Origin of the sequence: Brucella intermedia LMG 3301 (assembly GCF_000182645.1) — a bacterium.
In the GTDB taxonomy this organism is placed as follows: domain Bacteria; phylum Pseudomonadota; class Alphaproteobacteria; order Rhizobiales; family Rhizobiaceae; genus Brucella; species Brucella intermedia.
Map to the genome: position 1 here is coordinate 1 of NZ_ACQA01000004.1, position 54395 is coordinate 54395.

The window sequence follows — 54395 nt, forward strand, 5'->3', positions numbered from 1 at the left end:
GTCGTTGACCAGAAGAACCCCGACAATGGCCGATTTGACGAACACAAAGTGATGATCGGCTTCGACAGCCAGCAGGATGCGGAAGCTGCATATCTCGCCAATTACACGCCCGGTTGGAAGGGAATGGGCGACGTGACCGAATCCACGCTCGCCGATTTCAAAAAGTGGACAAAGAACGGCGACACCAAGAAGGCGTTTGCGCCGAAATGGTTTGGCAACCGCGCTCGTGCGGAAGGGTATATTCGCAAGCATGGTTTGGAAAACTCCCACGCCATTGTCGAGAACGGCAAGCGCTTCGAGATACGCCCTGCACCCACCCGCACGGCCACGCTTCAGCGCATGGCGGAGGATTTTCAGCGTCAGGTTGCAGAAGCCCCATACGGTGACGTTTGGGGCTCGGATAACGAACCGATTTATGATGCATTGTCGAAGCTTACACAGACCTCTCCGCTGAAAGACCGCGAGATAGTCAAGGCTGTGCGCGAGAACGCCAGCGATGCGGACCTTTTGAACGCGGCTGCACGCACGTTTGGCATCGGTGGCGCAGGCGGAAACAAGTACATGGTCGAAACCCGCGCGGGGCCGACCGTGACCGTGACGCTAGACAAAGACCAGGGCAAAGAAAAAATTGTCCTCAAAGGCAAGAAGCTTGCCGATCTTCTGCGCCGCGAATTCACGGAAACTGTCGAAGAAATGCGGGCAGCGCATGAGGCCAAGGAAGCCGCTCGCACACCTGTTGAGAAACAAACCGGGCCCCGTAATGCGGAAAAGCTTGATCAGCTGATCGACAGTGGCGAAGTTGCTACCGCAGCGGACGCGGCCGATGGTCAGTGGGGCGCGAACAATAAGCTGGTTTCCCGCGATCGTGCCGACGAAATCCGCAAGAAATTGCGCGCAAAGCTGAATGGTCAAATCAATTCCGGCATCGATCCGGAGATTCTGGCGCTCGGCACCGAACTTGCAGCGTTTCATATCGAGGCCGGCGCACGCCGGTTTGCAGACTTCGCGCGCGCCGTCGCAGCGGATATGGACACCAGCATTGAAAAGCTTCGCCCGTTCCTTCGCGCATGGTATAACGGCGCTCGCGACATGATGGAGGATAGCGGGCTGGATATTTCCGGCACCGACGACGCCAATGCCGTCAGGTCCGAACTCGCAACGCTCAAGGACGCACCCGATGGAAGCCTTTCAGAACTGGAAACGCCAAGCGGAACTGCACTGGAAACAGTTCCAGCCGAAACGGTACGCGGAACTGAAAAAGGCGGGAGCGCTCGAAACAGCACTGACCGAAGCCGCGGAACAGACGGCACTGGAAATGAACCAGCTAACCGAGAGCGGGTTCCAGCCGGACGAAGCGTTCCAGATGGTCAGGGAACAGTATCTGTTCCCGCCAGAGGAAAACAGCGGGACGTTAGCGCCCGAAATGGGCCAGACCTCTTTGACGCATCAAATGATCGCCGCCGTGAAAAAGGGCAGCAGGACAATGGATCTGTAAGCGAGAAATCGCTTCCAGATAACGTTGATCCATCTAAACGAGTAGCGCCCGCTGATTCCGCGGCTACGCCTGCGCATAATCGCGCTGACAATTTCGCCATCACCGAAGATGATGCGATCGGAGAGGGCGGCGCGAAAACAAAATTCCGCAACAACATCGCTGCGATCCGGCTCCTGCGCCAGCTTGAGCAGGGGGGCAGGCAGGCGAGCCACGCAGAGCAGAAGCTGCTCGCGAAGTGGGTAGGCTGGGGCGGACTACAGCAAGCATTTGTGCGTCCGGACGGTTCTTTCGCTAAAGGCTGGGAGGCAGAGGCGAAGGAATTGAAGGACCTGCTTTCGCCCGAAGAATACAGGGCGGCTGAATCGTCCACGCGAAACGCGCACTATACGTCCCCGGAGATTGTTAAAGCGATCTGGTCGGTTGCACAGCGCCTTGGCTTCCGCGGAGGCCGAGTTCTGGAGCCTTCCGTTGGCTCCGGCAATTTCCTTGGGCTGGCTCCCGGTGCGTTGAAGGGCAGGGCGCAATTTACAGGCGCCGAGCTCGACCCAATAACTGGTGGCATCGCAAAGCAACTCTACCCGGCTGCAAATATCAAGGCTCCACTTGGCTTTCAGGATTTGCAGATCCCTGACAACTATTTTGAGCTGGCGGTCGGGAATCCACCTTTCGGCAGCGAGCGTCTTTACGACCCAAAGAGGAAGGAGGCGGCGCGGTTCTCCATCCATAATTATTTCTTCGCGAAGTCGGTGGAAACCCTCAAGCCAGGCGGCGTGCTGGCTATGGTCATCACCAATTCATTTATGGACGCGGCGAATACAGCCGCGCGCGCATATATCGCCGATCGAGCACGCCTTGTTGGGGCGATCCGCCTTCCGAACAATGCATTCCTTGCCAATGCCGGTACCGAAGTTACGACCGATATCGTCATTCTGCAGAAGTATGCAGACGATACGCCCGCGGCAGAAAAAGACCGCTCTTGGGTGAACATCGGTTCGATCCGGGACAAAGAAGGCCGAGAAACTCCGCTTAACGAGTATTTCGTGCAGCATCCCGAAATGATGCTTGGTGACTTTGGGCGCTATGGTTCCATGTATGGACCGGAACAGCCCGCCCTTGTTTCGCGCCCAGGTGAAGACCTCCAAGCGCTACTGAAAAAAAGCATCGATGCGCTTCCCGCCGATATTTTGCCATCGCGCGTCACCGAGGAAATCGCCGACAACGCGGTGCAGCGGGAACTCGATCCAGTAGCCGTTCCAGTCGGTTCACTCATGATCGGGCCGGACGGCAATATCGAAATGCGAGTGCCGGATTTTCTGAATGAAACCCGCACTCGTGTCCGTGACGATATCACCGGGAAGGACAAGGACCGCATCACCGGCATGGTGAAATTGCGCGATACCTTCACCAAATTGCGTCGCGCGCAGATCGACGAACATGCGAGCGATAGTGATATCGAAAGCCTGCGCGGCGATCTGAACCGCGAGTATGATGCGTTCGTCAAGGATTTCGGTCCTCTGAACGCCGATACCAACCGACGCGCGTTTCAGGATGACCCAACTTGGCCGCAGGTTTCGGCATTGGAAACTGACTTTGACAAGGGCCTGTCAAAGACAATGGCGGCAAAAACGGGAGAAAAAGCCCGCCCTGCAACCGCGAAGAAGGCCCCGATTTTCGCGCGGCGCACGCAGGAACCATACCGCCGACCGGACAGTGCCGCGACAGCAAAAGACGCGCTGGCCATTGTCCTTGGTGATGTTGGCTACGTTGATATGGCTCGCATCGCGGCACTTTACGGCAAGCCGGAACCTGAAATCGTCAAGGAGCTGGACGACCGCATCTATCTCACGCCTGACGGCTCATACGAAACAGCGGACCTTTATCTTTCGGGCAACGTCAAGCAGAAGCTTGCTCGGGCAGAGGAAGCCGCAAACGAAAATCCGGCATTCAGTCGAAATGTGCAGGCTCTGCGCGATGTAATTCCCGCTGATATCGAGCCTGTCGATATCGACGTGAAAGCGGGCGCGCCTTGGGTTCCCGCAAAGCATGTGGCTGATTTCGTCAACGATATGCTGGAAATCAGCGATGCGAGGGCGACCTATGCGCCCAGTACCGCTCGTTGGGAAATCACGGCACGTCGTGCTTCCGATGTAGCCGGGGTGAAATGGGGAACGCCTGACGTATCGGCGAAGCAAGTAATGGAGGCGGCTCTCAATGCTCGTACCATTACAGTCAGCCATAAAACCCGCGATGGCCAGACGATCATTGATGAGGGCGCTACGGAAGCGGCCAACCAGAAGGTTGAAGCACTCAAAAATGAGTGGAAGCGCTGGATTTGGGACAACGATGCACGCCGCGAAGAACTCGCGCGCCTGTATAACGATATCTATAACACTCACGTCGATACCGTTTATGACGGCTCGCATCTGACCCTACCGGGCAAGGTCAGCGATGACATTATTGAGCTTCGCCCGCATCAAAAATCCTTTGTTTGGCGCGTCCTTCAATCTCCGACAACGCTGGCCGATCACACAGTCGGCGCAGGGAAGACCTTCGCAGCCATTGCGGCCGTAATGGAATTGCGCCGTACCGGCCAAGCAAAAAAACCAATGCTGGTCGTACCTAACCATCTTGTGCAGCAATGGGCGGCTGATTTCATCAAGCTTTATCCCGGCGCGAACATTCTTGCCGCCACGAAGAAAGACTTCGAGTCCGCGAACCGCAAGCGCTTTTTCGCTCGTGTGGCGGCAGGCGACTATGATGCGGTTATCGTGGCTCATTCCTCCTTCGGGTTGATCGGCGTCGATCCGGTCTATGAAGCCGAATTTATCCGCATGCAGGTCGATGATCTGGAAGCCTCGATCCGGACGCTTGAGGAATCGGACGGAAAGAGCTCCCGAAGCGTCAAACAAATGGCCAAGCAGCGGGACGCTCTCGAAGAACGCATGCAAAAGCTTCTCGACGTGGGCGGAAAAGATGCCGGCATGACGTTCGAGGAAATGGGCGTTGACGGCCTTATTGTCGACGAAGCTCACGAGTTCAAAAATCTCGGCTTTGCTACGTCCCTCACCCGCGTTGCGGGACTGGGAAATAAAACTGGATCGAAAAAGGCCGCTGACCTTTTCATGAAAATCCAGAGCGTTTTGAAGCGCACCGGCGGTCGCAATGTGGCGTTCCTCACGGGCACGCCGATATCGAACACTATGGCCGAACTGTACACGATGCAGCGCTATCTCGCCTATGACGCACTCAAGGCGCAGGGCGTGCAGCATTTCGATGCCTGGGCGCGAGTATTCGGTGAAATCGTTACCGAGTACGAACTGTCGGCGGCTGGCAAATACAAGCTCACCACGCGTTTCTCCCGCTTCACGAATATGCCGGAACTCGTGACGCAATTTCGCGCGTTCGCGGACACGATTACGAATGACGATATCAAGCGTCAGTTGGCAGAGCAGGGCAAGACACTGCCCCTGCCGCGCGTTAAGGGCGGGAAACCGACCAACAATATTGTTCAGCCATCAGAATATCAGCTCGATTACATCGGCCAGCCAACCGTCGATGAAAACGGAAACGAGAGCTACCCCGAAGGTTCCATTGTCTGGCGTTCAGAAAATATGCCGAAGAAGGCTGAAAAGGGCGCTGACAATATGCTCAAAATTACGTCCGACGCCCGCAAGGCAGCGTTGGATATGCGTCTTGTCGATCCCAACATTCCCGATGTTCCGGGCACGAAGGTAAATCTCGCTGCCGACAAGATTAAAGGCATTTACCGTAAGTGGGATCAGCAGAAGGGAACGCAGCTCGTCTTTATCGACCTTTCCACGCCGAAAAAGGCCGTGGCGAAGGCGAGGGCGGAACTGGTCGAACTGCAAACAAAAGCAGACGCTGGCGATGAAGCCGCCCAGGCCAAGCTGGATAACATCAGCCTGGACGAAATCGCGGCACTGGAATCCGCGTTTTCCGTCTATGATGATTTGAAAGCGAAGTTGATCCGGAACGGCATTCCGGAACGAGAAATTGCGTTCATCCACGATGCCAATACCGATCTCCAAAAGCAGGAACTTTTCGGTAAAGTCCGGTCAGGTCAGATCCGTGTCCTGATCGGATCGACGCCGAAAATGGGCGCTGGCACCAATGTGCAGAACCGCCTCGTAGCGCTTCACCATCTCGATGCGCCATGGCGTCCGAGCGATCTGGAACAGCGAGAAGGCCGTATCATCCGGCAGGGCAACGAACTTTACGCTGCCGACCCTGACGGCTTTGAGGTTGAAATCCATCGCTACGGTACAGAACGCACACTCGATGCCAAGCAATGGCAAACCATTGAGCAGAAAGCGCGGTTTATCGGTCAATTCCGGGCCGGGAACATCAAGGATCGTGTCGTCGAAGATATCGGCGGCGAGGCGGCGAATGCGGCGGAAATGAAGGCCGCAGCATCCGGAAACCCTATGATCCTCGAAGAAATGGAACTGCGCCGCAGGATCAAGCGGCTTGAAAACGACAAGCGCGAACATGACCGATCGCAGCATTCGACAAGCCGCCAGATCACCAGCATGGAGCGACAGAAAGAGGAAATCGAAGCAAACGCGGGCGCCGTAAAGGCCGACGCCGACACCGCGACCAAGTTTATGAGCGGCGATTTCAACGCGACGATTAACGGGAAGGCCATGGAAAAGCCAACCGATATCGGCGCTGAAATTCTTGATGCTGCTCGCGACATGGTGAAAAGCGGCGCGAAAAGCCGGGCCATGGGTTCGGTGGGGCCGTTTAAGCTTGCGCTACAGCATAATCTTGCCGATTCCTTCACTGTCACCGTGAAAGGTGCGCAGGAGTACGGTATCGACCTCGATAACGTCCTCAATCTGACGCCAGTGGGCACGGCGATGCGTGTCATGAACTTGATACGGAATCTTCCTGATCGCCCTGCGCTGGAAGCCGAACGCCTTTCAAACATCGATAAAACCCTGCCACGCCTGCGCGAGCAATTGAGCACGTGGGATAAGTCGGCGGAACTTGACGAGGCGCGCCAGCAGCATGCCAACGTCATGTCGATACTGCGCCCCGTGAAAAAACCGGCGCCGACCGTCAACGTTGAGAAGGGTTCAGAGCCGGTCAAGGCGTCCATCGCTGAACAGAATCCAGTTGCCCGCTTGACGGGCGAGGAGGTTCTGAAAAACTTCAAAGGCGGCGAGGATATGCCCGCGCTGCGCAGACAAGCGCAGGCATGGTATGACCAAAATCTGGTCGAGCCCAAAACGACCGTCACTATGAAGGACGGGACAGTCGTCGGTTTCAATGGCCGTGGCAAACGAGAAACGACATATGGCCGCAAGGGCGATATCCTGTTGCGGTCAGTACCGGCTATCCCGGCCATTATCGAGAACGGTGAAATCGTTCACCGCGAGGCTGGCGACGAACGCCATTCCCACGTTTTGGAACGTGTCGTCATCGCGGCGCCAATCGAACTCGCGGGCAAAATCCATAACCTTGCCGTCGCCGTAAACCGGACGCGCGATGGCGATTGGCACTATGACCTCAATACGGATAACCGTTTTGTTGGGAAGGATAGTTACGCGGGACGCCCAAGCTATCAGGATCTTGGAGAACGAGGGGCAGAGCCCTTGCTATCTGCATTGGAAGGCACGTCCCGCTCCATCAATATATTCGAATGGGCGTCGGATGGCAATGCACCCGCCGAATCCGGGTCAATACGCGATGCACTCGCCCGCGGGCCGCTCGGTGAAACTGTCGGTCGATTGATCGATAGCGGTGCTCTGCAATTGCAGAAAACGGGCGAAAACGCCGTGCAGGGGTGGACCACTCCGGACGGCACAATTGTACTGAACACAGACGGCGTAAGCCCGGATAATGCGAATGCCGTTTTTCTTCATGAGGCGTTTCACTCTGGCGCTCGCAAGCTGATCGGCACAGCTTCGTGGAATAAACTCCTTGAGGAATTGGGCCAAATCCATCGTCAGTACGAGCGTTCCACCGGCAAAGCACGCTCTTACTTCGACAAAGCGCGCGCTCGTGTTGAGAATGCGGAGCGCGCTACGGGTGATATGCCTGCAGCCCTCCGAGCGGAAGAATTTGGCGCATACGCGATTGAGGAATACGAAACTGCGCCGCGCTCGCTGCGTATGTGGGCCGATGACTTTTTGGGCCATGTGAAAGCCTGGGCCTTGAAGCGTTTCGGCAAGCAGCTCGGACGCGTAACCCCGGCGCAATTGCGCGCATTGGCCGTCGCTGCTCTGCGTGACATATCCAAGCCGGATGGCAACCCACCACGCCCCGAACGTTCAAAACGTTTTTCGATAGCCGATGATAGCTTTTCCACGGTCAACCGCGCAAACGTTCGTGAAGCCGCAGATGCTGTCAGGGGTCGCCTTACTGACTGGACCCCGAAGGCGCTGGCCCTTGTTCCGTTGAATTACTTCACGGAACTTGCGCAAAAGGGCCAAGAGGCGATCGGCACATACCTGACCGTAAAACGCCAGCTTGACGCCTATCGAGGCAACCGTCACGCCGAAGCCGACCAAACCGTGCAGCAATGGCGCAAGTACAATCGGCTAGGGAAGGACAAAGCCGCTGCGCTTGCCGATGTGATGCACCAATCCACGATTGCGCAGTACGATCCGTCAATTGACAACGCACCCGGCGATCGCGCGAAGAACGCCGCGTTGCAGAAGGCTTATGATGCATTGCCGGACGCCGGCAAGCGGCTCTATCAGTCCGTCCGCGACAGCTATGCTGCACAGACAAAGGAGCTTGACGGCATCATCCTCGACAATCTGAAAAAAGTCTTTCAGATCGCGCAGACGAAAGCCGAGCGGAAGTATCGTAAGGAGCTTGAACGGATTTCGCGCCAGCAGATGGACCCGGCAGCGCGCAAACAGGCGCAGCAGGACGCGGCGGAGGTTTATGAAGCCACCGCGACGAAGGCGAAATGGTCGATGAAAGCCCGACTGACAAAAATGCGCCAGGCGCTGGAAACGAGCCGAATGGAAGGTCCATACTTCCCGCTCGCGCGTTTCGGCGACTATTTCGTCACCGTCAAAGATATCACCGGTGAAGTGCTGCATTTTTCGATGCACGAGCGCAGTGCCGAACGCGATAAGGTTGCTGCCGACATGAGAAAGCAGTTTCCTAACGGCGAGGTTATCGTCGGCATCAAGTCAAACAGCAATGAGCTGCAACGCGCTATGGACCCCCGTGTTATCGCTGATATTCAGGCGATCATCGGAAAATCGAACATCGACAGCGATATTGGCGCACAGATCCTCGATCAAATTTGGCAGCGCTATTTGCAGACAATGCCCGATATGTCGGTACGCAAGCGTCAAATCCACCGCAAGAATGTCGCCGGTTTCCACGGTGATGCGCTCCGCGCCTATGCATCACATATGTTCCATTCCGCCCACCAGATGGGACGCTTGAAATATGGCGTTGAACTCAATGAGCTCGTGGAACGTGCTTCGGAAGAAGCAAGCGAGGCCGCGAACCCTACAAAGGCGGGCATGCTCGCGAACGAACTGCGCAAACGCCATCAGTGGGTAATGAACCCGACCGGCTCGCAATTCGCTCAAAATATCACCAGTGCGGCGTTTGTCTGGTTCCTCGCTGGCTCGCCGGCCGCGGCAGCAGTGAACCTTGCGCAAACTCCAATGATGGGCATCCCCATTCTCGGCGCCAAGTTCGGCACCGCGAAAACCACCAGTGCGCTTTTGCGTGCGTCGGCCGATCTGTTCCGCGGCAAGGGCAGTGTCAATCACGCCCTACTGACAGCCGACGAAAAGGCAGCGCTTGAACATTTCTACGAAACGGGGCTGATTGATCGAACCCAGTCTCACGACCTCGCAGGCGTGGGCGAAACCGGTGTGGACTATTCGCCCTGGCGCGCCGCCGTAATGGCGAAGCTCTCATATTTCTTCCATAAATCGGAAGTCATAAACCGGGAAGTGACGGCGCTCGCTGCATACCGCCTCGCCCGGAATAGCGGCATGAGGTCGGAACGCGCGATCGAGGCCGCTCATGACCTCACGTGGAAAGTCCACTTCGATTATTCCAATAGCAGCCGTGCACGCGTGCTGCAGAGCGACTTTGCCAAAGTTGCGCTCGTGTTCCGCTCATACCAGATGAACATGATTTACCGTATCGTTCGCGATGCGCAGCAAGCGTTCAAGGGCGAGAGCAAAGAGGTTCGCCGCGAAGCGCTTTACCAGCTCACCGGAGCATTGGGCATGATGGCTCTTACCTCCGGTGTGACTGGCATTTTCGGTTTCAACGCTGCGATGATCGCCTTGGGAATGCTTTTCGGCGATGATGACGATCCGTTTGAATTTGAAACGAAGGTCAAAAAAACCATCGTCGATGTTTTCGGCAAGGAACTCGGTGGCATGATCCTCAATGGACCAGTAGGCTATCTGACCGGCGTAGATCTTACGAACCGCATTGGTATGGCCGATATCTGGTTCCGTTCGCCGAACCGCGATCTGGATGGACAACAGGAATATCAGTATTGGATCATGAGCCAGCTTGGCGCTGGCGTCAGCATGGGTTCCCAGTTCTGGCAAGGTGGCCAGCAACTCGCGAAGGGCGAATACTGGCGCGCGACCGAAACGGTTCTGCCCAAATTCCTCCGCGACCCGATGAAGGCGTTCCGGTATTACAATGAAGGCGTCCGCAACGCTCGTGGGGACGATATTGTACCGGAAGATCAGATCAACGCATTCGATGCGGCCCGGCAAGGCATAGGCTTCACGCCAGCTAAGGTTACGGAAGCATGGGAGCGCAATTCAACGCTCAAGAATGCGGAAAAGCGGCTCAACGACCGTCGCCGGCAATTGATGAATGAGTTTGCCATTGCTGTTGAGCAGCGTGACCCTGACGCGCGGCGTGCAGTTCTGAAACGCATCCAAGACTTCAATGCTTCGCCCTATAATCGAGCTATCCAGATTACAGGAGAAACGCTGCAGCGTTCGCTCCGCACCCGCCGCCGCAACGCGCAGCTTCGGGAGGATGGTGCACTTATCACCAATCGGGAAATGGGCGTTCAATTGAGACGCGGTTTGCCAGAACGCATCAATTGAGGATGGACCACAAGACGTAGTTACTTTTCGCTTTTGCGTTAAGGTAATTGCCGATATATAGTGTCTTGCGATTGCGCATGACGTGCAGCCTTTTCCACCAGTTAGGGCGAGCACCCAATGTCTGCGCAATCCACCTCTCTTGCTTTCCAAGCCTGTCATGCCGTTACCGCCCGTTGGGAAGGCGGATGGTCCAACCATGCTGCCGATCCGGGCGGCAAAACGATGTATGGCATTACGGAAAAGGTCTGGCTGGCCTGGAATAAGGCCAAGGGCATTTCAAAGCCCAAGCCAATTCGCCAGATCACGCGGGCCGAAGCCGAAGAAATTTATTATCACGACTATTGGCTTGCCGCGCGATGCAACACCCTCGCGGCCGGCGTCGATATGTTCACCTATGATTCTTCGGTGAACTCCGGAGTTTCTCGTGCGCGCAAATGGCTTCTCGCGTCGGTAGGTGGCACCGATATTGAAACCATCAAGAAGATGGCTGCAAAGCGCACTTCCTTCCTCCGCGCGCTGGCCAATTTCGCGGTGTTCGGTAAGGGATGGATCAACCGCGTTACTGACGTTGAGGCCCAGTCCATCAAGCGCAGTCTGGCAGAATCGAAAGTCTCGTCCAGCACGGCCAATGCTGCACTCAAGGGGGAAGCCGAAAAGGCAGCAGGGAAAGCCGCCTCGGCCACACGGAACGCTCAAGCCACTGCCGGTGGAACCTTTGCAGGTGGTGGTGGTGTTACCGTTGTCAACGCCGATCAAGCTGACCTGATTGCAAACTGGGTGCTTGGCGGGCTGCTCGCCGCTGGCGCTATCGTACTGGCATTTTTCATTGTCCGCTCGATCGTTCAAAAATCGCGCGCCAAATCCTTGCAGGAGCAAGCAGCATGAGCACGGCGATTATCGACGCCCTCAAGCAATCGGCTATCCGAACAGGCTCCATTATCGTGAAGGATATCGTTTCGGCGCAGCTAGGGCCTACAATTGGCGGACTGGCCGGTTCCGTCATAGACACGGTGGCGGGTCAGCTCGGCGTTTCGCCGGACGAAATACCTTCCTGCCCTCCCGAAAAGATCGATCAGGCAGTAGCGACGGCTAATTCAGACCGTGACATTCTTGCTCGTTACGTTGAAGCGCATCGCATGACCACGGATCTGTTCAAGGCGGAGATGGTCAAAGGTGGGGAAGCGTGGTGGACATGGGCATGGCGTCCGTTCTGGATGTGGTTGCTCGCTTTTCTGTGGGTGTGGAATGGCATTGTCGTGAATGTTGTGAACGGCGTGCTCACGGCTAGTATCGCGGCTATGCCTTGGGAAGCGCTCGGCGCGATCACTGCGACCTATACGGCAATGTATCTTGGTGGACACACGGCCAAGGATTTAGCTCAGAAAAGATGGGGCAAATGATGGACTGGGGCGAATGGGCTCACCGCGTTCCTCTCGCCAAATGGTCGATCATCCTAGCCTTTTCGGTGATAGGAGCGATCATGCAACGCGATATGACATGGGTAGGCCGGGCAATCACATTCATTGTCGGGATAGCGATAGCCGTTGTCTTTGAAGAACCGGTGCGGTCGCTGCTGAATCTCGACGGCTCATATGCCGCCGCCGTTTCCGCCATTCTTGCTCTCACTGGCCGCAACTTCGTTGCCTATGCATTGCGCGCCAGTAAAGACCCAACCGCAGCTTTGGGCGAAATTCTGGATATATGGCGGAAGCGCTGAAATAAGATGTTCCTATTTCGTTAACAATATCAATGACTTAGTTCCATAAGAAATCTTATCCGATCGAAAGGCCCCGATATGAGAAACCTCTTGGCTATGTTTTTCGCTGGCGTGTTCTTTCTCGCCGCTGCTGCATTAATCTGTTTCCTCGGTCGGGAAATAGCCTGGTATTGCGTGGCCATAGCTCTGATTGCCGGGGGGTTCAGTCAGTTTGCATTGCAAGATGCCGCGCGGGTCTCCCAGCTCGCGAGCTTGTATGCAGCCTATCTCGCCATGGGATCGTTGATCGCTGGCTTGATAGCAGCCACACAAGGTCTGTGACATGCGATATCGCCGGATGGAGATTTTTCCAACCGGTTGACCCTCTAAAGCCAATTTCCTGCAAATAATGTCGGGCGATTCCGCGTCCGGATTATCCGGTTCGTCGTCGCTGCGGCTTTGCGACGTTAAACCCAGTGATTTTTCCTAGAAAGTTGAACTGTATATTATGTATGGACTCTAAGGCTGGTGTTTTTTTGACACCGGAAAAGCCCTTGGAAACTGAACTTTTGAGCCATTTTTTCCATTCGACACTGACAATATGATATCGGTTTGGAAGTCTCAGGGTGCGTTGCATGTCAGGCTGTTCGATAAGGATCAAGCCCAGTTCCTGCGCCCGTCTATACGCATTGCGAACTATCGTTGTGCACACCCCTGCCCTGTCGCCAATTTCTTTCGCGGAACACTCGCAAACGCCGTTCTTTCGCCAGTCCTCGGCAATGATGAACAACGCAGCCAATTCGCCATCGGTGAACTGGTCGCGGATGCTTTTCGGAAATAACGACGATCGGGCGAACTGGCGCGCCCTCGCCTTTCGTTTCGGATCGCGTTTGCCGCGCCCGGCTCTGATCCTTCCCCCCCGGTCAGGAAAAGAACGTGGGCGAGGTCCCCTGCCCTGCCGGTTCGCTTCGCGTCGATGGAAGTCTTGTTGCTTGCGCCAAACCCGATCCAGCAGATCGAGCAGTTCCGGTTCCTCCCCCGCTGCTGTCTGGCATAGATCGGTAACGAGCTTATAAACGGCAGAAATCTGCTCAAGCGTCGTCGCGCGCGCGAAAAGTTCATGCGCACGGGCGTAAGCCGTTTGTATCGAAAAATCGTAATTTCTTATCGACACAGGATTATTCCTTCCCAAAAGGGCATAAAAATCCCGTGGCGCGAAAGCGCGATTTAGCTTGCAAATTGCGTGCTATGAGAATAGTGTCAGCAATGACTTTTGGAGCGCCCGATATTTCGGTACGCCTTCCAACACCAAACTCAACCGGCCTTCGTGCCGGTTTTTTTATGCCTGCATGATTGTCTCCACCAGTTAGAGAACGCTTCGTTGCATCGTCGTATAGATTCTGACGAACCACTCCGATAGATATCTACTATGGACGATAGTTTTTAGCGAGAAAGAAGTAAAGTGTGCCCAAAACTTACAGACAGAGGCCGATTTCCGCGCTGATTCCCGTGAGCGTGTCGACGGAAAGCGATACATAATCGCAGGACACAGGGTCAAAAGGCCAAACGCTCCCGTTCGTCGGATCGACGTTCAACTTGACACTGATTCGCGGAAGTGTATTCTCCAATCGCTACATTGAGAGAATTGGGCTTCCGGCAGAAATGTTTGGGGGCCTTTTTCTTTCCCGATTAATCTCCCTTTTTATCAGATCCGGATTGTCGGAAAGTCTCGTAAAGACCTTCCAGATTGTTTGATATCCACTCGCCAAAAGCTTTGCCGTTCGGGCTAGCAAATTCCATGGATAGCGTTTTTCCCTTTGCCTTGGCCGTCACGCGCACGGATTGATCCGAGGGGGCCCACTGCCTGGCTGAAACGGTTTTCCTTGGCTTCGGTTTTGGCGCGGCCACCGACGACAGAAGAAATGCCAGCTTCTGGTTGCTGTCAGCCTCAAGAAACTCGCCGCGTTCAATAAGCTCGAAGGCCAATGCGCGATGCACATCTTCGCGGAGGAGCTGGGCGAGTTTATACCACGTGTCCCGACCGTAGTTGGGTGCTGCGCCAATTGCTCTCACTATTCCTTCGGGAATGTCGTTCGCTACAGACAACAGCTTCGACGTATTAGTTTTGTCGATCGACAGCGATGCCATCACCACTTCTCTGTCGTATCCGCTCGCAATCAGGTTCTTGGCGAACATTGCTTTTTCGATAAACGACAGGTTGGCTCGCGCGCTGTTTTCTTGCCCTTGTGCAATCACGTGTTCGCGATTTGACAGATCCTTGACGACTGCGCGGACCGGACGAGCCAGCGCTTTTGCAGCTCGCAGACGGCGGTGTCCGAAAACGACCATAAAGCGCCCTGCCCTATCGGGGTGTGGTCGTACAAGAATCGGCGTGTCTTGCCCTCGCTCTTTGATCGCATCTACCAATTCAGAAAATGCATTCGGATCGTCGCCCAGCCGGTCATCAATGAAAGAAACGTCGATCAGTCCCGGCTCGAGCTCAACGACCGCCGCCCCCTCCAGCAAACGAGCTTCGAGCTGCTTTGCAGCATCAGCGCGTTCAGCCAGATCATCAATCGACTTCGTGATTGCCCCAAATGCGCCCCGCGAACGATTGCGTTCCATCGCAGGTGAAAGCTTGTCGCCGGTGCTTGAAGTCTCGGAGTTGCCGCCCGTCAACTTTCGTTCTGTAATGGAGGAAAGGAGATTTTTTCGCGACATTACCGCCCCCATGCTCGATGAATGAGAGTTATGATTTCGTCGTTGACGCGGTGCAGTGCTTCCATCGCCCGGTCGTAAGTCGAGCGCGTAAACTGCGAACGCTCGATCTCGTACAGCGTTTGCTTGGTTATGCCAGCATCGGATATGGCCGTGCTCTTAAGCATTTCATTCACCAAAACGTGCTGTTTGAAGATTGAGCGCATGAACGCAACCATCTGGCTTTGTGGGCCGTCAGTTGGCTCGTATCGCGTGACAAGATATCGAAGCCAGTCCAGGCGCATATTGGCCCCTGCCCGCTTCAATGTTCCCATGACCTCGCCCAGCATCAGAAGAAACTGACACATGGACATCACATCAAGCATCTGTGGGTGAACGGTAATGAGAATGCCGGTCGAGGATGATAGGGCCGTCAACGTCAGGTAGCCGAGCTGCGGCGGACAATCGATGATGACAACATCATACTGGTCCGCAACATCGTTAAGAGCGTCATCGAGCCGGCCAAAGAACATACGGCCAATGGCGCCATCCTTTTGAGCCAGGACAAGCGGTGTGTCATATTCAAATTCTTGGAGCTCGAGATTCGCCGGAACGATATCGAGCCCCGGAAAATTCGTAGGGCGCACGAGCGCCGAAAGCGGCTTGCGCTCGTCATCGTAGCGAAGTGTTTCATAGAGGGACTCGTTACGGTCGATCTCAGGCTGAAAGCCGTGGAGTGCAGATAACGAAGCTTGTGGGTCCAGATCGATAGCGAGTACGCGATGACCCGTAAGCGCAAGGTGTTGCGCCAGATGCGCCGCGGACGTTGTTTTTGCGCTACCGCCTTTGAAATTTACGACCGATATCACCTGCAAGTGGTCATCGCCCCGCCGGTGGGGAACATATCTTCCAGGCGTTCGGGTATTCTTATCGAGGAACTGCCGTAATTCGAGAAGCTGTTGCGCGGTATAAGAGCGACGCCCTGTTGGCGTTATGAGCGGCGTAGGCCCCTTCCCTTCCAGCGCAAGGTTCTTCAAATATCCGGCGGTGACGCCGAGATACTGCGCGACTTCGGCGACTTGCAGCGGGCGCAGTGTTTTTTGCGCGTCCGGCGGGAACATTTCTAACCGATGCTCGTGCAGCATTTCCGAAAGCTCGTTGGCCTGCTGGGTTATGAGCAGATCAACTTCGGAAATTGCGTCAGTGATGTTTCCTGCAACATTCATCGGGATTTTCCACACATGCGATTTTTTTGCCATGTTGGCAACATAAACGCATGTAGCGCCGATTCTCGTTAAGTCGCAAGGATTATTGAGTTAATGAAAAGTTAACGGCGGGTTGCCGCGAAAAAGTTGACGGCCGTCAACTCGTGCCATTCGTGTCATCGGCGCACGTGTTTTTGAGCACGTGTTTGGCTGACGCTCCCATCCCCTCTCCGTCCGCAAATTGGACATAGCAAAGCTTATCTGTCCAGTTCGGGAAATATGCCTCGCACGGTTGATTGTGCCGCGCGTGGCCGGGTCGATGGTAAATGAACGGCAATGCGCTCACGGTAAAGGTTCCTCGCTCAATTCCATCGAGATAATAAAGCGGGCTGGGGACAAGCGCCAGCCTCTCTCATGAAAGCGCTGAATTTTAACCGAAACATCAAGCAGCGGTGTTTTTGCGCCGATGAACCGGCGCCAAGCGGCTTCCGGCGTTTCACCAAAAGTCCCCGGCGCTTGATTGCGGTAAATCAAATCGCCTTTATGCTTATCCCACGGCGAGAGAGGAGGGAGGATGACAAAGCCGTCAATCGTCAAGGTTTTCTCAGTCGTCATAGCTTGCCAATAACCTCGCTTTAGCACGCTCCAGAAGCGTGATGGCTTCTGGTCTACCGCCGGAGCCATGCCCCACCAATCTGCCATCGTTATCTATTCCGACAACGACGACCTCCTTAAAATTCCCAATGCACTCTTGCAGGACTTCATCAGGATTGACTGTGTAACCGTCGCCGACCAACTGCGGGCGGAATGTGATAACATTATCACTCATGTCTTGCGTTGCTCCGCGGTTGCGATGCTGGCAATTCGGTCGCGATATCGGTTCATGGCAAAGGCGAAGCGTTGCATCTTCATTCGATCCTGCCAGCACTGACAGCCGCCGTTGGTGTGCTGTCCTCCAGGCGCGAGAATTATGCAGTGGGCATTGCCGCAACTGCCTATAACGGAAAGCTGCTCGTTTAAATCGGCTGCAGCGTCATCGAGCATGGCGATAATATCGGCGTTCATTTATGCGTCTCCCCGCATTGCTGATACCAAGATTTTTTCCGCCCTTCGGTTTCTCTCAATGGTCGTTTCGACGATAGAAGGTGGGAGTTGTGGTGCAATGTCGCGTGCCAGATCGTAAGACGATGCGCCGCTAAGGTGAATGATCGCTTTTTCAATTGCCGACCGTAGACGGTGGTTTTCAGCCGCCAATTTATCAAGGTAGGGGACGGGATTTGCCTTTATTCTTGCTTCTTGAATCGCGCTTAAGGCCAACAGGCGGGCGAACATTGCTTGGTGCTTCCCGTTCAATTCAGTTATTCTCCAACCAGTCGGCGTTGCGATCTTTCCACGATAGAAGCTCGATCTTTGCATGCCCAACCGCGCCGGAATGGGCCGTACCGGTAAATTCGAGACAGGCGGCGGCAGTCAGAAGCGCCAGTTGCGGGCGGTATTTGTTGACCTGACGAACGAGCAGCGTGCCTTTCTTTATATCGCGCTTGAGGGAAGGGCAGTAGCGCAGACTGATCGCGGCACATTCCTTATGCAACAGCGGTTCAACCTGCATCACGCAAAGCCCGGACGCACCATTGCGCACCGAGGCGTGCGAAAGTGAAACCTTCGTTCGCCCGGCCAGAGGCTTACCGCACGTGTCGCAAAGTCCGGCTATGATCGTTTCTCGTTGCCGTTGCATGTGAGGCTTACCAAACAGGGGTTTGCCTTCGCCTGGCGCAACGGCATTGCATGCGGCGATCATGCCATTAGAGAACCGGCAAGGCCCAAGGGTCATTGTGTCTTCAGCGGACCAGAGTACCGTATAAGGGACAGGCGCGGAGCCGTAGAAGCGGGAAGGACATTGCGGCTTCATTCGGTGCCATCTTTCGGGTCGGACACATAATCGAGGATCGCCTGGAAGCTTGAAGCGTGTAAAACTTGAAAGCCAGCAGGCGTTTGCGGATACCACTGCAAAGACCATATTGTGTTGGTGCCGATAGCTTTCTGCAATTCCTCGGGTGACACAAATTCGTCAGCCGCGTACCACCTGCCATCCTCGATCGCTTCTTGAGCTGTTTGATAATTCGACTTGTGGTCGTTGCAAGTGATGCGAAGCGACGAAAACTCCCCTTGCAAGAGTTTCTTCGCGAGTTCTTCCAGTTTCATATTTACTCACTTTCTCGCGATGCGGCCCGGCCTGACTCATGACACGGCTTGCAAATGTCTCCGCCGTACTTTCGCATTCCTGTTTCAATATCAGTAACGATATCAACAGCGAACGGCGGCTCGCCGTGGCCCGGCCAGAATTCAAATTCCTTGTTGCATCGAACGCAAGTCCATGATGGATCTGGCAGCTTCATGTGTCGCCGCCTTTCTCGCGAATAGCGTCTGCCATCGCTTGCTGGGCTTCGCGACCGGCCCATTTATCCAGACGGTCCAGCCGTTCACGCATTTCATCGGTGAAACGGGCAACAGCAGCAACATCTGCATGTTTGTTCAATCGCTCGGGCAGGGTCAGAGTATCGCCAGCCCACGCTGATGCATTCTTCGATATGAATGCGCACTGCATCGCGAATTGCGCTTGTGTCAGCTTAGCCATCCCTCTGCCCTCCGAGTGGGTATTCGCGAACCATCAGGTCAGCGGGGATTTCTGCCTTGCGAGACATTTGTTTCATGAAGAAAGCGCGACCGCGGGCGGAAGCTTCACGTTGGAGCACGCGGAACCATGCCGGATCTGCAATTCGGGCTTTATGAAGCCCTTGGTCAGTTTCGCCGCCGGCGATGATCCAATCGGGAGCATAGTCATCGAGGACGATGCGGCCCAGCAACGGCTCGAAACTTCCGAAGGTGAAAACCGGCTCAAGCGCGACTTTGACCTCCCATAGCTTCATGCGGTCCCGATCGTATTCCTCCTGGTCGGCGAACGTCGCCCCGACCGCGACATTGTGGGGCAGGGTGGGATTCCCGCGGGCTGGATCGGTCATCTTCCGAACATTCCCAACGCGCTTGGTCAGCAAGAGCCAGGTCAAATTCGGAGTGCGCTCTATCAGGTCGAAAAGATCGGCGCGCCATCTGCCGTCGACTTCGTTGTCGAACACGTCAGCGAGCGAGGCGCAGAAGACAAATGTGCGCTTCCCGCTGGCTGCTGCGGCGCGATCCCACGCGAGCGGCTTCCGCCAGTTCGCTTCGCTTGTCCGCTGTCGGGGTTCGCCTGCGCCCCATTGAACGCGGCCCATGCGGTGCGACATGAGATTTTCTGCGTAACAGCCGTCGCAGGCTGGCGAAACTTTCGTGCAGCCAATCCACGGATTGAACGTATGGTCGGTCCATTCGATCTTGCTGTTTTCAGCCATCACGCGCCCTCGCCGGACGGAGGGATCGCGGCCGCGAGCTTGGCTTCGAGGGCTTCAATCTGCGCTGTTTTCTGATTGCACAAGTCTATTGTGCCTTCATGGCACCGATCCAACTCCTTAATCCGCGCGGCCTGCGCCGCGTTGTCGGCTTCGGCCTTCTCGGCGCGTTCCAAGAGCTTTGCCGCTGTTTTCTGCATGGTCAGGAAGTTTTCACGGGCAGCATCACGGTTGCGCTCGGCAATCTCTTTCTCCGCCCGTTCCGCCGCCAATAGCTCCTCAGCCTGCGAGCGGGTGACATAACCACCATCGGGATCACGCACCATTCCGCCCAATGACATAGGCTCTGGTCTATACCGCTCCAACCCATCGACCGGAGCGGCAGGCGCGGGGCGGGGCATCACTGGAGAAGTCATACCGCGTTCATCACGGCTCAGGCCGACATTGCCACGCACCCACGACTGGCGCTGTTCTTCCAGCATTTCCGCCTGCTGCTCTGGCGACAGGGCGTTGAATGCAGCGACGGCTTTCTTCAAAAGGTCTTCACTCGCCATGGCGGTCGCCTCCTGATGGGTGGGCTATCCTTCCTGATGGAAGCAACTTGACGCAAATCTTGAACATATCTCGTGGATCGCGGCAGCACTCGACAGCATAGATTGTTGCGGAAATTTCGCCATTATTGGAGGTCCACAGAACATTGTCTCCGATCCTTGGGGACGGCGAGCAGTGGCACATCATCGAATATCGAAGTGCGCCCTCCCGCCAATCGAGAAACCGTCTGAATAAGTTCTTTGATTTTACCAGTGACATCGTACTGCCGTGCAGCGCGTGGCCCCATGTCGATTTTCCTTTGCGGAAATCGATAACCCTGCTGTTCCCTTGCTTGCTCATTCCCCGCCCGCCGATAGTGCAGAGGGGAGAGAAAGCGGGTGCGGCATATATTCGACGGGATCGACCCGGCTCTCGCCTTCCAAATCCCACCAGTATCCGCCCTTGTGATCGGACCATGTTGCCTCGTAAACACGACCGTCTGCGTCCCGCACCCAGAAATGATCCGAATTGCGGATTGTCATCGACTTGCCGTCGCCGAGGTTGAAGGTATCCTCGTAAGTGATTGTCCGGTCGGCCTCGGAAATCGGACGCCAGAAACGTTCAAGATCAGCTCGCGCATCCCCCTCGACCTTACCGGCGTCGGCATGGTCCGGGGAGGATAGGGCTGCACGGAGCGCGTATTCCGCGTCGGTATTTTTCGTCTCGACTTCTTCGCCGCAACGAGGGCAGGTGATGAAACCGGTAGCAAGGTACATTGCAGCGTTTCGCGCCGCTTCCTCCAACGCGGCCGCCCGTGCGTCCGGAAGGCGCTTCAACATCACGACAGCGTTTGGATGGTCGATGGTGGACTTTAGAATTTCTTCCGCGGTCGCGTCGTCGGGCACCATCACAACGGGCGGCTTTGTGTGATCGTATAACGCAGCTATGGCTTTGAGCCTGTCATATTGCGCCCAGGCCTCGCAGGACGGGCAACCGTCTGAATGCTCCGGGCACCGCGGGCCGAGCGAATCCGTGATAGCTTCGGCGATGAAATCGATGGGGGTATCAGTCATTGGGTTTGACCTCTTGGGCGAGAAACAAATTTTTTCCGGCGCAAACAGGGCAGGCGGCGTTTTGCATGAGTTTGACCACTTTGGTCAGTTCCATGGGGAGATGCGCAACAATCCATACGTGGCCGCATCCCCCGCATCTGCCGCGAAGTTCATTCTTTTGCAGATGCGGCAGTTCAATGCGTTCCGGCCAATGGGTGTCGCCGCGCTGGCGTTTTGCTTCAACGGCAACGTCATAGCTCTTGCGTGCGTCGTCGGCGGGATCGTACTCGGTCATCAATTCACCCATGCTTGTCGGACGAAGCGCGGGTTCCCGTCGCTGTCGATATCAAAGCGGAACGAAACACCGGGGAAAGATTGGCCGATGCAAATAGTCGGCTTGGGGTCGGATTTCAGGGCGTCCGCGAAGGAATCGCTTTCGATCAGTTCTCCAAATGTGCCGTACGCGTCCCAGTCGCCTTGAACATAGAAATTGTTGGCCAAAGCCGGGAAGAACGCATCGGTGCGGTATTTACCGTCCGCATCGACCCAGACGGAAAACGCGCCGTAATCCTCGTAAGGCCAGAATACGACAACATCGCCTTGAGCAAGCGGGACGCTGAACGTGAAATCGCCTTCGAGAATAAAGTTGTCGTCTTCGTCGCGCGCCGAAAGAACGAAATTCCCTTCGTCGGTGCGCCGGATAAAATCATCGGGGCTTTCCAAAGAGCGTGGCGAAATTTCGTCGGCAAACTCTTCCGGTAGCCAGACGCGCTTATGTTCGGACGTGCTCATGCCGCCTCCGCTATCAGATCAATGTTCTTGGAAATCGCGCGGTAGGAGTAGGCCACAACCCACGGGTTGGCCTCCCACGAACCGGGGCCGTTAATCTCCGTCCAGAGCGATGCGAAAGAGGCGAACGGACTATCGACATATCCGAGTCCGGATCCATCACGATATCGCCGCCAGTGACCTTGAGGCTGGAAATCAGTGAACGGCTCGATACCTTCCGCGATAGCATCTTCCTCGCTGATATCCTGTAGCCGCTGGATCTTCACGCCGGTCACGATCAGGGTAAGGCGCGACGCCCAACGCGGCATGTGGATCGAGGGGCGCCAGAGCGGACGGCCGGATCGATCAAATCCCTCCCGGAAAACAGCGGCGGTATAACCGTCTGTCGGATGCTCAACCTGTTGAATAGTACCCGTACCGATGCTGCCCCTGTAGGCCGTGCGCGGTAGCAACGCGTGGGCCTCGCGGACCCAAAGCCTATCGCCCACGGAAAACCGGACAGGGGTCATTTCAGCTCCGGTACCATAGTCGGAATTAAAAACCGCCTTTGTCCGTTCCACGCCGACGAAACCCCGAAAAGCACTATTCGGAAATGACGGCTGTGGTTTCAAGATGCGGCGGGTGTTGGTTTTGCGGCCGTCAAGATTGGCGCGCACCATCAGTCCGCTGAAAAGGATAGGATGATCTTTAGCCATGGCCGATCACCTCCAAATTGATTGCGTATTCAACGGGGCGCTCGGTCATAGGTTGGCCTCGCTACCAGGCAAAGTGGCCTGTTCGTTTAGAGCCATTACGGATCGAAGCGTGACAAGATCATCGACAATGTGATGCCAACGGCCTGTTTCCGCCGCCGTGGCGATAAGCCCCTCAGCCTTTCGTGCCGCATCTTGGTAAGAGAGCCCGAAATAATGGTTATTCTCGGCCCCGGAGGTGATGGCTTCGGACATAGCCTTTCGCGAAAGTGTTACGATAACAGCTTTCTGCTGGGCTATATGTGCCTCAAGGATGGGACGAGATAGAGCCCACGGAACATTGAAAAGTTGTTGTCCGTTCTGGCCATGCGGTACGCCGAGCTGCAAGCCGCCTTGATGGCGACCGAATGCGTCTCGAATGTCCGGCGTCTGCTGGCGGTTGAGCGCTTCCTCAATATCCGCCAGAAGCTTTTCGGCAGACTCGACCTCGCGATAGGCGAGGGCAATATCCATGGCGGTGTTTTTGCTGATAAGCGAGGTCATTGGGTGGTCTCCAAATGAAAGGCAGCGAGTGCTTGAGCTTCTTCCGGCGATGCGATCTCGAAGCGGGGATGCAGTTCCCCGTTCTCGTCGACAATTTCGAGCTTGTGCAGAGAGAGAAGCCCTCCAAGGGTCCAATCGCATGGCTTGCCGTCCGGCGTGCTGCGCGGTGATGGCGCTCCGGTGAAGCGGCCCACGCACGAGAACCCGAGATATTTTTCAACGTCTTCAAAAGACGTTCCTGCGCCGGCGCAGATCAGCGATTGACCGGATTGTACGGTGCCGCACATCGGGCACTTGAATGCCAGATCTACGAGACCCGGCACGCCCTGCGCTTTGAGGCGCGCACGAAATTCGGCGATGGTGATTGTTTCGATATTGCTCACGATTGGGCTCCGTTTCTACGCCGGGTACTCGTCATCGCCCGCTAAATCTGGTTCAGGCAGCGCGTAGATGCTGGCTGGTTTGTAGGGGCGGTTCATTTGCATTGCTGTCTGTTCGGTGGTCAGCGTGTAGGAAAAAATCGACGCGCCGCCGTAGAAGTGTGTGACCCAACCCGTAATGACTGGTTCTTTCGCCTCCGGCTGATCCTCGGGCCAAGCCAAAGACGGAATATCGATGCGGAGCATTTTCGCGCCGAACCGTTCTTCTTCACGAGCTCGGCCGGCATGGCGGCGATGCCCGAACACTTCGACGACCGCCCATTCAAAGCCATCGTCAGCGCCGGTGTTTTCGGTTTCGTCTGTCATTGGTTGTGATCCTTTAAAAATGGAACGTTTCGCTATCGAGTAGATCGGCGCGTGTAAGTCCGTCCGTCCCGGCAATCGGGGCGTCGATAGAAATGTTTTTGAAGTGATCGTACTGGCGGTTGTAGGCAGTAACGGCTTGTTTCACCCATGCTGCCAGTTCGTTGAACGGAACCTTGCGATCCAGAATCTGCACCATGACGGAATTGATAACGTCCATCTGTGCGGACGCGATCAAATAGCCAGGCACGTGGGCTCGGATTTGCTTGCGCATTTCGGCTGGATTGTCGCGGGCAAGTAGCTGCGTTTTGATACGCTGGCGCTTGCGGCGATCCCGCTCGCGCTTCTTCTCTGTCTGGACCTGCTTTTTGCCTTGGCTGTAGTACAAGCGTTGATACGCACGCTTATCAGCGCAGTATTTTGCGTAACGTTCAGGGTCCTCTTTTCGCTTCGCATAAGAACGGCGGCTCGTTGCATTGGTGCGCTTACGATTTTTGTGCTTATTTTGCAGATTTTGCGCATCGCGGCGTGCTCGGTTCCGCTGATACTTTTCGGCATCCTTTTTCGCATATTCTGCTTTTATGCGGGCGGCTTCCGTTAGAGCCTCGTTCGGTGCCAGTGTGCGCAGATAGTCAAACTGAGATTTGGTGAGCCAATAGGGGCGCTTCACAGTCATGCGGACGCCTCAATAGATTTCAAACCAACGCCAGTTGGCTTCCTGCTTGCGAGCACGGGCGTGATAAGGGTTGTGAGAAATGCGCAGGAACGGGCGGGCGCGCGCAATATCTGCACGTGCCATTCGCCGAAACGCACGTTCAAGATTGCGTCGCTCATGATCGCGCCTCGTCGCCATCCGTGCGAATTTCGATCAGTTCATTAGGGGTGCAGTCGAGCGCTGCGCAGAGCCTGCCAATCAGCTCAATCTTGACCGTCTTGCGGCGGTTGCGTGTGATGGTGGAAAAGTGGTTGAGCGATACGCCCACAGTCGCCGCCAAGTCGGAAAGCTTAATTCCCCGATCTGCGGCGATGGCCTTAATTCTGAATCTGGTTTCCATGGGTGACCTATCCGATCGGGTTCAAAATGGACTGGGGGATGAGGGGATTTTTGAATGCCAGGGTCATTGAGAAACCCGGCCTGATCTCATGAGGACGGTCGAGCTGAAAACGTGCCAACGGCAGCTGTTCGGTCTCGGTGCACCGAACAAGGACCGCATGCGTAACAGTGACGATCTTCTTACCCTCATTGGCCGGGAAGCTGCTTGCTTGCAGGCGTGGGGTGCGGTCGGACTTCATTTCCACCGGCGAGCGCTCATAGCCCACCCAATCCGCGGGACTGACCTCTTTCGTCAGACTGGTCATCAGCGCCAGCTCAAACCAATGCGGGGAAGCATCAACGTGAGAATTGTTCGCGGTCATCCTATGCGGGCTCCCGAGTAACCGTGGTTGTAGATTTCGATGATTGCTTTCGACAACGCGGAACTCGCGGAGCCTTTTGAAAGCTTGCGAATGGCTTCTGCGCCGGTGATCATGGTGTCGATGTTGGACGCGGCGAGCACCTTTTGCATGCGCTCGCGCTTGTAATCGGCATTGTTGCTGATGACTGCAGCCAGCCCCATAATGATGACGCCGCGCAGCGCGTTCACATCATCGGGCCAAGCCGTGCGAATTATTTCTATCGCTTCGCGCGTAGCCTTCTCGCCGTAGTAGGAAATAGAGCGCATCAAGGCCGTGATCGCATTCGTATAATTCGGCTTCTTAACCCCAATGGCGGGCGAAACTTCGCAACCGCAAGCGTCCAGCACCTTTTTCGCGCGGACGGTTTCAGGATCTTCGGCGGCGAGCCCGGCCCAGTATCGCTCGATCGGGGTCACGTTCTTGCGATCCCGATTAAGCGCCAAGAAAATTTCGGCTTCGGTTTTAAATTGCCCGGCATTCGTGATGGAGGATGGAACGCTATCGAAACCGAGCCGACGCGCGGCCTCAAGGCGGTGTTGGCCATCGACGACAGCGAATTTATCCGGGCCGTTTTCGATCAAAGAAATTGCGCCGAATTTCGTCCAGGCAAAACCCTTGACCAGCTTTTGCACCCGCCGCTCGTCGAGCTCGCGCTGATAATTGTGGTCGGTATAGATCTGCGCGACGGGAATGTAATCGAGCCGTGGCGGCTTTCCGTGAATGGCTGTCGTCATATTATCGGCTCCGATACTCGCCTTTGCGCGTGATGCGCTCATTCAGGCCAATCAGTTTTTCGATAGTGATAGGGCGGTGCATGTTCTTGCTGGCGTCGTACTCCGCCTTCGGCTGACGAGGAGCGCGTTCGACCTTCTCCGGGTTGCGCCCCGCATTGCGGATGACGGCCAATCCGCGAGAATTGAAAATGGAGAGCCGATAAAGCTGCGGGCTCTCGATCTGAATTGCGGCATCGAGCGCGGACTGCAATTTCGTGAAATCGCCAACGATGCGCGGCGCGGCGCTGACATGATTCGCAACAGGGGTCAGGATAAGCCGGTAGTGGCGCTTCGGAGCCTTGAACTGCCACCCCTTCCAGACCTTCCGAAATTGCTCTTTCGGCTCCGGATTGAAGGCGATGATGAAGGGCTTTTTTTCCGCTTTTTCGGGCGTGTTTTTGGGGCGCATTTTTCCGCTCTCCCGTACAGGAAATGTTCTGCATTTTCCGGCTGGTGAAGTGCGGTGAAGCGCAGTCAAAAACGCTGCAAAATTGCGTAGTGCGCTACCCCCACAATATACCACATGGACTAGGGGAAGCCGTTTTGAGCGGCTTTTTTCGAGTGTTTTCAAGGGTGTGGAAATAGCACGCGCCAACCCCGTACAAACTGCGTACAGGATAGGTGGGGTTTCTGTGATAGCGCACGCCGGTGAGGTCATTTTCAATGCCTCGTCGCAGAACGTTGAGCGGCGCCGTCAGCTTGTGCATCGCGCAGCAAATCCCTCGCTATTTTGTCGAGCAAGACACGCTCAATCACGCCGAAAAATGTTGGGAAGTTTTCGAGATCAAATGACCTGTCCATTTCGGCAGGAATGAAAGAGGCGAACAGCTTTTTCGTGTCATCGTCAGCGGCGGCGACCGACACTACATGCATGTCTTCTGTGACCCATGCCGCAGCGACATGAATATGAAGATTGACGAATGATCGCCCTTCACTTGTATCGGTGCGCACCACGTCAATGCGTGGGAGATTGATGCAGGAGAAAAATGTATCTTCGTCCGACAGCAATTCGTCCCATTCCGCAGAATGCAAGCGATAGCATGGGAGATTGGTACGGGGATTGATGACGTTGACTTGCATTTTCAGACCTCTGCCGCTTTTGATTGGAAACTGGCGTGATGGTGGCCGTAGACGGCTTCCAGCGTTTTCGTGGACATGCCGAGCGAATGGCTGGCTTCCCAAATGTCGACACCGGCGCGCATCAACCATGTCGCGCGGGTGTGGCGCAGAATGTGCGGCGTCACCTTGGCATCGAGTCCGGCGGCATCACGGGCGCGATTCCACGCATGGCGAATGTCGGCGATATCGAAGCCGTGCCAGTGCACAACGGTATTGAAGAACGTGATTTGCTCGCGCGTTCCCGCCTGGGCGGCAATACGCGCCTGTTCCGCCTGGTCGAGCCGCTTCCAGCGTTTCAGATGGAATAGGATTTTCCGGCCGAGCTTCACCGGCGGCTTGCGCTTCTTGGTTTCGCGCTCGCCTTCGGCTTTGCGGTACATGATTTCTTCGTTCAGATCGATGTAACCGGCGCGGTCGTTCCGCTCCCATTGAACGGTCAGCAGAACGGTAAGGCGCGAGCCAGTGTAGATTCCGAGCAGGATCATGCGCGCCAGATGGCGGTTGATGCTCTGCCGGTCTCGCGTAATTTTCCCGTTCACCTTCCGCCAGCCGAGCGCAGCGGCCAGCAGGCGCGCGGCCTCCGTCTTGGTCAGCCAGCGGGTGCGGGAAGGGGAGGGCGGCGGCATATGCACGACAGGGAGCGAGTCCACCGGGCCGTAATTCTTGTTCCAGAAATTAATTGCTGACAGCAATATCGCCAGCTCGCGCCGGATGGTTCCGGGCTTCACCGGACGCTTGCCGTTCAAGCGATGGGTTTCATAGTCCCGGCACGTTTGTTTCGTGATTTCGGAAAGAAGTTTCCGGCCCCACCATTTGGAAAGTGCCGTCAGGCCATAGGCCGTCGAGCGCGGAGCTGCTGTTTCCGGCAGGTGCTCTTGCGAATAGGTGAGCAGGACTTGCGCTATCACGATCCGGTCCGCCCGTTTGGTTTCGGCTGGGTTGGAGTGCTTGAGCGCGATGTATTCCGCGAGGGCTTTTTCAGCTTGCTCACGTTCATGCTCAAGGCATCCAGTGCGCTTTGCGTATGATCGATCGCGGATGATCCAGACACCTTCACTTCGGTTGAAGTAGAGGCGAGGCGGGAGCGCTTTCTTAGGCATAGCTGCAACCAGTCGTTCAACATGGCGGGGGTGACGCAATACCGCTTGCCGATTTTCAGCAGCGACAGCCTACCGGCCTTGTGTTCATTGCGCAGGTGCGAGGGCTTACATGCATTCTTGAGAATGCGTTCGCAGGCTTCTTTGATCGTGAAAATCTCGTCGGGGTGATACTGCGTCATGCCAGCACCGGGAGAATTGTCTCGATCCAATGTTGGATCAGCTTCGCGTCCGAGTGGTTGTTGTCCCGAATGTACGCGCGCAGCTCCGCACAGGCGTAGAACAATGCATCATCGCGAGTTTCGGCGAATTTGCCCCACTTCGGCCCAACACGATATCCGCCCTCATGGTCGCCACATCGGAAGCTGACAGACCACATCCACATGCCGTCAACATGTTGGTGCAATTCGATAACAGCATGATGCCAGGCGTAACGTTTACTCGTGGTCGCCAAGCGTTCGTGAGGCTCGCTCTGTATTACGTCGCCATACGGGTCCACTGGACGGACCGTTGGCGGGGCGCGCAATGCGTCGAATAGATTGAGCTGGGTCATAGCGCCAGCCTCGCAATATCAATGACGGTCATGAACGCGAGGCAAGCGAGCCAGCCAACGCCGAACGCGGCAAAGGCTACAGCGCGTAACAGATAGCGGCTTGGCTTTTCTGGCTTTGCGGCGGGCGCTGGCGCTTCCTCGCTTTTCCCCGGCTTCCTGTTCCAATGCTCGATTGGCAGCACGTGGACGCCGGCGCAAATGTCAGCCAGACGCTGGAGTCGGGTTGCGGCGTAAACCGGCCCGCGCCCTTGCGACAGGCGACGCACGCCGGCTTCGATCAACAGTTCGCAATGATTGGGATCAAATTTGCTGATCCCTTCATCGTAGAAATTCTTCGCCGTGAAAAAGCTATCGCCAGATGACGTGTTCATGCCGCCCACCCCTCTATGATGGCCGGATCGGCTTCGATGCATTCACGGGCGCGCAGCGACCAGCATATTCCACGCGTAATGTCTCGCCCGGTGGCGAGCCAGCGCAGCGAATTAATCATGCTCGCGTTCGTTGGGCGCTTTCCGGTCGGAATTGACAGCAGGTTGCACAGGTCGCGCAATTCTTCGTGCCACAGGATTTGCAGCGCCGTTTCGGGTAGTGCTGTGAATGGCTGCAAATTCGGTTCCGGCCACTTCGCCAACCAGTCGTAACCCGGATTCAGGGCGCGCGGTTTTTGCGGGAAAATCCAAACATCGCGGTCATGTTCAAACCCTTCGGGGCGGTCGTAACGGTAATACGCACCGTCGCGCTCAAAATGGGCGGTGGACTTGTTCGATGGCCTTTCAACAAGGAATTTCTCATGCAAGACGGCGAGCGCATGGTGTGCAACCCGCTTCATTGCTTTCATCTGGCTGTCGAGCCGAGCCAGCTTGTCTTTGGCGGATTTTATCTCGACGGCGATAATTTCCGCACGGTCGACCGCCATCACATCGATGCGGTTTCCGCCGAACGATGCGTTGATTTCGTGGATGATGCGAGCGTTCGGGCGATGCTGGCGCAGGAATGCAACAACGGCATCACGAATTTCAGCTTCGGCGGGGGAGCGGTAGGCTGGCATTATTTGCGAACCTCCGAAAACAGTTCGCCTTGGCGGGCGTCCTTCCGGTCGAGGGTGCGAAGCACAGTCTCGCCGCGAGCGGCTTTGTCCCAAACGAACCAGCCGCTAAGCATCGGCGGCGCACCTTGGCCGGTAAAGTCGATCTTCCAGCGCATGATGTAGACGCGCGCCGGTGGAAACCTCTGCCAGAAGGGGCCGAGTCCTGCCGCTCCGGGCCAGTTCCAATTCAGCAGCAGGGCCATGTATTCGACATTGAGGGTATCAAGGGCGTGAAAGAGCCAACGCGCCTTTCCGTTACCCCATCCGCATTCCTGATATGGTGGGTTGGTGAAGATCGCAGGGCAGGGCGCTTCCGAATAATCGTAGAACGAACGGATCTCCGCATCGCAGCCACGGTCAATCAAATCCGATGCGTGGACCCGGAAACCAAGCGACTCCAACTCCCGAACCATAGCGCCATCGCCTGCGGCCGGCTCCCAAATCGACGGGAAGTCACGAAGCCGCTGCAATTCAGCGTTCAAGAATGCACGCGTAGGCTCGGCTGGCGTCGGGTAAAAATCGTTCTTTTCGCGTGCGAGACCAGCAGTTTCCACCACCTGCCCGTCGAGCAGAGCTTTTACGGTTTTCGGCTTTTTCCCGGTTGCGCGGAACAGCCCGCGTGCGCTGGCCGTCATCGTCCGGCTTCCTGCAGCGCGAAAATGTTCTGGCGGTGAGCTGCAGCAGCCTTGTCGCAGAATTTGATTCTTGCGATGGTCCCTTTCTGTGCAAGCTCGAGTTTGGCCAGGCGCTCGCGCAGGGACCGAATTTCTAGAGCACGTCGCTGATATTCGCCAACGAAACCGAGACGCTTTGCAGAGTTGGCGTCGGCAGCAGCCTGCGCGGACTTAATCTCCTGCGCAAGAAGCTGCTGCGGTGTGGGAAGATCAACGTCAGAGCCCGTGGTTTTGTCTTGGCCCCAGTCGATGCCAACGCGCGTAGACTTTGGGGGTAACGGATAGATTTTCGATGCGTCGATGTGTTTTTTGTCAACTGAAACGGGATCACCATCTTGAGCGCACGCTATCTGAGCGAGCATGACCGAGGCGTCGGCTGCATTCTCGAAATCAGTAAAATCGATCGATGCTTCTTTGTTTGTCATGTCGCGTTCCTCTTGAGTGAGGCGTCCGCTGGCGATTGTGGCTGTAACCGGCCAGCGGACGCACTACAGGGCACAGCAAAACGCAACGCGCTGTGCTCCGAAGAAATTCCGCCGGTGACATGGGCTTGAGGGGCGGGGGGATGCTTCTGTCACCGGCGGATCATCTGCGACCGACTGGCCATGGGGCGGGGGGGGTTAGCAACAAGCCACCCGGCGCAGATGATTGGGTTATCGGTTTAGTGTCGTGAAACAGGTGTCGAAGCTGGCGCTCTGCTGGCAGCGATCCATTGCGGACGATTGAGCTGCGGACACCATTGCGGCGAAGCCGAGAAAAATGATGCAGGCGATAAGCGTGAAGGCGACGAAAGAAATGTGCCGATTGTGAGTGGCGTCAATTTCGTCGCGCTGAGCGAGGATATCAGAAAGGCATTCGTATTTCGGGGCGCGATTTTTCGTTCCGCGCCCGCCTTGCGGGCCAGTTCCAAAGCGGCTCATAAGCCATCTCCGTCCGTTGATATTCCACCAGTTATGAAATCGAAGTTATCTACTATAGGCGATAAACGCAATAGAAAAATATCGACTAAAAGCGATTTTTTACGTTAATATGATGAAAACGAAAGGGGAACATTTGCTGTTCCGCTTGAAATGCATACCGCAATGGGTCTTAAATGCAGGCTGGGTCGTCCTCGATAATCGATATGACGGCGGGTCGGTGAGGGTAAAATGTCAGCAGAGTACATTCGGAGTGAACAGGGAACGAACACTCGCAACGGAGGACGCGAGGGAACCGATATCGGGCAGGGAGCCGGATATCAGGAACTCAAAAAATTCACGATGAATGTATTGTCTCTTTCAGACGACGCAAAAAAGAAGCTCCGGCGGGAGCTAGGACTTATTGTCTGATTCTGGCGCGTCTTCGTCCTGGTCTTCGGTAACGGGAAGCATTGCTTCAACCATGCTCTGCACGGCTTCGCGGCGTTTCGGGTCCAGCGATTGATATCGAAGAATAAGTTTTTCCGTTTCCGGATCAATGTCGAGATTGAAAATCAGCCATAACGGACTGATTTCGAGACCCTGCGCGACCTCAACGATAGACTCAACGCTCGGCTTTTGATTGCGGGTAAGAAGCGAGTGAAGATAGGACGGGCTTTTCCCCGCCCGGATTGAGGCCGTTCGTAGATTCAAACCCTTTTTTTCGATTGCGGCTAAAAGCCGATCCCGCCAACTCAAGCTGTCCATGATGCGATTTATAGCAAATAATTACGATATTTACAGTGGTTTGTTACAGGCGTAGACAAGATATCGTCAATAGTAGACATTGAAGATATCGACGATAGGCGATATTTTGAGGCGCAATGTCCTCAACGCTTTTCGCTCGGTGAAAAATTGCCCGTCAAACGCTCCATCCAAGCACAGCTTCAAGAGATTGACGCCATCATCGCGGAAGGCCGCGGGGGCAAGCAGGCCGATTATCGACGCGCGACACAGGAAGCTATTCGAGAAACCTTGCTCTGGTGCCAGAATAACAAACCCATCATTGAGCAGATCAAAGCGGACAGGCGGCGAACCATAAATGGCGGCGCTGCATGATGCTTCCACCACCTCCAGCCGACGAATTGCTGCACCGGGTAACTTACCACGCCATTACGCGCTATGTGCAGCGCGTTATCGGCATCACGGTGCCCGGCACAAAACATTTGCCGGAGATTGAGCGGGCATCCCTGCACTGTAAATGTGCCCGCACCACATTCGACGAGGTACGGCGGTCGATCATGATCCCGACTGTTGCCGTTGCAATCGCGAATAAATTTGCAGCGATCGACACGCGCAACTTCACCGCTGTCATCGATACAGATCAGCAGATCATCGTCACCATCCTTGAACCGCGAAGCTACAAAAAGCCGAAACGATCAAGGCGTGGGGGACCGCGGTCCGAAAGCGTTCTGACCTACATCGCCGAGCGCGTCAGAAAGCAAATCCAAGGCGTTCACACAGGAGAAAGTATGAAATGAAGAACTATCCGGATAGAGAAGACAGGCTTGCAGGCTCCGCCCAGCAACCACCTCGCCCGCCATTGGCGCCAGTTTATCAAGCGCTTGACACAGCCGACGAGCTCGCACGCGCGGTGAACAACTTTCTCGATGTACTATATGGGGGTGAGCCAGCAAGCGACAGCGAAACTGCATCATCTATTCCAGATGGCGTGATCCCACGATTGGCGGAACACGCTGATGGAACCCGTCGACGGGTTGCCCGCGCGTTTGACCGGCTTGGTATCGCGTTCAAGGAGTTGAGCCTATGAGCGACGATATCACTTCCGAAGCCCAAACCATTGCCGTGGGGCAACTGCGCGCCTTCATTGAGCGCATCGAGCGCCTTGAGGAAGAAAAGAAAACCATCGGCGACGATATCAAGGAAGTCTACGCGGAGCTCAAAGGTTCCGGCTTCGATTCCGCCGTGGTGCGCACGATCATTCGCCTTCGCAAGAAGGAGGACCACGAGCGTCAGGAGGAAGAAGCGATGCTTCAACTCTATATGGACGCCTTGGGAATGAGCTGACGCGATGCCCGACAAGAAAGACGTCCGCATAATCGAAATCGAGTCCGCAATTGCCGAGCTCACGAACCACAAGTCGGGTTGGGTCGGGGCAAAACGGGAATGGTTTGCCTCGCAGAATGATCTCGTCCGGTTTCTGGTCGCACCACGCGATGAAGCGGTGACAATACTGCGCGACCGGCTGGCCTCTATCGAGGCGGCATGAACAGCGCAGCGCCAGCAGAAGACGAATGGTTGACCGTGACGGTACCGGCCTTTCTGGCCGCGCACCCGATCTACACCAAATGCCCGACGCTGGCGCTGCTGCTCGATGCCTTGGTTCGCGAGTGCGAAGAACAGCAGCCGGATATCCGGCTTGATGCTGCGCTCCTTCGAGCATCACACGAGAGGCTTGTTAGCCAGGCGCGCATCCTCATTTCCGCGAGTGACCGTACATGACAAAGACAACGGCAGAGCCCAAAAAGCCTCGAAAGGCTCGCTCAACGCCGGAGCCACGTGAGTTGAACATGCAAATGCAAACGTTCTGCTCGGAATACATGAAGGACATGAACGCCACGCAGGCCGCTATTCGCGCTGGCTATTCGGAAAAAACCGCGCGCCAGCAGGGCAGCAGGCTTTGCGGCTACGCCATCGTGCAGGACCGCCTGCAGCAATTGCATGAAGAAATGCAGGCTCGCATCGTCGTGGACGTTGAAGCCATCATTAAGGAGCTGGCCGACGAAAACCGCGCCGATCTGGCCGACCTTTACGATGATAACAATTGCCTAAAGCCTGTGCGCGAATGGCCCATGCTGTGGCGCGTCGGCGGGCTCGTCGCCGGAATAAAAACCCGCGAGCTGTGGGAAAAGGACGAAGACGGCAACTCCGTGCACGTGGGAAACGTTGTTGAAGTGAAAGTTTCCGACAAGGTGCGGCGCAAGGAGCTGCTCGGAAAGCACCTGGGCGCATGGAAAGAAAAGGTCGAGCTCGATCTTTCCAATCCGATGCAGGATCTGTGGAACCAAATCGCTGGCAAGTCTTTTGCGCCAAAGGAAAACTAAGCGATGCGTGGGTTCGACAAGCTCACCGACGCAGAACGCATTGCTTTGCTCGCCGATCCCGATTGGCGCATCCGCAACCTTTATCATATCCGCAACAAGTACGGTGAAACCGTAATATTTCACCCCAATGATGCGCAGGAAGAATTCATGCGCAAACTTTGGTTCCGGAACCTTATTCCGAAGGCTCGCCAGCGCGGTTTTTCGACGCTTGTTCAGTTGATGATCCTCGATGCGTGCCTTTTTGTGTTGAACACGAAGGCTGCAATTATCGCGCAGGACTTGGAATTGGCCCGCGCCATCCGCGATGACAAGATCATGTTCGCCTATGATCGTTTGCCCGACTTCGTGTTGCGGAACGTTCCTCTTGTCGTTGATAACGCCAAGCGCCTTGAATGGAAGAACGGTTCCGAAATGATAATCGGCACTACGGCGCGCGGACGCACGCTGTCGTGGTTGCACGTATCGGAATACGGCGAGATTTGCGCCAAGAACCCGGAGCACGCGAAGGAAATCCAATCCGGCGCGCTGCCGGCCGCAGAATATGGCACCATCATTATTGAAGCCACGGCGCAAGGCGCGGACGGCGATTTTACAACCAAGGTTATGCAGGCGAAAGCGGTAGCGGAATCCGGGCGCCAGCTAACCCGCAAAGACTATCGCCTGCATTTTGCGTCATGGTGGGATGCTCCAGAATACGAGGTCGAAGATCCGGAACACATAACGATATCGCCCAAAGACCATGCTTATTTCGACCGCATGGAAGGGCTCATCGGACGCGAGATATCGCTCAACAAGCGCGCCTGGTACGTTCAGCAGCGCGACGTGGAGTTTTCGGGCGATCAGGAAATGATGTGGTCGCAGTTCCCGACCACTCTTGAAGAAGCTTTCCAGCAATCCACCGAAGGCAAGTTTCTGGCTGATCAGCTTTCGCTGGCGCGCAGGCAGGGGCGCATCGGCGTATTCAAGCATGACCCATCAAAGCCGGTCTATACGTTTTGGGATATCGGCACCGACGATGACACAGCCATTTGGTTCATGCAGATCAACGGCAATATGTTTCATTTCATAGACTTTTACGAGTGCAACGGCGAGGCTCCGGCCTTTTATGCCCGAGAGGTCCTGTCGAAGCCCTACAATTATGCCGCTCATTATCTGCCACACGATGGCGCGCATCGCCGCATCGGCACGTTCTCGCTCGATACCTACGCCGATATGCTGGCAGAGCTTGGCCTTCGCAACATCGAAATCGTGCCAGTCACGCCCGACAAGGTTTTGGCAATTAATCTTCTGCGTACAGAGTTCAGCCGCTATGTTTTTGACGAAGAAAACTGTAAGAACGGTATTAACCATCTGGAAAAATACCAGAAACAGTGGAATGCAAGACATGGCGTGTGGACCAGCTACCCAGCACAAAACGGACACCAGCACGCCGCCGATGCGATAATGCAAAAAGCGCAGCTTGGCGACGCAATTTTCGCCAATAAGCAACAGCGCCCGAACCGGGCACGTCGAGGAGGAATGGCCGTCTGACACAATAGCACCCGTATTTACACGGCGGCGGTTATGCTTCAAAATAATGGAGCTTCTCGCCCCGAACCGAGGAGCATTGTATGTCGCAGCCCGTTCTCGATTTGAGAGCGCGCGCATTTTATTATGTGCGCGGTGAAATTACCCTGATCGGTACATGGCTTCGCATTGAGGGCCAGTTTCGCCCCTGCATGGTGCTGATCCGCACCGGCGAGGAAACCAATCCCCACACCGTTCCTTGCCTCATACCGCTGGAACGGGCTTGGATTTGGAACGAAACGTTTGGCGATCCGCGACAAGCGGCGCACACGGTCGCCGGTTTCCTCGATGCTCTGCGCCTCACGCCCGGCAAAGTGAACGCTATCCGCCTTCTGTCACTCATTCACGAGCATCTTGGCGATCTGGTCAATATTCCGCCTCTGCCGCCGCTTGAGCAGCGCGTGGTGGCCGAAATCATCGTAACCAACAATACGACTGGTCAGACCCGCGAAGTTGAGGTGAAGGATTATGTTTGACCTCAACGCGCAGGACGGTTCCGTCCGCACGACCAAATATGAATCCCCGATCCCTAAGAGCAAACCTGTCGATAAACCGATCAGGGCGCATAAGCTTGACGATGGGCTTATGGTCAAAAAGCATCGCGAGTTGATGTCGCTGTTCGTGACAGAGCAGGATCGGCAATCCGAAAATCGCCGGGAAATGGCGATTGAAGAAGATTTCTACGACAATATTCAGTGGTCAGCCGAAGATGCACAAACATTGGAAGATCGCGGGCAGGTGCCGCTCGTCTACAATGTCATAAGCGCCTCGGTGGACTGGATAACCGGATCGGAGAAGCGCACCCGCACCGATGCGAAGGTTTTGCCCAGGCGCAAGGAGGACTCGAAGCCGGCCCAACGCAAAACTGAACTGATGAAATATCTCTCGGACGTGAATCGCACGCCGTTCTCACGTTCGCGAGCGTTTGAAGATGCGGTGCGCGTTGGCGTCGGTTGGATGGAAGATGGCTTTGACGCCGATTCCGATGGCGAACCGCTCTATTCGCGCTATGAAAATTGGCGGAACATCCTTCACGACAGCGCAGCGACCGAGCCGGACCTGTCCGACGCGCGCTATATCTTCCGCATGAAATGGTTCGATTTCGATATCATTTCTGCGATATTCCCCGAACGCATCGGCGTTCTGCAGAATGCTGCACAATTATCGCCTGGCGTGAACGGGCTCGACGAGCTTTCCGACGAGATCACCGATCAGCACGAAATTGAGCTTGAGCACTCAAAATCGGCATCTGTTGCTTCCTCAAATCTTGGCACATATGAACGCCAGCGCGTCCGCGTTATCGAGGCATGGGTGCGTATTCCATCAACAACGGAAAAGCTGCGCGGCGGCGTATTCTCCGGAGAAATATACGACCCGTTCTCGCCGGCTCACAAAGAAGCCGTTGAGAGTGGCGAATCCGAAATTGTTGCGCGCCCCACCATGCGCATGCACGTTGCGATTTTCACAACCGCGGGCATGCTGTATTTCGGCCCTTCGCCCTACCGGCACAATCAATTCCCGTTGACGCCGATTTGGGGCTATCGGCGCGGCCGCAACAATCTGCCTTATGGCATTATCCGCCGGCTGAAAGATATTCAGGTCGATGTGAACAAGCGCGCCTCCAAGGCGCTTTACATTCTTTCCTCCAACAAAATCATTATGGAGGAAGGCGCGACGGACGATCTGGACGCCTTCACCGAGGAAGCTTCGCGCCCGGATGCGGTATTGGTTGTAAAAACGGGCAAGAAGGTTGAGCTCAATGCCGAGCGCGAGCTCGCGCAGGGTCATTTGGAGCTTATGAGCCGTTCAATCGGTATGATCCAGCAGGCTTCAGGCGTTACCGACGAAGTTCTCGGACGTACAACGAATGCCGTATCGGGCATCGCTATCCAACGGCGGCAAGAGCAAGGCTCGCTGGCAACCGCGAAGTTTTTTGACAATCTTATGTTCGCCGAACAGGTACGGGGTGAAAAGGTACTCGCGAACATTGAACAGTTCATGAGCGAGAAGAAATCCTTCCGGATCACGAACACACGCGGCACACCGCAATACGTCGATATCAACGATGGCCTGCCTGAAAACGATATTATCCGCACCAAGGCGGATTATGTCATTTCCGACCAGACATGGAACGCCACGCTACGCCAAGCCAACTTCCAGTCTCTGATGGAACTGGCCCAAAAGTTGCCGCCGAACGTCACAATCGCCTTGCTCGATCTTATTGTCGAAACGTCCGATATGCCCAACGTGGAAGAACTCGTGCGCCGCATTCGACAGATCAACAATCAGCGCGATCCGGACGCCGATCCAAACGAGGTCACGGAAGAAGAAATTGCGGCGCAGAAGGCGGCGGAAGAAGCGGCAGCGATCCAGAAAGAGGACGCAATGGCCGACATTCGCAAAAAGCATGCCGATGCTGGCTTCAAGGAAGCGCAGACCAAGGCGATTGCCGACAAGAGCGTCAACGACAAGGTGGACGCGCAGCAAAAGGCACTCGTCGCGGCTCGTGACGCCGTGGCCGCACCACAAACATTGCAGATTGCCGACCACATTCTGCACGAGAGCGGATTTGTATCGCGTACCGATATGGAGGAAGCGGCGGAGGACGAAATGCGCGCCTCCCAAGTACAGGCTGCGCAGGCCGAGCAAGAACAGCGCGCGCAGCAGGAAATCATGCAGCCGCAAGATCCACAAATGCCACCCGAAGCGGGCGGAGCAACGCCCGAACAACTGAACCAGCCTTTATCCCCAACGCCACAGCAGCCAATGGAGCCGCCGCTACAATAATCGGGCCTCGGCCCTTCTAACCCCATCCCGCTACCGTGGAGAATAAATTATGGATCGATTGACCGAAGAACAGCTTGCGCAGCTCACCGACGCCGAGCGAGAAGGCTACGAGCTTATGCTGGCCGAAGATGAAGACGAGGGCACCACGGACGAAGAAGCCGAGGACAACCACGACGACGATGCCGGCGGGGATGATGACGGCGATGGCGACGAAGAACAGGATGATGACGGCGGCGCCGACGACGAAGCGGATTCCGGAGAGGAAGACGACGATGCGGACGCGAGCGAGGATGGCACCGAAACTGCCGCCGAGGATCAGTCCGAGGACGCGCAGGCCGACGAAGCCCAGCCTGCGCCAGCCGCAAAGCAGGTTGATTTCGACGCGCCGCGCCGTATTCAAAGTGAAATCGAAGCTATCGAGCAGAAACAGGCCCAGTTGCTCGAACAGTTCGATGACGGGGAGATCACTCGCGAGGAATTTCTTGAGAAGGACAAGGAATTTCGCACCGAGCTCGCGACCCAGTTAAAAGCGCAGGGGAAAGCCGAGGCGGCGATTGAGGACGCCAGCGCGGCCTATCTTGGACAGGTGGATCAGTTCCTGGCCGAAAATCAGCAGTACAAGCCCGGCGGGCTCCTGTTCAATCTCCTGAATGACAAGGTGAAAAGCGCGCAGGCGGAAGCGCGCAAGAATGGCGCCAGTCCGTTATCGATCGATCTTGTGCGTAAGGCACACGCCGAGATCCAGGCAGAACTGGGTTTGCCAGCTAAGTCTGCCAAACCATCGGCCAACGACAAGAAAGACCCCAAGGCTGCGAAGGGCGACAAGTCCGAAAAGAAACCGGCAAAGCAGCCAGCCAAGCGGGATATGCCGCCGAACCTCAACGGCTTGCCTTCCGACGATATCAACGACGCTTCGGACGATAACGGACATTTCGCTTACCTGAGCCGCCTCGCCGTCTCCGAGCCGCTTGAGTATGAAAAGAGGTTCAAAGCCATGTCGCCGGAGCAGCAGGACGAATTTTTGCGGTACGGTGGCTAATGCTGGCATTGACGGTAGGGATAGGCAAAGCCGTCCAGATCGGGGAGGCGGCTGTTGTTAAGGTCGAAGACAAGCAAGGCCGGGCGGTCAAGCTTGTCTTCGCAACCGACATTTACCCGATACGCATCTTGGATGACGGCGTTATCCCGCCTCGCTTTACGCGGGGAATAACCGGGCGCCCGCGACCGTACTGACAAAATCGGGAACCTGCGAATAATCGCAAACTGACAGGAAGGGCCGCAGATCGCGGCCCTTATTGCTACACGGCTTGGCGTAAATTGTCGGGTATGTGCTCTGCGATGATGCGCGCCCGGTGGCGAAGACGTACAATCCGCGTTGGGCGCTGCCGGGTAGCTTCCTCGTATGCCGCCCTGGCGATAAGTGCATTCACCGAACAGCTTAGAAGGGTGTCGACCCTCAAATCGTCATCTGTCCACTGCTCTACGTGGAACTCGCAATTCGCATATCGCTGCACGTATTCATTCATCGCTTTTCTCCTTTTGCCGGAAGCATGTTTGATGTTCCGCCGCCAAACGAGAACGAATAGGAAACGAAAGCGCCGTTTTGGCGGCGCTGTCAAGAATTATCAATCTCGGGAGTAGTAGTAAGTGGATCGGCCTCTTGGGATCGAAACAAGACAGACGCATTCAAAGTGCGATGCCCTACCATTAAGCGAAGGCCGAATATCAGAACGGGCCGGACGCTACCCCGGCTGCACTTAGGATCAAGGGCGTAGTTAACGTCTCTTATCCAGACTGGCTCTAGACATTGCCGTGTTCAGCAACCCGATGAACCTTGATCCCCATCATTTAGCGTGTCCGCTTTCCACGCCGCCGTTCTGATTTGGTGCGAGGCGATGGCATCACATCGATCGCTCCATCTGACCGGCATTGTGAGAGTTTCCCCTATCCGGTTCAGCTTTTGCGCCTCGCACTCTGTGCGAGCCTATCCGTAGACAGGGTGGGAATGTGTGTCTCCCTCTCGCATTCTGTTGAGGCACCGCCTCGAAACTGGTTGCAGAGGCAGGAGTCGAACCTGCTACCTCTTGGGTATGAACCAAGTGAGCTACCGTTGCTCTACTCTGCTGCAAACGCCGCAAACCGGCGTTCCTGAATTGTCTTTTCGCCGAAATACCGGCGTGGATTGCCACACATGGCACAGGAGCACACAGCAAGATACTCTGCCGCTCTGGCCTTTTTATCGTGCGGATATAAGCGCCGACACTTTGCTTTCATGCGCAGCTTATCGGCGATCCTGCGCGCTCGCTTTGCGACCATAACATCACCAATGTCTTTCAGACGCGACAATAGAGCAAATAGCCGATTCTGGGAAATTCAATTTTGCTCCGTTGACGGCAATTTGCGGCCATTCGGATGAAGCCTCGATGTTTACATTTGTTGACATAAAGCTGTTCCATAACTCGCCGCGCGGCTCCAAATCCGCTATTGCATTGGCCTGCTGTTACGAGTAATTATGAGCGCACAGTTTGCGCATGACGTGCTTCTGCCCGAGAAACCCGGAGATACACGTCATGGCCGCAAAGACCACGATTCCGTTTGGCAGTCCGCTTGCCGTTGCCCGTTGGTCGGGCGCACTATTCGCTTCCGTTGAAACGCAGAGCTACTGGGCCCGCAAGTTCATGGGCGAGGATGATAATGCCATCATCCAACGCCTCACTGATCTTGAGAAGGAAGCCGGCGACACGATCCATTTCGATCTGTCGGCGCAGCTCCGCCAGAAACCAACCCCCGGCGACAATCGCATCGAGGGCAAGGAAGAACAGCTTCGCTTCTATTCGGATGAAGTGAAGATCGACCAGCTCCGCCACCCGGTCTCCGCTGGCGGTAAAATGTCCCGCAAGCGCACCGCTCATGACCTTCGCAAGACTGCCAAGGCCCGCTTGTCCGAGTACTGGGCGAAGTACATGGATGAAATCAACTTCATCTATGTGTCCGGCGCGCGCGGCATGAATGAGGACTTCACCGAAGAAGTCACCTACACCGGCCATGCCACGAACCCGATTCAGGCACCGGACAACGATCATATCCTTTACGGCGGCGATGCCGACAGCAAGGCGACGATCAGTTCCACGTCCAAGATGGACCGCGACCTGATCGAACGTGCTGTTGTTCATGCCGGCATGATGCGTTCGCTCAATCCCGACAATGCCAACATGCAGCCTGTCACCATCAACGGTGAATCCCACTACGTCTGCGTTATGTCTCTGTTCCAGGAATACGACCTGCGCACGAGCGACACCGCAGGCTGGCTGGAAATCCAGAAGGCCGCTGCCGCTGCCGAGGGCCGGAATAATCCGATCTTCAAGGGCGGGCTGGGCATGATCAACAATTGCGTGCTGCACAGCCATCAGCGCGTGATCCGCTTCGACGACTACGGTGCCGACGGTGCACAGCCCGCAGCACGCGCCCTGTTCATGGGCCGTCAGGCCGGCGTGGTGGCGTATGGCTCCACCGGCGGCATGCGCTTCACGTGGAAAGAAGAAATGCGCGACTACGACAACGAACCGACCGTTGCCGCAGGCATCATCTTCGGCGTGAAGAAGACGCGCTTCAACGACCGCGACTATGGCGTGGTCGCGCTCGATACTTACGCCTCCCGGCCCAAGAAGAAGTGATTAGCGCGCCGCCCATGACGGGCGGCACGTCGCATTTCAGATTTCTCCATCGGAGCTACGACAATGACCCATTTCAAGAGTGATGCGGCAAAGGGCAAAACCCCTGTCACCTATCCTCGCGGCGCTGGCTATGCCACCACGCAGCGCTATGTCGCCACGATCCCGGCAACTGCCGCCGTGGGCGATATCGTCGAAATCGCATGCATTCCGCCCGGTTGCCGTCCTGTGGAGGCGGTCATCGATGCAGACGGCGCAGTGAGCGGCGATATCGGCGTGATGACTGGCGACTGGGGCAAGGAAGATGCCGAACGCACTTGCGGCGCCGAAATCGCTGCCGCGCAGGATCTGACCGCCGACGCGGTTTTCCGCCCGACGAAGCCAAGCGCCTATCGCATCCCGTCGAACGACGCAGCCCGCGGGATCGGCGTGAAGATTACGACCGCGCCCACTGCCGCGGTTGCCATCGGCATTACTCTTACCGTTGTCGCTTAATCCACGGGGCGAGAAGCGCCAGACGAAAGAGTGATAAGCGGCCACGGCGGGCGTCAAGCTTTCCGTGGCCGTTTTCCCATCAACCCCGGAGGGAACATCATGCCTCGCATTCAATGCCTGCTTGGCCCGCAGTCCGATATTTATGTCGGTGGCGTCGCCTATAACTTCACCACTGACGAACATGGCCGCGCTGTCGCGAATGTGCCAAGCCAGCTTCACGCCCAGTGCTTCCTTTCAACCCAGCATTACCGGCTGCTGCCGGACGACATGATCCTTGGCGATGCCGTCCAGACCGAGCAGATCGTCAACGATGACGACATGGAAGTCGTGTCGCAGATCGTCGAGCCGGGTGCGAGCAATCAGCAGTCCGCCGATGACACCGGCAACGGTGGCGATAATTCAGGCGCGAACAGCGATGAAAACGGCGAGGGCGAGGATGCGGACGCCTCCAATGGCGATCAGGACGGCCAGAAGGGCGATGAAAGCCAGCAGCCGAACGGTCAGCCAGGCGAGCAGCAGAAGGCACCGGAAGGCGAGGGCACCACGGTTACGCCGCAGCCAGACGCCAGCGACGTTGCAAAGCCTGAAAAGAAGAAGGCAGGTCGCCCAAAAAAGGCCGACGCTGCAACGAAAGTTAACGCCGAGTAAGGTTGGTTAACGAATGGTTAAGGCCAGTGAAATCATACAGAAAGCGCAAACGCTTCTCATCGACCCGGAAGCGGTTCGCTGGCCTTTGCCGGAGCTCGCCGGCTGGATCGACAGCGCCATCAACGCAATCCTGATTGCGAAGCCATCGGCGAACACGCACTCTATCACCGTGGATCTGGAGAAGGGCACCAAGCAGAAGCTCCCGACCGACATTGACCCACGCCCCATGATGTTCATTGCAGCCCGACGCAACATCAATCCGGACGGTACGCCCGGTAAGGCTGTGACGCCCGTTTCCATCCAGAAGATGGATATGTCCGATCCCGACTGGCATAGCGAGCGCCGCAAGCGTCCTGCAGCTCTGCATTACCTGTTCGACGAAAAGAACCCGACCGAATATTTCGTCTATCCGGCCAATGACGGCAAAGGCAAACTGGATATCACCGTTGCGTGTGAGGTTGCACCGATCGTGGCGACCGGCGATCCGGACGATATCAAGTCCTATGAAGTGCCGGTAGGTTTGCCAGAGCCATATTCAGAGCCGATCATCGACTATGTGTGCTACCGCGCGCAGACGAAGGACGCCACCGGCGCGGATGCCGGACGCGGTGCACTGCACTATCAGGCTTTCGCCCAGGCTATCGGCATCAAGACACAGGTTGAGGCTAATTCCAGCCCGAACGCGCGGAGGACTGGTTAATGCGGCTCGTCAATCTTGACCCGATTGTGGATCGTGTGCGCCGTCAGGCACCGGCAGCGCCGATTCCGCTGATCGAGTCCAACATCATCGACAAGGCCATCGAGCTTTGCGAGGCCGTGCCGGTATGGCGCGACACCGATGTGCTGAACTTCGGCGAGAACGATCCATGCGAATATCTGATGGCCGTTCCGCAGGCAGAGATTTATCGCATCGAAACTGCCACGATGAACGGACGCCCGCTTGAGCGCATCCGTGCCGAGGAATTGGACCGGCGATATCCGAACTGGATGGATGACAAGCCCGGTGAGAATATCCCACGCTTTGTCACGCAGCTTTCAGCGAACACGCTACGCCTCTATCCGGCGAACAAGTGCACCGTTCACGTGCGGCTCTGGCTCAAGCCGAGCATAGAATGCGATGTGCTGCCGTCCGATATCGTCAGTCAGCACGGCACATTGCTGTGGCAGGGCGCAGCGGGCGAAATTCTCTTGATGCCAGATGCAGAGCTTGCAAACCCGCAGCTTGGTGCACGGCTACTAGCCAAGTTTGAGGGTGGGCTCGACACACTCCGCACGAACCACACGCGAACGCAATTGCGCGCGCCTCTCCGTACCAAACCAAGCTACATGTGAGGGTGACATGCCTGCGACCACCTATACCGGAAATAAAGTTATCGACCTTCTTGTGCGTGGCGTTGCGTTTGTGCCGCCCACTCACGCTTACGTGTCCCTCCATACGGCAGATCCGGGTCTGAATGGCGCTTCGGAGGTCACACTTGCGAAATGGCCTGGTTACAAACGGATGCAAGCAGCGCAGGGCGGCGCGGTTGATACAGGCTTCACGGCGGGCGCCGCGAAGAAGTCCAGCAATACCAAGCAGCTTCTGTTTCCAACGATGGACGGCGCGGAAACGGTGACGTTGACCCACTGGTCGATATGGGATGCGCTGAACGGCGGCAACTGCATTTGGTCTGGTGCCCTGACTTATCAGAAGGTCCTCAACCCAACTGACGAAGTGGTCATCCACCCGAACGAACTGGGGCTTGAGATACAGTAATGGTCAATGCCGGAACCATTGCAGGCACTTTCATCAACGCCTTCGCTATCAATGAAGGCGCGATAGTGCATGCTTTGTCCGGCACTATGACTATGGGAGTGAGCGGCACGCTCGACGCAACCCGCCGCGCTGCGATAAACGACACGATGGCAATTGGTTTCGTGGGCGACGTAGATCCGCACCGGCGGGTAACTGCCACTGGCACAGCCACTATTGTTTTCAGCACGCTGGCCAATATCAGTCAGAGACATGCAGCGCGGGCAAAAGGAATCGTTGTTTTCAAATCTGGCGCAATTGCCATCCGTCGCCGTTCTGCCGGTGGCTTGGGCGTTATCCGGCTGGCAGGGAAGAACGATCTACATGCCCGTCGCGCAGCCGTAGCAACCGGCCAGATTGTGCTTACACAGAGCAAGGCAAGAATAGTACGGCGACAACGCGCTATTGGCTCTGGCCTCATTCGTTTTATGTCGACTGTCAACCTTCGATCGTTTTCGCCGATCTCCGGCAAAGACGTTATGAAGTTCAAGGAAACTGCCACGGCCGTCCGTCGCGTCGGGCTCCCGGCTTCCGGGCCAATCCGCTTCGATGGGAAAGCCACGGCCACGGCACGCCGCCAGATTTTCGCCGGAGGTTCAATCGTCTTTCTGTCGTCGATACGCATGCCCCATGTGCGCATGACGCCCACAGAAGAAACACGAGTGATGCGCGTACTCGAAGATCTGCGATGGCTGGCTGTTCCCGCAGCACCCGCACCGCTGAATGTCCTTCATGATGAAAGGACGATTATCGTTCCCGATTCCGACCGACACATCGGTAATCCAGATAACGAGGACCCGGCATGAGCCTTGCGCTGCTTATGAAAAACCCCGGCGACGTGCTGGATTATGATGTTTCGTTCGATGAATGGCTTACCGGGGATGACCGCATCCGAGACTGGGAGGCCACGGTTGCCGATAGCGCGGCCGTCATCGACCGCGGCGACTATACCGACCGCAGTGTGCGCCTTTGGATTTCTGGCGGGGCGAACGGCGATACCGCACAAATTTCGCTCACCGTGACCACAGTGCAGGGCCGGACGAAGGTCGTTTGCTTCAAGCTTCGCATTAAGGAGTGCCGATAATGGCGGTTGTTCTTACCAATAACGCTACGTCCCTGTTGGCCGCGGCCATCGATGCAGACGACACCAATCTTTCGGTTCTGACAGCGGACGCCGGTAGATTTCCAAACCCTGCCGCAGGTGATTGGTTTCCTCTCACGCTCGTCGATAACGCGGGCAATATGGAGATTGTGAAGGCGACGGCCCGCGTCGGTGCGATAATAACCGTCGAGCGCGGGAAAGAAGGGACCACTGCAAAGGCATTCGCGGCGGGCGCTCGCGTTGATCTGCGTTTGACAACTTCGGCCATATTCGAGGTCGTGCCTTCGGCGATGGAAGCCGCACAGTGGGAAAATGAAAACTTCGATAACGAAGACGCCCGCTTTTTCTGGTTCGACATGGTTGCGCGCAAACTAAAGCGCTTCAGTTGGTCCGGCTTGGTCAACAGACTGTTGCCGCGTTCCGGCGGCAAGATGAACGGCCCGATTGAAGGTGTGGCTGTTTCCGGCACCCGTTCCTCGTTCTGGACATCCGCCGAGGGCGGAGCGTACGCGGGCATGTTCACGCGTGGCGCACCTTTCCATGCATCAGCGACACTTAACGGTTCGTCGTATGCGCCGGTCATCGCAGGAAAGTATAATAACACAGGCTGGGCGGGCATCTGGTCTGCGGGCATCATTAATTTTGCGAACGGTCAAGCAGCCGGGTTCGCGATCCAGCATATCAACGCCAGTGGCAATGAGGGCGTTGTGGCCGAGTTCAGAGTTGATGGTTCACTGCGCTTGGGTGGGCCAGTTTATAAAGGCACGGCAACCGCCGCCTATGGCGACGGCGGAACGTACTGGATGCATATCACGGGTAACGCCGGCTATGCCGCCAATGCCGGCGCGGTAGGCGGTTGGTCTCAAGGGACGATCGCAGATCAGGACAACTGGCGCGTTACTGATACGAGGTTTGCCGGTTATGTGGAACATGCAATGGAGAGGGACACAGGTTGGCATGCACCAAGTGGTTATGTCTTTACCTATGCGTACCGCAAAGGCGGTGATCAGTATTATTTCGGTGCCCGACAGCCGCAAATTTACATCCCCAATGCTGGTTGGCGAGCACTAGGAGGTTGGTAATGAAAAACTTCGGCAAAATGATCGAAACGCGCGACACCGTTGAAATCCCCCCGGTACAGACCGGCGTGGACGACGATGGAAAGCCAATTTTTGCCCCTGCTCAACGGCATCCTATACGAATTTTTAGAAACAGTGATGGTGTCGATTGGTTTGAAATTGCCAAACAATATCCCCATCCATACTACATCGCTGTCGATGACGATAACCGTGTCGTTACGATGACTGATGACTTTCAGCAAACACAAATCGCGGGTTATACGATTATCGGCATCGATCAGAATTACGGGATGACTTATGGACCCGGCGGCAATGTCTACGGCAAAATATGGACCGGATCGGCATTGATAAGCCCGGATCCAACAGTCGATGATGTTGTGACGGAACGTGATCGAAGACTGCAGCTTGGTTTCGATTACGATTTTGGGGATAACCGAGGGGTCCATCATATAGGCACCACGGAAACGGATATGCGGCGCTGGATGGATGAAGTAACGCCTCTTGCCCAGGCGTTCATCAATCGAAACGATCAAATGGGGCGCATTGGAATCTTTACCGAAACAGGCCCCGTCACAATCACAGCAGCCGAATGGCAACAGATTTTGATAGCATCAGCCGATTATCGACAGCCCTTATACCAAGCGTCGTTCGTGTTGCAGGCGATGAACCCGATTCCCGCCGACTACAAAGATGACAAATATTGGGTCAATAACCAATAATTACAGTTGAAATCCGAACCGTCTGAAGATACCTAGCTACTTAGTGTTGGGGGCATCATGGACGGTTCAACTGTGTTCAGCGCGAAGCCTTTGGTATTCGCTGCATCGGATGAAATTTATTTCCGCAAACACGCTTTAGGCTTCGCCAAGTCTGCATTACGGGCCGGGCATCCCGTCCATATAACTGTGACCCCCGCTCCTGGAGTTCGGCTGCTTGGGCGGGCATCCGAGCTAAAGCAAACGCTTATTCCAGAATTTTTGGCCCAGTTCTCGGCTGATGAACGTTTGCGCCTCAAGGTCGAGGTATGGATCGACCCTCGCGCACATGATGAAATGGAAGAACGCGAAGCCGTGGTTTATTACCAGTCGCTTCGGTTTTTCCGTTTGCCCGCGCTGTTACGTGATTACAATCGACCAATTGTCGTTCTCGATATAGACAGTTTGGTCATGCGTCCGATCCCGCATCGCTATGATGCAGACGTTGGCCTGTATCTTCGCCTCGACAACGAAAAGGGCCGATCAGATTACGAGCGGCTTGGCATGAAAGTGCTTGGGGCTATGGTGTATGCTGATCCAAAGGGCATTGCTTTCTTTGAAGCGGTCGAAGAATACCTCTCCAACCATACCCGCCTGTATTATGTCGATCAGCGAGCGCTTTATGAAACTTTCATCGCCAACAGGGAAGTTCGCATCTTCGATATCGCTGACGCTGGCTGGCTGGATTGGACTTTCCAACCCGATTCGACAGTCTGGACTGCCAAAGGTAAGCGCAAGCGTCGAAATCTGACTTATGTGCGCGAGCGGCTGCGGCTGGAAGGTAGGAGCTGGTTTGCATCGACGATGACGCTTTTGGGTTACCGACTGGGCATCATTCGCCATTGAACCCGGCGATAATTGCGAACCCCCGTGAACACCACTATAGTGCCGGTAATGGCGCATGACGTGCCTCTTTCGAGAGGTGAATCATGCCTGCAATCAAGCTTACTGCTTTCACCGGGGAGCAACCCCGGCTCATATCCCGCCTTCTGCCTGCGACTGCCGCCCAGTTTTCCGTCAACACGCGCCTCGATGACGGCGGGCTCACGCCGTTCAATACCCCCGTGCAAGAACACTCCATTGCGTCGGCAGATGCCAAAACGATCTACCGGTTTCAAAATGAATGGCTGTGGTGGACAGGCATTGTGCACGCCGCCCCCGGCCCGGTAGCTGAAGAACGCCTTTATTACACCGGCGACGGCAAGCCGAAGATGCGCGTTAACGGCACGGTTTACGATCTGGCCGTTGCGCGACCTTCGGCGGCCCTCGCGACCGCCTTGAGCGGAACCGGCAACGGCGACACTCAGACCCGCATTTATACCTACACCTATGTGACTGAGATGGGGGAGGAGTCCGAGCCTGCGCCGGCCTCGGCGAACTTGGATTGGAAGCCCGGCCAGACGGTGACACTTTCGGGCTTTCAAGCCCCGCCTGGTGGCCGTGCAATTACGAAACAGCGCATATATCGGTCGCAAACCGGCTCGAAGGGGACATACTTCTATTTCATCGCAGAGCGTGATGCATCAAGCGCAAACTTCGTCGACAATATTGCGGTTGATGCATTCCAAGAAATGCTGCCATCTGTCGCCTGGAATGCGCCGCCCGATACGCTGCGCGGGCTTATAGCGATGCCAAACGGCATGATGGCTGCTTTCGACGGCAAGAAGCTGTATTTTTGCGAGCCTTTCCGACCTCACGCTTGGCCGGAAAAGTATGTGCTGACCACCGACGCCGATATTGTCGGGCTTGGCGCCATCGGCACGTCATTGGTGATTGCTACCAAGGCAAATCCATATCTCGCAACCGGTTCGTCTCCGGATACAATGCAGATGGTGAAGCTCGAAGCAAACTTGCCGTGCGTCAATGCCCGCGGCATCGTCGATCTTGGCTTTGCTATTGCATATCCCTCGAATGAAGGACTTGCAGCGGTGGCCGCAAATGGCGAGGCAAAGCTCGTGACGGGCAACATTATGGGCGTCAATGAATGGCGGGCCTTGTCGCCAGAAACGATCATCGGCGGGCAGCTATCCGGACGCTATATCGCCTTTTACGATACTGAGGACGTGGACGGCACCCAGCTCACAGGCGCGGTTTTCTTCGACCTTGGCAGCACGCCATATCTGATCCGCACAAACACGGCGGTTTCGTCCTCCACGTATGAAATCGAGACTGGTGCGGTTTATTTCCTCGCGAAAGGTGAGCGGGACATTTACCGGCTGGATTCCCCGCAGGGTGACCGCGAATCCTACTATTGGAAATCGAAGGATTTCCATATGTCTGGGGAAGCAAGTTTTGCTGCGATCCAGATTGACACGATCGATTATGTATCTCCGCTGGAATACAAGAACTATGAAACGCAGCGCGCGCAGATCCTCGCGAAGAACGCGGAATTGATAGCGTCCAAGGTCAGCCTGGGCGATCTGAACAGTGCACCGATCAATCACATCGCATTTGCTGGCGACAATCTTCTACGCCTGCCGACCCCGCCCGGAAACGTCCGCGTGGGCGTGTACGCCAATGGCCGGTTGATAGCCACAGTTACGCGAACGGGAACGCCCGTCAGGCTTCCCGCCGTTGCAGGAACGGTTTGGGAAATTGATGTGAGCGCCAATGTCAGCGTTTCGCAAATTGTCATGGCGTCCACCATGGACGAGCTGAAGCGGGTTGCAATGTCATGAGTGTTTTCGATCAACTGCAAACCGAAACGCTGGAAGTTCTGGCGGGCAAGCGCAATCCCGGCGAGCGGCACAAAGCAGCCGTTCGTGTTTCTGATCTTGAGGCGCTGACCGATTATTCGTATCGCCTGAAATCAGGGCTCGTGTCTGCCGCTCCTACCGCCGCACAGCACAATGCGCTTGTTGAGGACGTGCAGCGCCTTCACCAGATACTGCAATCGCTATCGCAGGCGTTGAAAGACCGGCTGGGCCGCGCATGAGAGCTGCTATTTTACGGTTGATGCTCCCAGGCAAGCTTGGTGCGGTGAAGCTCGGGCCCGAAGATCGCATCACAATTGAATTGGCCAACCGCCTCCGTGCGTGGACGATCGAGCAGCGGCTGCGCGCTGTGTGGACGCATATACCAAACGAAGTGGGCGGTGGCACCAAGAACGCCAAAATCCGCTACGCGATTGCTAAAGCACTCGGCATGATCCCCGGCGCATCTGATTTCATATTCATGTGGGGAGCGGGCGCTGCAGCAATCGAAATTAAAGCTCCAGACGGTCGACAGTCAGCAAATCAATCCGATTTCCAGAAATGGTGCGAGGCGGAGAACGTGCCGTACCACATCGCGAAATCCGCAGATGAAGCCGAAAAAATCCTTCGCGACCTTGGTGTGCTGTCATGAGCTACGAATACGATTATGAGCAGCGCCGCATCTATAAGGAATGGGCCGCGCATCAGATCGGCATCGAGCAATTCCGCTCCGATGCCACCACAATCGCCGTTCTCAAAGAGAAACAGATTGTTGGGGTGACAGTTTTTGACACCTTCGCATCCGATGATTGTCAGATCCACGTTGCGTCGGATGGCTCGCGGCGTTGGCTCACTCGTGACTATATGCGGATGGTGTTCGCATATCCGTTCGTTCAACTCCGGTTCAAGCGCATCACATCGTTTGTGCCGGAAAGTAACGTTGCATCCGCCCGATTCTGCGCTCATATGGGCTTTCGGGAGGAAGGGCGCTTGCGCGAGGCGGGGCTTCATGGTGAAGATATAATCGTTTTCGGGCTTTTGCGGCGTGAATGTCGCTGGCTGACTTCCAGTCTCATAAATTTATGAGGTTTCATCATGGGTGCTATGTCATGGGGTGACGATGCCGCGTTTGTGCCAGGCGGCATTATCGTGTTCATCGTTATGGTCGCGTTGCTGTGGTTCGCCCCACGAGTGAGCGACCGCTTTTGGGATTTTGTCTCTCATTGCATTACCGGGGTGGCGTTTGCGATCCCCGCTATGTTCGTCGCCATGGTTTTGAAGCTGCCCGGACTGTATATTCTCGCATGTGTATTGGCCGCAGCCTTCCTCGGTTCGATTTGGTCATATCGCCGGAACGCTTGATCTAGAATTTCACCGCGGGAACAGATATAAATTCGCATCCGAGCGCATGATGTGCCGCCACCAGATTTCTTTGAGGCTCGCATCATGGGTAAAAGCTCGCAATCTGCGCCCGATCCAGATCCGAATATCGGCAAGGCCGCGCTTAAGCAGGCCGAAACCGGCGAGGAATGGCTGGCGTTTGCCAAAGATGCCTTTGCTATCTCGCAGGAACGCCAGAAGGAACTGGACGCGCTGACCAAGCGCGTTACCGAGCAACAGCTTGGTATTGCTGACCAACAGGCGGCGTGGGCGAAATCCGACCGAGAACGATATGAAAATGTCTTCAAGCCCATTGAGGACGATTTCATCAAAGAGGCAACGAATTACGCGACGGAAGAACGACAATCCGAAGCGGCAGCGGAAGCCTCCGCGGACGTTCGCGCTGCGCAGGCCTCCGCCGAAGAACAGAGTCTGCGCCAAGCCGCGTCAATGGGCATCAACCCGACTTCGGGGCGGTATGCTGGCATCGACCGCGCAACCGATATGGCCTATGCACTTGCCGATGCTGGCGGACGGAACAACGCGCGCCAGATGGTGCGTGACAAGGGCCTTGCGCTCAAGGCAGACGTTACCAACCTTGGCCGTGGCCTACCGGCGCAGTCGGCACAGGCGCAAGCCCTCGGACTTGGCGCCAGCTCCGGCGCGGTTGGCCTAAATCAACAGGCGAACGCGCAGAGCAATGCCGCGTCAAGCATCGTCAATTCCGGCTACGCCGGGGCGATGCAGGGCTATGCCGGCATGGGCCAGACGCTCAATCAGCAATACGCAACGCAGGTTGACGCATGGAAGGCTGAACAGCAGGCCAATAACGGACTGTGGAGCGGCATCGGTCAGGCGCTTGGTGGGCTCGCCGGGTTCTTCATGCCGTCCGACGAGAACGTCAAGGAGAACAAGCAGCCGGTCGAGGAGGGTAAGGCGCTTGAAGCCATCGAGCAGATGCCCGTCGAGGAATGGGACTACATGCCTGGCATCGGCGACGGTGGGCGGCATATCGGCACCTATGCGCAGGATTTCAAGGAAGCCACCGGCAAGGGCGACGGCAAGACTATCCCTGTCATCGACGCTATCGGCGTAACCATGAAGGCCGTGCAGGACTTGAGCAAGCAGGTCAAGGAAATCGCCGGTGAAATTGGCCTCGGGCCGTCGAAAGACAAGGCACCAGCAAAACAGGCTCGTAAGCCATCGCGAGGCATGGAACTTGGATTGGGAGTTGCGGCATGAGCTTCGGTGCAGGACTAGCGGGATTCGTTGATGGCCTCGAAGCCGGTATGCGGATGCGTGATCGATGGGACGAGCGCAAGGAAAAGCAAGCCTATAAGGCGAAGCAGGACCAGCTCAACGCCGACACCAAAAAGGCGTTTGCTGACGCGCAGGCGGCGGGTGCTGTCGAGGGCAGCGATTTCCAATCGTTCTGGCTTAACTACCAGCTTCCCAAGCAACAGGCGCTGTTGATGGAAAAGGGTGATTATGCAGGAGCGAAGGCGCTTGGCGACTGGGGCCGCTCCGACGATGCGCTTAAAGGCGGTAAGCTTTTTTCGTCCGCGTTGGTGAAGGCGCAGTCAGGTGATTATGAGGGCGCGTTCCAGGACGTGTATGCTGGCTCGCAGTTGCAGGGCTACATTTCGTCCGATGTGAAATTCGCCGGTGCAGAGCCGATACAGTACAAGGGCAAAACAGTGGGCTATCGCGTCAAGGCGAACGGGCCAGATGGT

Annotated in this window: 68 protein-coding genes and 2 tRNA genes (1 of these 70 running past the window's edge); 33 read left to right on the forward strand and 37 right to left on the reverse strand. The window is 56.0% G+C overall.

The annotated features are described in order from the left end of the window. The 5 genes from OINT_RS22600 to OINT_RS22115 all read left to right on the forward strand — a co-directional run. The coding region (locus tag OINT_RS22600) for a PLxRFG domain-containing protein (RefSeq protein WP_006470167.1) at positions 1 to 10581 on the forward strand (10581 nt) is incomplete at its 5' end. 117 nt (positions 10582 to 10698) lie between these two features. Continuing rightward, positions 10699 to 11466 (forward strand): glycoside hydrolase family 108 protein, encoded by a 768-nt coding sequence (locus OINT_RS22100; RefSeq protein ID WP_006470168.1) that lies wholly within the window; start codon positions 10699 to 10701, stop codon positions 11464 to 11466. After that, entirely contained in the window at positions 11463 to 11981 is a 519-nt protein-coding gene (locus OINT_RS22105; RefSeq protein ID WP_006470169.1) for a hypothetical protein, read from the forward strand. The genes OINT_RS22100 and OINT_RS22105 overlap by 4 nt, the downstream gene beginning before the upstream one ends. Then, positions 11978 to 12298 (forward strand): hypothetical protein, encoded by a 321-nt coding sequence (locus tag OINT_RS22110; protein ID WP_039853597.1) that lies wholly within the window; start codon positions 11978 to 11980, stop codon positions 12296 to 12298. The genes OINT_RS22105 and OINT_RS22110 overlap by 4 nt, the downstream gene beginning before the upstream one ends. Positions 12299 to 12394: 96 nt before the next feature. Then, positions 12395 to 12619: a hypothetical protein gene (locus tag OINT_RS22115; protein WP_373366120.1), complete on the forward strand. Its 225-nt coding sequence runs from the start codon at positions 12395 to 12397 to the stop codon at positions 12617 to 12619. A gap of 91 nt (positions 12620 to 12710) precedes the next feature. Here the strand turns inward: OINT_RS22115 and OINT_RS22120 are convergent, their stop codons facing one another. The 35 genes from OINT_RS22120 to OINT_RS23725 all read right to left on the reverse strand — a co-directional run bounded on the left by OINT_RS22120 (position 12711) and on the right by OINT_RS23725 (position 32697). Further along, positions 12711 to 13451 carry a hypothetical protein gene (locus OINT_RS22120; protein ID WP_039853599.1) on the reverse strand — a complete coding sequence of 247 codons (741 nt, stop codon included), beginning with the start codon at positions 13449 to 13451 and terminating at the stop codon, positions 12711 to 12713. 515 nt (positions 13452 to 13966) lie between these two features. Beyond that, positions 13967 to 14998: a plasmid partitioning protein RepB gene (gene repB, locus OINT_RS22125; protein WP_039853601.1), complete on the reverse strand. Its 1032-nt coding sequence runs from the start codon at positions 14996 to 14998 to the stop codon at positions 13967 to 13969. Further along, positions 14998 to 16200, reverse strand: coding sequence for a plasmid partitioning protein RepA (gene repA / locus OINT_RS22130; protein ID WP_039853605.1), 1203 nt, complete (start codon positions 16198 to 16200; stop codon positions 14998 to 15000). Before repA ends, repB begins: the two co-directional genes overlap by 1 nt. A gap of 321 nt (positions 16201 to 16521) precedes the next feature. After that, a complete protein-coding gene (locus OINT_RS22135; protein WP_206740737.1) occupies positions 16522 to 16776 on the reverse strand; it encodes a hypothetical protein in 255 nt (84 codons plus the stop codon). 7 nt (positions 16777 to 16783) lie between these two features. Further along, the gene (locus tag OINT_RS22140; protein ID WP_039853611.1) at positions 16784 to 17008 is read right to left on the reverse strand and encodes a hypothetical protein; all 225 of its coding nucleotides are present in this window, start codon (positions 17006 to 17008) and stop codon (positions 16784 to 16786) included. After that, the gene (locus tag OINT_RS22145; protein WP_039853614.1) at positions 17005 to 17244 is read right to left on the reverse strand and encodes a hypothetical protein; all 240 of its coding nucleotides are present in this window, start codon (positions 17242 to 17244) and stop codon (positions 17005 to 17007) included. The genes OINT_RS22140 and OINT_RS22145 overlap by 4 nt, the downstream gene beginning before the upstream one ends. Then, the gene (locus OINT_RS22150) at positions 17245 to 17511 is read right to left on the reverse strand and encodes a hypothetical protein (protein WP_138920930.1); all 267 of its coding nucleotides are present in this window, start codon (positions 17509 to 17511) and stop codon (positions 17245 to 17247) included. A gap of 22 nt (positions 17512 to 17533) precedes the next feature. Next, positions 17534 to 17914 carry a hypothetical protein gene (locus tag OINT_RS22155; RefSeq protein WP_235691725.1) on the reverse strand — a complete coding sequence of 127 codons (381 nt, stop codon included), beginning with the start codon at positions 17912 to 17914 and terminating at the stop codon, positions 17534 to 17536. Between the two features lie 170 nt (positions 17915 to 18084). After that, positions 18085 to 18381 carry a hypothetical protein gene (locus OINT_RS22160; protein ID WP_050791052.1) on the reverse strand — a complete coding sequence of 99 codons (297 nt, stop codon included), beginning with the start codon at positions 18379 to 18381 and terminating at the stop codon, positions 18085 to 18087. 190 nt (positions 18382 to 18571) lie between these two features. Continuing rightward, positions 18572 to 18814 (reverse strand): hypothetical protein, encoded by a 243-nt coding sequence (locus OINT_RS22165; RefSeq protein ID WP_050791053.1) that lies wholly within the window; start codon positions 18812 to 18814, stop codon positions 18572 to 18574. Further along, positions 18807 to 19568 carry a DUF5131 family protein gene (locus tag OINT_RS22170; RefSeq protein ID WP_039853621.1) on the reverse strand — a complete coding sequence of 254 codons (762 nt, stop codon included), beginning with the start codon at positions 19566 to 19568 and terminating at the stop codon, positions 18807 to 18809. The genes OINT_RS22165 and OINT_RS22170 overlap by 8 nt, the downstream gene beginning before the upstream one ends. After that, positions 19568 to 20119, reverse strand: a complete 552-nt coding sequence (locus tag OINT_RS22175) for a hypothetical protein (RefSeq protein WP_039853623.1) — start codon at positions 20117 to 20119, stop codon at positions 19568 to 19570. The genes OINT_RS22170 and OINT_RS22175 overlap by 1 nt, the downstream gene beginning before the upstream one ends. Positions 20120 to 20452: 333 nt before the next feature. Beyond that, complete coding sequence (locus OINT_RS22180; protein WP_039853624.1) at positions 20453 to 21169, reverse strand: hypothetical protein; 717 nt, start codon at positions 21167 to 21169, stop codon at positions 20453 to 20455. Beyond that, positions 21162 to 21443 carry a hypothetical protein gene (locus OINT_RS22185; protein ID WP_039853625.1) on the reverse strand — a complete coding sequence of 94 codons (282 nt, stop codon included), beginning with the start codon at positions 21441 to 21443 and terminating at the stop codon, positions 21162 to 21164. The genes OINT_RS22180 and OINT_RS22185 overlap by 8 nt, the downstream gene beginning before the upstream one ends. Next, positions 21443 to 21940: a hypothetical protein gene (locus OINT_RS22190; RefSeq protein ID WP_039853626.1), complete on the reverse strand. Its 498-nt coding sequence runs from the start codon at positions 21938 to 21940 to the stop codon at positions 21443 to 21445. Before OINT_RS22190 ends, OINT_RS22185 begins: the two co-directional genes overlap by 1 nt. Then, positions 21937 to 22632 carry a hypothetical protein gene (locus tag OINT_RS22195; protein WP_039853627.1) on the reverse strand — a complete coding sequence of 232 codons (696 nt, stop codon included), beginning with the start codon at positions 22630 to 22632 and terminating at the stop codon, positions 21937 to 21939. Before OINT_RS22195 ends, OINT_RS22190 begins: the two co-directional genes overlap by 4 nt. 45 nt (positions 22633 to 22677) lie before the next feature. Then, a complete protein-coding gene (locus tag OINT_RS22200; protein ID WP_039853629.1) occupies positions 22678 to 23172 on the reverse strand; it encodes a hypothetical protein in 495 nt (164 codons plus the stop codon). Next, positions 23169 to 23555, reverse strand: coding sequence for a VVA0879 family protein (locus tag OINT_RS22205; RefSeq protein WP_050791054.1), 387 nt, complete (start codon positions 23553 to 23555; stop codon positions 23169 to 23171). The genes OINT_RS22200 and OINT_RS22205 overlap by 4 nt, the downstream gene beginning before the upstream one ends. Before the next feature lie 15 nt (positions 23556 to 23570). Further along, positions 23571 to 23918 (reverse strand): hypothetical protein, encoded by a 348-nt coding sequence (locus OINT_RS22210; protein WP_039853631.1) that lies wholly within the window; start codon positions 23916 to 23918, stop codon positions 23571 to 23573. A gap of 13 nt (positions 23919 to 23931) precedes the next feature. Further along, a complete protein-coding gene (locus tag OINT_RS22215) occupies positions 23932 to 24591 on the reverse strand; it encodes a hypothetical protein (RefSeq protein ID WP_039853634.1) in 660 nt (219 codons plus the stop codon). A 154-nt stretch (positions 24592 to 24745) separates the two neighbouring features. Further along, positions 24746 to 24970 carry a helix-turn-helix domain-containing protein gene (locus tag OINT_RS22220; RefSeq protein ID WP_039853637.1) on the reverse strand — a complete coding sequence of 75 codons (225 nt, stop codon included), beginning with the start codon at positions 24968 to 24970 and terminating at the stop codon, positions 24746 to 24748. Between the two features lie 7 nt (positions 24971 to 24977). Continuing rightward, positions 24978 to 25331 (reverse strand): hypothetical protein, encoded by a 354-nt coding sequence (locus OINT_RS22225; protein WP_039853639.1) that lies wholly within the window; start codon positions 25329 to 25331, stop codon positions 24978 to 24980. Continuing rightward, positions 25328 to 26104 (reverse strand): ParB/RepB/Spo0J family partition protein, encoded by a 777-nt coding sequence (locus OINT_RS22230; RefSeq protein WP_039853641.1) that lies wholly within the window; start codon positions 26102 to 26104, stop codon positions 25328 to 25330. The genes OINT_RS22225 and OINT_RS22230 overlap by 4 nt, the downstream gene beginning before the upstream one ends. Position 26105: 1 nt before the next feature. Next, positions 26106 to 26801, reverse strand: coding sequence for a hypothetical protein (locus OINT_RS23720; protein ID WP_138920931.1), 696 nt, complete (start codon positions 26799 to 26801; stop codon positions 26106 to 26108). 2 nt (positions 26802 to 26803) lie between these two features. Beyond that, entirely contained in the window at positions 26804 to 27223 is a 420-nt protein-coding gene (locus OINT_RS22240) for a hypothetical protein (RefSeq protein ID WP_039853645.1), read from the reverse strand. A gap of 2 nt (positions 27224 to 27225) precedes the next feature. Further along, on the reverse strand, positions 27226 to 28170 hold the full coding sequence (locus tag OINT_RS22245) for a tyrosine-type recombinase/integrase (RefSeq protein ID WP_172491077.1): 945 nt from the start codon (positions 28168 to 28170) through the stop codon (positions 27226 to 27228). After that, positions 28167 to 28541 carry a hypothetical protein gene (locus OINT_RS23980; protein ID WP_172491076.1) on the reverse strand — a complete coding sequence of 125 codons (375 nt, stop codon included), beginning with the start codon at positions 28539 to 28541 and terminating at the stop codon, positions 28167 to 28169. Before OINT_RS23980 ends, OINT_RS22245 begins: the two co-directional genes overlap by 4 nt. Continuing rightward, the gene (locus OINT_RS22250; protein WP_039853646.1) at positions 28538 to 28912 is read right to left on the reverse strand and encodes a hypothetical protein; all 375 of its coding nucleotides are present in this window, start codon (positions 28910 to 28912) and stop codon (positions 28538 to 28540) included. Before OINT_RS22250 ends, OINT_RS23980 begins: the two co-directional genes overlap by 4 nt. Continuing rightward, the gene (locus OINT_RS22255; protein ID WP_138920932.1) at positions 28909 to 29283 is read right to left on the reverse strand and encodes a hypothetical protein; all 375 of its coding nucleotides are present in this window, start codon (positions 29281 to 29283) and stop codon (positions 28909 to 28911) included. Before OINT_RS22255 ends, OINT_RS22250 begins: the two co-directional genes overlap by 4 nt. Next, a complete protein-coding gene (locus OINT_RS22260) occupies positions 29280 to 29960 on the reverse strand; it encodes a hypothetical protein (RefSeq protein ID WP_006470173.1) in 681 nt (226 codons plus the stop codon). Before OINT_RS22260 ends, OINT_RS22255 begins: the two co-directional genes overlap by 4 nt. Further along, positions 29960 to 30634 (reverse strand): hypothetical protein, encoded by a 675-nt coding sequence (locus OINT_RS22265; RefSeq protein WP_039853653.1) that lies wholly within the window; start codon positions 30632 to 30634, stop codon positions 29960 to 29962. Before OINT_RS22265 ends, OINT_RS22260 begins: the two co-directional genes overlap by 1 nt. Then, complete coding sequence (locus OINT_RS22270) at positions 30631 to 31098, reverse strand: hypothetical protein (RefSeq protein ID WP_039853655.1); 468 nt, start codon at positions 31096 to 31098, stop codon at positions 30631 to 30633. Before OINT_RS22270 ends, OINT_RS22265 begins: the two co-directional genes overlap by 4 nt. Before the next feature lie 228 nt (positions 31099 to 31326). Continuing rightward, positions 31327 to 31593, reverse strand: a complete 267-nt coding sequence (locus OINT_RS22275) for a hypothetical protein (protein WP_039853657.1) — start codon at positions 31591 to 31593, stop codon at positions 31327 to 31329. Positions 31594 to 31983: 390 nt separating this feature from the next. After that, entirely contained in the window at positions 31984 to 32337 is a 354-nt protein-coding gene (locus tag OINT_RS22280) for a helix-turn-helix domain-containing protein (RefSeq protein WP_138920933.1), read from the reverse strand. A gap of 66 nt (positions 32338 to 32403) precedes the next feature. Next, positions 32404 to 32697: a hypothetical protein gene (locus tag OINT_RS23725; RefSeq protein ID WP_050791056.1), complete on the reverse strand. Its 294-nt coding sequence runs from the start codon at positions 32695 to 32697 to the stop codon at positions 32404 to 32406. Here OINT_RS23725 and OINT_RS23325 point away from each other — a divergent pair. The 10 genes from OINT_RS23325 (at position 32685) to OINT_RS22335 (ending at position 40086) form a co-directional block, all read left to right on the forward strand. Beyond that, on the forward strand, positions 32685 to 33110 hold the full coding sequence (locus OINT_RS23325) for a hypothetical protein (RefSeq protein WP_006470176.1): 426 nt from the start codon (positions 32685 to 32687) through the stop codon (positions 33108 to 33110). The two genes, OINT_RS23725 and OINT_RS23325, sit on opposite strands and share 13 nt — an antisense overlap. Next, positions 33107 to 33400: a hypothetical protein gene (locus OINT_RS22295; RefSeq protein ID WP_039853660.1), complete on the forward strand. Its 294-nt coding sequence runs from the start codon at positions 33107 to 33109 to the stop codon at positions 33398 to 33400. The genes OINT_RS23325 and OINT_RS22295 overlap by 4 nt, the downstream gene beginning before the upstream one ends. Continuing rightward, complete coding sequence (locus tag OINT_RS22300) at positions 33397 to 33657, forward strand: DUF2312 domain-containing protein (protein ID WP_006470177.1); 261 nt, start codon at positions 33397 to 33399, stop codon at positions 33655 to 33657. Before OINT_RS22295 ends, OINT_RS22300 begins: the two co-directional genes overlap by 4 nt. A 4-nt stretch (positions 33658 to 33661) precedes the next feature. After that, entirely contained in the window at positions 33662 to 33859 is a 198-nt protein-coding gene (locus OINT_RS22305) for a hypothetical protein (protein WP_039853662.1), read from the forward strand. Next, a complete protein-coding gene (locus OINT_RS22310; RefSeq protein ID WP_006470178.1) occupies positions 33856 to 34092 on the forward strand; it encodes a hypothetical protein in 237 nt (78 codons plus the stop codon). Before OINT_RS22305 ends, OINT_RS22310 begins: the two co-directional genes overlap by 4 nt. A gap of 68 nt (positions 34093 to 34160) precedes the next feature. After that, positions 34161 to 34694 (forward strand): terminase small subunit, encoded by a 534-nt coding sequence (locus OINT_RS22315; RefSeq protein WP_172491078.1) that lies wholly within the window; start codon positions 34161 to 34163, stop codon positions 34692 to 34694. Between the two features lie 3 nt (positions 34695 to 34697). Continuing rightward, the gene (locus tag OINT_RS22320) at positions 34698 to 36224 is read left to right on the forward strand and encodes a phage terminase large subunit family protein (protein ID WP_006470180.1); all 1527 of its coding nucleotides are present in this window, start codon (positions 34698 to 34700) and stop codon (positions 36222 to 36224) included. A gap of 80 nt (positions 36225 to 36304) precedes the next feature. Then, on the forward strand, positions 36305 to 36736 hold the full coding sequence (locus OINT_RS22325; protein ID WP_006470181.1) for a hypothetical protein: 432 nt from the start codon (positions 36305 to 36307) through the stop codon (positions 36734 to 36736). A gap of 133 nt (positions 36737 to 36869) precedes the next feature. Continuing rightward, positions 36870 to 39047 carry a portal protein gene (locus OINT_RS22330; RefSeq protein ID WP_459560333.1) on the forward strand — a complete coding sequence of 726 codons (2178 nt, stop codon included), beginning with the start codon at positions 36870 to 36872 and terminating at the stop codon, positions 39045 to 39047. A gap of 49 nt (positions 39048 to 39096) precedes the next feature. Next, positions 39097 to 40086 (forward strand): hypothetical protein, encoded by a 990-nt coding sequence (locus OINT_RS22335; protein WP_006470183.1) that lies wholly within the window; start codon positions 39097 to 39099, stop codon positions 40084 to 40086. Positions 40087 to 40695: 609 nt separating this feature from the next. On the opposite strand, the gene OINT_RS22350 is transcribed toward OINT_RS22335, so the two are convergent. Both OINT_RS22350 and OINT_RS22355 read right to left on the reverse strand, forming a co-directional pair. Continuing rightward, positions 40696 to 40769 (reverse strand) — tRNA-Gln (locus tag OINT_RS22350). 328 nt (positions 40770 to 41097) lie between these two features. Continuing rightward, a tRNA-Met gene (locus OINT_RS22355) sits at positions 41098 to 41172 on the reverse strand. Positions 41173 to 41617: 445 nt separating this feature from the next. Between OINT_RS22355 and OINT_RS22360 the strand changes: the two genes are divergently transcribed. The 18 genes from OINT_RS22360 to OINT_RS22450 all read left to right on the forward strand — a co-directional run. After that, positions 41618 to 42721, forward strand: coding sequence for a N4-gp56 family major capsid protein (locus tag OINT_RS22360; RefSeq protein ID WP_039853667.1), 1104 nt, complete (start codon positions 41618 to 41620; stop codon positions 42719 to 42721). A gap of 63 nt (positions 42722 to 42784) precedes the next feature. Beyond that, on the forward strand, positions 42785 to 43213 hold the full coding sequence (locus tag OINT_RS22365; protein WP_006470187.1) for a hypothetical protein: 429 nt from the start codon (positions 42785 to 42787) through the stop codon (positions 43211 to 43213). Between the two features lie 99 nt (positions 43214 to 43312). After that, on the forward strand, positions 43313 to 43861 hold the full coding sequence (locus OINT_RS22615) for a hypothetical protein (RefSeq protein WP_006470188.1): 549 nt from the start codon (positions 43313 to 43315) through the stop codon (positions 43859 to 43861). A 13-nt stretch (positions 43862 to 43874) separates the two neighbouring features. Further along, positions 43875 to 44561 (forward strand): phage adaptor protein, encoded by a 687-nt coding sequence (locus OINT_RS22375; protein ID WP_006470189.1) that lies wholly within the window; start codon positions 43875 to 43877, stop codon positions 44559 to 44561. Continuing rightward, a complete protein-coding gene (locus tag OINT_RS22380; RefSeq protein ID WP_006470190.1) occupies positions 44561 to 45193 on the forward strand; it encodes a phage adaptor protein in 633 nt (210 codons plus the stop codon). The genes OINT_RS22375 and OINT_RS22380 overlap by 1 nt, the downstream gene beginning before the upstream one ends. Before the next feature lie 7 nt (positions 45194 to 45200). Further along, the gene (locus tag OINT_RS22385) at positions 45201 to 45617 is read left to right on the forward strand and encodes a phage tail fiber protein (protein ID WP_006470191.1); all 417 of its coding nucleotides are present in this window, start codon (positions 45201 to 45203) and stop codon (positions 45615 to 45617) included. After that, positions 45617 to 46459: a hypothetical protein gene (locus OINT_RS22390; RefSeq protein ID WP_006470192.1), complete on the forward strand. Its 843-nt coding sequence runs from the start codon at positions 45617 to 45619 to the stop codon at positions 46457 to 46459. The genes OINT_RS22385 and OINT_RS22390 overlap by 1 nt, the downstream gene beginning before the upstream one ends. Further along, positions 46456 to 46737, forward strand: a complete 282-nt coding sequence (locus tag OINT_RS22395; protein ID WP_006470193.1) for a phage fiber-tail adaptor protein — start codon at positions 46456 to 46458, stop codon at positions 46735 to 46737. Before OINT_RS22390 ends, OINT_RS22395 begins: the two co-directional genes overlap by 4 nt. After that, positions 46737 to 47837, forward strand: a complete 1101-nt coding sequence (locus tag OINT_RS22620; protein ID WP_050791059.1) for a hypothetical protein — start codon at positions 46737 to 46739, stop codon at positions 47835 to 47837. The genes OINT_RS22395 and OINT_RS22620 overlap by 1 nt, the downstream gene beginning before the upstream one ends. Further along, positions 47837 to 48553, forward strand: a complete 717-nt coding sequence (locus OINT_RS22625; RefSeq protein WP_050791060.1) for a hypothetical protein — start codon at positions 47837 to 47839, stop codon at positions 48551 to 48553. The genes OINT_RS22620 and OINT_RS22625 overlap by 1 nt, the downstream gene beginning before the upstream one ends. Positions 48554 to 48610: 57 nt before the next feature. Continuing rightward, positions 48611 to 49435, forward strand: a complete 825-nt coding sequence (locus OINT_RS22415; protein ID WP_006470196.1) for a hypothetical protein — start codon at positions 48611 to 48613, stop codon at positions 49433 to 49435. A gap of 83 nt (positions 49436 to 49518) precedes the next feature. After that, on the forward strand, positions 49519 to 51267 hold the full coding sequence (locus OINT_RS22420; protein ID WP_006470197.1) for a hypothetical protein: 1749 nt from the start codon (positions 49519 to 49521) through the stop codon (positions 51265 to 51267). After that, positions 51264 to 51524, forward strand: a complete 261-nt coding sequence (locus tag OINT_RS22425; RefSeq protein ID WP_006470198.1) for a hypothetical protein — start codon at positions 51264 to 51266, stop codon at positions 51522 to 51524. Before OINT_RS22420 ends, OINT_RS22425 begins: the two co-directional genes overlap by 4 nt. After that, positions 51521 to 51934: a VRR-NUC domain-containing protein gene (locus tag OINT_RS22430; RefSeq protein WP_006470199.1), complete on the forward strand. Its 414-nt coding sequence runs from the start codon at positions 51521 to 51523 to the stop codon at positions 51932 to 51934. Before OINT_RS22425 ends, OINT_RS22430 begins: the two co-directional genes overlap by 4 nt. Continuing rightward, the gene (locus OINT_RS22435; RefSeq protein ID WP_006470200.1) at positions 51931 to 52368 is read left to right on the forward strand and encodes a GNAT family N-acetyltransferase; all 438 of its coding nucleotides are present in this window, start codon (positions 51931 to 51933) and stop codon (positions 52366 to 52368) included. Before OINT_RS22430 ends, OINT_RS22435 begins: the two co-directional genes overlap by 4 nt. Before the next feature lie 9 nt (positions 52369 to 52377). Then, complete coding sequence (locus OINT_RS22440; RefSeq protein WP_006470201.1) at positions 52378 to 52644, forward strand: hypothetical protein; 267 nt, start codon at positions 52378 to 52380, stop codon at positions 52642 to 52644. Positions 52645 to 52728: 84 nt separating this feature from the next. After that, on the forward strand, positions 52729 to 53904 hold the full coding sequence (locus OINT_RS23330) for a tail fiber domain-containing protein (RefSeq protein WP_006470202.1): 1176 nt from the start codon (positions 52729 to 52731) through the stop codon (positions 53902 to 53904). Continuing rightward, positions 53901 to 54395, forward strand: partial view of a hypothetical protein gene (locus tag OINT_RS22450; RefSeq protein WP_006470203.1) — the start only. Its footprint extends 714 nt past the window's final position; the window shows 495 of its 1209 coding nt (coding positions 1–495); its start codon is at positions 53901 to 53903; its stop codon lies beyond the right edge, outside the window. Before OINT_RS23330 ends, OINT_RS22450 begins: the two co-directional genes overlap by 4 nt.

Excerpts from the sequence above, each read along its gene's own strand:
- OINT_RS22100 (WP_006470168.1), top strand. The coding sequence starts at position 10,699 with ATGTCTGCGCAATCCACCTCTCTTGCTTTCCAAGCCTGTCATGCCGTT.
- OINT_RS22105 (WP_006470169.1), top strand. The coding sequence starts at position 11,463 with ATGAGCACGGCGATTATCGACGCCCTCAAGCAATCGGCTATCCGAACA.
- OINT_RS22110 (WP_039853597.1), top strand. The coding sequence starts at position 11,978 with ATGATGGACTGGGGCGAATGGGCTCACCGCGTTCCTCTCGCCAAATGG.
- OINT_RS22115 (WP_373366120.1), top strand. The coding sequence starts at position 12,395 with ATGTTTTTCGCTGGCGTGTTCTTTCTCGCCGCTGCTGCATTAATCTGT.
- repB (WP_039853601.1), bottom strand. The coding sequence starts at position 14,998 with ATGTCGCGAAAAAATCTCCTTTCCTCCATTACAGAACGAAAGTTGACG.
- repA (WP_039853605.1), bottom strand. The coding sequence starts at position 16,200 with ATGAATGTTGCAGGAAACATCACTGACGCAATTTCCGAAGTTGATCTG.
- OINT_RS22140 (WP_039853611.1), bottom strand. The coding sequence starts at position 17,008 with ATGAGTGATAATGTTATCACATTCCGCCCGCAGTTGGTCGGCGACGGT.
- OINT_RS22145 (WP_039853614.1), bottom strand. The coding sequence starts at position 17,244 with ATGAACGCCGATATTATCGCCATGCTCGATGACGCTGCAGCCGATTTA.
- OINT_RS22150 (WP_138920930.1), bottom strand. The coding sequence starts at position 17,511 with ATGTTCGCCCGCCTGTTGGCCTTAAGCGCGATTCAAGAAGCAAGAATA.
- OINT_RS22155 (WP_235691725.1), bottom strand. The coding sequence starts at position 17,914 with ATGCAACGGCAACGAGAAACGATCATAGCCGGACTTTGCGACACGTGC.
- OINT_RS22160 (WP_050791052.1), bottom strand. The coding sequence starts at position 18,381 with ATGAAACTGGAAGAACTCGCGAAGAAACTCTTGCAAGGGGAGTTTTCG.
- OINT_RS22165 (WP_050791053.1), bottom strand. The coding sequence starts at position 18,814 with ATGGCTAAGCTGACACAAGCGCAATTCGCGATGCAGTGCGCATTCATA.
- OINT_RS22170 (WP_039853621.1), bottom strand. The coding sequence starts at position 19,568 with ATGGCTGAAAACAGCAAGATCGAATGGACCGACCATACGTTCAATCCG.
- OINT_RS22175 (WP_039853623.1), bottom strand. The coding sequence starts at position 20,119 with ATGGCGAGTGAAGACCTTTTGAAGAAAGCCGTCGCTGCATTCAACGCC.
- OINT_RS22180 (WP_039853624.1), bottom strand. The coding sequence starts at position 21,169 with ATGACTGATACCCCCATCGATTTCATCGCCGAAGCTATCACGGATTCG.
- OINT_RS22185 (WP_039853625.1), bottom strand. The coding sequence starts at position 21,443 with ATGACCGAGTACGATCCCGCCGACGACGCACGCAAGAGCTATGACGTT.
- OINT_RS22190 (WP_039853626.1), bottom strand. The coding sequence starts at position 21,940 with ATGAGCACGTCCGAACATAAGCGCGTCTGGCTACCGGAAGAGTTTGCC.
- OINT_RS22195 (WP_039853627.1), bottom strand. The coding sequence starts at position 22,632 with ATGGCTAAAGATCATCCTATCCTTTTCAGCGGACTGATGGTGCGCGCC.
- OINT_RS22200 (WP_039853629.1), bottom strand. The coding sequence starts at position 23,172 with ATGACCTCGCTTATCAGCAAAAACACCGCCATGGATATTGCCCTCGCC.
- OINT_RS22210 (WP_039853631.1), bottom strand. The coding sequence starts at position 23,918 with ATGACAGACGAAACCGAAAACACCGGCGCTGACGATGGCTTTGAATGG.
- OINT_RS22215 (WP_039853634.1), bottom strand. The coding sequence starts at position 24,591 with ATGACTGTGAAGCGCCCCTATTGGCTCACCAAATCTCAGTTTGACTAT.
- OINT_RS22220 (WP_039853637.1), bottom strand. The coding sequence starts at position 24,970 with ATGGAAACCAGATTCAGAATTAAGGCCATCGCCGCAGATCGGGGAATT.
- OINT_RS22225 (WP_039853639.1), bottom strand. The coding sequence starts at position 25,331 with ATGACCGCGAACAATTCTCACGTTGATGCTTCCCCGCATTGGTTTGAG.
- OINT_RS22230 (WP_039853641.1), bottom strand. The coding sequence starts at position 26,104 with ATGACGACAGCCATTCACGGAAAGCCGCCACGGCTCGATTACATTCCC.
- OINT_RS23720 (WP_138920931.1), bottom strand. The coding sequence starts at position 26,801 with ATGACCTCACCGGCGTGCGCTATCACAGAAACCCCACCTATCCTGTAC.
- OINT_RS22240 (WP_039853645.1), bottom strand. The coding sequence starts at position 27,223 with ATGCAAGTCAACGTCATCAATCCCCGTACCAATCTCCCATGCTATCGC.
- OINT_RS23980 (WP_172491076.1), bottom strand. The coding sequence starts at position 28,541 with ATGACGCAGTATCACCCCGACGAGATTTTCACGATCAAAGAAGCCTGC.
- OINT_RS22250 (WP_039853646.1), bottom strand. The coding sequence starts at position 28,912 with ATGACCCAGCTCAATCTATTCGACGCATTGCGCGCCCCGCCAACGGTC.
- OINT_RS22255 (WP_138920932.1), bottom strand. The coding sequence starts at position 29,283 with ATGAACACGTCATCTGGCGATAGCTTTTTCACGGCGAAGAATTTCTAC.
- OINT_RS22260 (WP_006470173.1), bottom strand. The coding sequence starts at position 29,960 with ATGCCAGCCTACCGCTCCCCCGCCGAAGCTGAAATTCGTGATGCCGTT.
- OINT_RS22265 (WP_039853653.1), bottom strand. The coding sequence starts at position 30,634 with ATGACGGCCAGCGCACGCGGGCTGTTCCGCGCAACCGGGAAAAAGCCG.
- OINT_RS22270 (WP_039853655.1), bottom strand. The coding sequence starts at position 31,098 with ATGACAAACAAAGAAGCATCGATCGATTTTACTGATTTCGAGAATGCA.
- OINT_RS22275 (WP_039853657.1), bottom strand. The coding sequence starts at position 31,593 with ATGAGCCGCTTTGGAACTGGCCCGCAAGGCGGGCGCGGAACGAAAAAT.
- OINT_RS22280 (WP_138920933.1), bottom strand. The coding sequence starts at position 32,337 with ATGGACAGCTTGAGTTGGCGGGATCGGCTTTTAGCCGCAATCGAAAAA.
- OINT_RS23325 (WP_006470176.1), top strand. The coding sequence starts at position 32,685 with ATGATGCTTCCACCACCTCCAGCCGACGAATTGCTGCACCGGGTAACT.
- OINT_RS22295 (WP_039853660.1), top strand. The coding sequence starts at position 33,107 with ATGAAGAACTATCCGGATAGAGAAGACAGGCTTGCAGGCTCCGCCCAG.
- OINT_RS22300 (WP_006470177.1), top strand. The coding sequence starts at position 33,397 with ATGAGCGACGATATCACTTCCGAAGCCCAAACCATTGCCGTGGGGCAA.
- OINT_RS22305 (WP_039853662.1), top strand. The coding sequence starts at position 33,662 with ATGCCCGACAAGAAAGACGTCCGCATAATCGAAATCGAGTCCGCAATT.
- OINT_RS22310 (WP_006470178.1), top strand. The coding sequence starts at position 33,856 with ATGAACAGCGCAGCGCCAGCAGAAGACGAATGGTTGACCGTGACGGTA.
- OINT_RS22315 (WP_172491078.1), top strand. The coding sequence starts at position 34,161 with ATGCAAATGCAAACGTTCTGCTCGGAATACATGAAGGACATGAACGCC.
- OINT_RS22320 (WP_006470180.1), top strand. The coding sequence starts at position 34,698 with ATGCGTGGGTTCGACAAGCTCACCGACGCAGAACGCATTGCTTTGCTC.
- OINT_RS22325 (WP_006470181.1), top strand. The coding sequence starts at position 36,305 with ATGTCGCAGCCCGTTCTCGATTTGAGAGCGCGCGCATTTTATTATGTG.
- OINT_RS22330 (WP_459560333.1), top strand. The coding sequence starts at position 36,870 with ATGTCGCTGTTCGTGACAGAGCAGGATCGGCAATCCGAAAATCGCCGG.
- OINT_RS22335 (WP_006470183.1), top strand. The coding sequence starts at position 39,097 with ATGGATCGATTGACCGAAGAACAGCTTGCGCAGCTCACCGACGCCGAG.
- OINT_RS22360 (WP_039853667.1), top strand. The coding sequence starts at position 41,618 with ATGGCCGCAAAGACCACGATTCCGTTTGGCAGTCCGCTTGCCGTTGCC.
- OINT_RS22365 (WP_006470187.1), top strand. The coding sequence starts at position 42,785 with ATGACCCATTTCAAGAGTGATGCGGCAAAGGGCAAAACCCCTGTCACC.
- OINT_RS22615 (WP_006470188.1), top strand. The coding sequence starts at position 43,313 with ATGCCTCGCATTCAATGCCTGCTTGGCCCGCAGTCCGATATTTATGTC.
- OINT_RS22375 (WP_006470189.1), top strand. The coding sequence starts at position 43,875 with ATGGTTAAGGCCAGTGAAATCATACAGAAAGCGCAAACGCTTCTCATC.
- OINT_RS22380 (WP_006470190.1), top strand. The coding sequence starts at position 44,561 with ATGCGGCTCGTCAATCTTGACCCGATTGTGGATCGTGTGCGCCGTCAG.
- OINT_RS22385 (WP_006470191.1), top strand. The coding sequence starts at position 45,201 with ATGCCTGCGACCACCTATACCGGAAATAAAGTTATCGACCTTCTTGTG.
- OINT_RS22390 (WP_006470192.1), top strand. The coding sequence starts at position 45,617 with ATGGTCAATGCCGGAACCATTGCAGGCACTTTCATCAACGCCTTCGCT.
- OINT_RS22395 (WP_006470193.1), top strand. The coding sequence starts at position 46,456 with ATGAGCCTTGCGCTGCTTATGAAAAACCCCGGCGACGTGCTGGATTAT.
- OINT_RS22620 (WP_050791059.1), top strand. The coding sequence starts at position 46,737 with ATGGCGGTTGTTCTTACCAATAACGCTACGTCCCTGTTGGCCGCGGCC.
- OINT_RS22625 (WP_050791060.1), top strand. The coding sequence starts at position 47,837 with ATGAAAAACTTCGGCAAAATGATCGAAACGCGCGACACCGTTGAAATC.
- OINT_RS22415 (WP_006470196.1), top strand. The coding sequence starts at position 48,611 with ATGGACGGTTCAACTGTGTTCAGCGCGAAGCCTTTGGTATTCGCTGCA.
- OINT_RS22420 (WP_006470197.1), top strand. The coding sequence starts at position 49,519 with ATGCCTGCAATCAAGCTTACTGCTTTCACCGGGGAGCAACCCCGGCTC.
- OINT_RS22425 (WP_006470198.1), top strand. The coding sequence starts at position 51,264 with ATGAGTGTTTTCGATCAACTGCAAACCGAAACGCTGGAAGTTCTGGCG.
- OINT_RS22430 (WP_006470199.1), top strand. The coding sequence starts at position 51,521 with ATGAGAGCTGCTATTTTACGGTTGATGCTCCCAGGCAAGCTTGGTGCG.
- OINT_RS22435 (WP_006470200.1), top strand. The coding sequence starts at position 51,931 with ATGAGCTACGAATACGATTATGAGCAGCGCCGCATCTATAAGGAATGG.
- OINT_RS22440 (WP_006470201.1), top strand. The coding sequence starts at position 52,378 with ATGGGTGCTATGTCATGGGGTGACGATGCCGCGTTTGTGCCAGGCGGC.
- OINT_RS23330 (WP_006470202.1), top strand. The coding sequence starts at position 52,729 with ATGGGTAAAAGCTCGCAATCTGCGCCCGATCCAGATCCGAATATCGGC.